The sequence below is a fragment of the Janthinobacterium sp. GW823-FHT03B06 genome (genome assembly GCF_058796955.1).
In genome coordinates this window covers 113500-170260 of record NZ_JBXAJE010000005.1, presented here as the reverse complement: position 1 = coordinate 170260, position 56761 = coordinate 113500, and the positions used below count along the sequence as shown (strand labels likewise).

General features: G+C 62.1%; 51 protein-coding genes and 1 tRNA gene (2 of these 52 running past the window's edge). 24 read left to right on the top strand and 28 right to left on the bottom strand.

All coding sequences use genetic code 11. The features are described 5' to 3' along the window. From AC1RBA_RS18150 to AC1RBA_RS18140, 3 genes are all read right to left on the bottom strand, one after another. Nucleotides 1-903, bottom strand: the 5' portion of a protein-coding gene (locus AC1RBA_RS18150) for an AI-2E family transporter (protein ID WP_492419465.1). Its footprint begins 210 nt before the window's first position; the window shows 903 of its 1113 coding nt (coding positions 1-903); its start codon is at nt 901-903; the stop codon falls past the left edge of the window. An 89-nt stretch (nt 904-992) separates the two neighbouring features. Continuing rightward, complete coding sequence (locus AC1RBA_RS18145) at nt 993-2177, bottom strand: DUF1501 domain-containing protein (RefSeq protein WP_492419463.1); 1185 nt, start codon at nt 2175-2177, stop codon at nt 993-995. Nucleotides 2178-2192: 15 nt separating this feature from the next. Then, entirely contained in the window at nt 2193-3740 is a 1548-nt protein-coding gene (locus AC1RBA_RS18140) for a DUF1800 domain-containing protein (RefSeq protein WP_492419461.1), read from the bottom strand. A 250-nt stretch (nt 3741-3990) separates the two neighbouring features. Between AC1RBA_RS18140 and AC1RBA_RS18135 the strand changes: the two genes are divergently transcribed. After that, complete coding sequence (locus AC1RBA_RS18135) at nt 3991-4368, top strand: c-type cytochrome (RefSeq protein WP_070291358.1); 378 nt, start codon at nt 3991-3993, stop codon at nt 4366-4368. A 44-nt stretch (nt 4369-4412) separates the two neighbouring features. Here AC1RBA_RS18135 and AC1RBA_RS18130 read toward each other — a convergent pair whose 3' ends face one another. Then, on the bottom strand, nt 4413-5327 hold the full coding sequence (locus AC1RBA_RS18130) for a LysR family transcriptional regulator (RefSeq protein ID WP_492419459.1): 915 nt from the start codon (nt 5325-5327) through the stop codon (nt 4413-4415). 171 nt (nt 5328-5498) lie between these two features. Between AC1RBA_RS18130 and AC1RBA_RS18125 the strand changes: the two genes are divergently transcribed. Next, entirely contained in the window at nt 5499-6512 is a 1014-nt protein-coding gene (locus tag AC1RBA_RS18125) for a zinc-binding alcohol dehydrogenase family protein (protein ID WP_492419457.1), read from the top strand. A 2-nt stretch (nt 6513-6514) separates the two neighbouring features. Here the strand turns inward: AC1RBA_RS18125 and AC1RBA_RS18120 are convergent, their stop codons facing one another. After that, nucleotides 6515-7783, bottom strand: a complete 1269-nt coding sequence (locus tag AC1RBA_RS18120; protein WP_492419455.1) for a glycerate kinase type-2 family protein — start codon at nt 7781-7783, stop codon at nt 6515-6517. 90 nt (nt 7784-7873) lie between these two features. Here AC1RBA_RS18120 and AC1RBA_RS18115 point away from each other — a divergent pair, with 90 nt between their 5' ends. Next, nucleotides 7874-8227, top strand: a complete 354-nt coding sequence (locus AC1RBA_RS18115; protein ID WP_070291362.1) for a YnfA family protein — start codon at nt 7874-7876, stop codon at nt 8225-8227. On the opposite strand, the gene AC1RBA_RS18110 is transcribed toward AC1RBA_RS18115, so the two are convergent. Together AC1RBA_RS18110 and AC1RBA_RS18105 are read right to left on the bottom strand one after the other, a co-directional pair. Then, the gene (locus AC1RBA_RS18110) at nt 8228-8629 is read right to left on the bottom strand and encodes a TerB family tellurite resistance protein (RefSeq protein ID WP_121668895.1); all 402 of its coding nucleotides are present in this window, start codon (nt 8627-8629) and stop codon (nt 8228-8230) included. A 77-nt stretch (nt 8630-8706) separates the two neighbouring features. Continuing rightward, nucleotides 8707-9669: a TerC family protein gene (locus AC1RBA_RS18105; protein WP_492419453.1), complete on the bottom strand. Its 963-nt coding sequence runs from the start codon at nt 9667-9669 to the stop codon at nt 8707-8709. Nucleotides 9670-9828: 159 nt separating this feature from the next. Between AC1RBA_RS18105 and nhaR the strand changes: the two genes are divergently transcribed. Together nhaR and AC1RBA_RS18095 are read left to right on the top strand one after the other, a co-directional pair. Beyond that, nucleotides 9829-10728 (top strand): transcriptional activator NhaR, encoded by a 900-nt coding sequence (gene nhaR, locus AC1RBA_RS18100; RefSeq protein WP_070312984.1) that lies wholly within the window; start codon nt 9829-9831, stop codon nt 10726-10728. 114 nt (nt 10729-10842) lie between these two features. Next, entirely contained in the window at nt 10843-12177 is a 1335-nt protein-coding gene (locus AC1RBA_RS18095; protein ID WP_492419451.1) for a chloride channel protein, read from the top strand. On the opposite strand, the gene AC1RBA_RS18090 is transcribed toward AC1RBA_RS18095, so the two are convergent. The 6 genes from AC1RBA_RS18090 to AC1RBA_RS18065 all read right to left on the bottom strand — a co-directional run bounded on the left by AC1RBA_RS18090 (nt 12167) and on the right by AC1RBA_RS18065 (nt 18190). Then, nucleotides 12167-12661, bottom strand: coding sequence for a MarR family winged helix-turn-helix transcriptional regulator (locus AC1RBA_RS18090; RefSeq protein ID WP_409028767.1), 495 nt, complete (start codon nt 12659-12661; stop codon nt 12167-12169). The two genes, AC1RBA_RS18095 and AC1RBA_RS18090, sit on opposite strands and share 11 nt — an antisense overlap. Nucleotides 12662-12740: 79 nt before the next feature. Continuing rightward, the gene (locus tag AC1RBA_RS18085; RefSeq protein ID WP_492419449.1) at nt 12741-13559 is read right to left on the bottom strand and encodes a toxin-antitoxin system YwqK family antitoxin; all 819 of its coding nucleotides are present in this window, start codon (nt 13557-13559) and stop codon (nt 12741-12743) included. Between the two features lie 9 nt (nt 13560-13568). Beyond that, a complete protein-coding gene (locus AC1RBA_RS18080; protein WP_492419447.1) occupies nt 13569-14696 on the bottom strand; it encodes a toxin-antitoxin system YwqK family antitoxin in 1128 nt (375 codons plus the stop codon). Nucleotides 14697-14855: 159 nt separating this feature from the next. Next, entirely contained in the window at nt 14856-16691 is a 1836-nt protein-coding gene (msbA, locus tag AC1RBA_RS18075) for a lipid A export permease/ATP-binding protein MsbA (RefSeq protein WP_492419445.1), read from the bottom strand. Between the two features lie 107 nt (nt 16692-16798). After that, entirely contained in the window at nt 16799-17182 is a 384-nt protein-coding gene (locus AC1RBA_RS18070) for a hypothetical protein (RefSeq protein WP_070224881.1), read from the bottom strand. A gap of 45 nt (nt 17183-17227) precedes the next feature. Then, nucleotides 17228-18190 carry a Dyp-type peroxidase gene (locus tag AC1RBA_RS18065; RefSeq protein ID WP_492419443.1) on the bottom strand — a complete coding sequence of 321 codons (963 nt, stop codon included), beginning with the start codon at nt 18188-18190 and terminating at the stop codon, nt 17228-17230. Nucleotides 18191-18345: 155 nt separating this feature from the next. Between AC1RBA_RS18065 and AC1RBA_RS18060 the strand changes: the two genes are divergently transcribed. Next, a complete protein-coding gene (locus AC1RBA_RS18060) occupies nt 18346-19770 on the top strand; it encodes an aminotransferase-like domain-containing protein (RefSeq protein ID WP_492419441.1) in 1425 nt (474 codons plus the stop codon). A gap of 5 nt (nt 19771-19775) precedes the next feature. Here the strand turns inward: AC1RBA_RS18060 and moaA are convergent, their stop codons facing one another. Continuing rightward, the gene (gene moaA / locus AC1RBA_RS18055; RefSeq protein WP_492419439.1) at nt 19776-20864 is read right to left on the bottom strand and encodes a GTP 3',8-cyclase MoaA; all 1089 of its coding nucleotides are present in this window, start codon (nt 20862-20864) and stop codon (nt 19776-19778) included. A 104-nt stretch (nt 20865-20968) separates the two neighbouring features. Continuing rightward, nucleotides 20969-21244 carry a helix-turn-helix domain-containing protein gene (locus tag AC1RBA_RS18050; protein ID WP_492419437.1) on the bottom strand — a complete coding sequence of 92 codons (276 nt, stop codon included), beginning with the start codon at nt 21242-21244 and terminating at the stop codon, nt 20969-20971. A gap of 197 nt (nt 21245-21441) precedes the next feature. Here AC1RBA_RS18050 and AC1RBA_RS18045 point away from each other — a divergent pair, with 197 nt between their 5' ends. From AC1RBA_RS18045 to AC1RBA_RS18015, 7 genes are all read left to right on the top strand, one after another. Further along, nucleotides 21442-23754 carry an FdhF/YdeP family oxidoreductase gene (locus AC1RBA_RS18045; protein ID WP_492419435.1) on the top strand — a complete coding sequence of 771 codons (2313 nt, stop codon included), beginning with the start codon at nt 21442-21444 and terminating at the stop codon, nt 23752-23754. A gap of 13 nt (nt 23755-23767) precedes the next feature. Then, complete coding sequence (locus AC1RBA_RS18040) at nt 23768-25147, top strand: cytochrome ubiquinol oxidase subunit I (protein ID WP_492419433.1); 1380 nt, start codon at nt 23768-23770, stop codon at nt 25145-25147. Between the two features lie 30 nt (nt 25148-25177). Continuing rightward, a complete protein-coding gene (locus AC1RBA_RS18035) occupies nt 25178-26158 on the top strand; it encodes a cytochrome d ubiquinol oxidase subunit II (RefSeq protein ID WP_492419431.1) in 981 nt (326 codons plus the stop codon). A 13-nt stretch (nt 26159-26171) separates the two neighbouring features. Further along, nucleotides 26172-27092, top strand: coding sequence for a bestrophin family protein (locus AC1RBA_RS18030; protein ID WP_492419429.1), 921 nt, complete (start codon nt 26172-26174; stop codon nt 27090-27092). Between the two features lie 16 nt (nt 27093-27108). Continuing rightward, the gene (gene fdhD / locus AC1RBA_RS18025; RefSeq protein ID WP_492419427.1) at nt 27109-27954 is read left to right on the top strand and encodes a formate dehydrogenase accessory sulfurtransferase FdhD; all 846 of its coding nucleotides are present in this window, start codon (nt 27109-27111) and stop codon (nt 27952-27954) included. Nucleotides 27955-28096: 142 nt separating this feature from the next. Then, nucleotides 28097-29590 carry a metal-dependent hydrolase family protein gene (locus tag AC1RBA_RS18020; protein WP_492419425.1) on the top strand — a complete coding sequence of 498 codons (1494 nt, stop codon included), beginning with the start codon at nt 28097-28099 and terminating at the stop codon, nt 29588-29590. Nucleotides 29591-29636: 46 nt separating this feature from the next. After that, on the top strand, nt 29637-30605 hold the full coding sequence (locus AC1RBA_RS18015) for a ribonuclease Z (protein ID WP_492419423.1): 969 nt from the start codon (nt 29637-29639) through the stop codon (nt 30603-30605). Nucleotides 30606-30612: 7 nt separating this feature from the next. Here the strand turns inward: AC1RBA_RS18015 and AC1RBA_RS18010 are convergent, their stop codons facing one another. Continuing rightward, entirely contained in the window at nt 30613-31269 is a 657-nt protein-coding gene (locus AC1RBA_RS18010) for a tetratricopeptide repeat protein (protein WP_162995599.1), read from the bottom strand. Between the two features lie 29 nt (nt 31270-31298). Between AC1RBA_RS18010 and AC1RBA_RS18005 the strand changes: the two genes are divergently transcribed. The 3 genes from AC1RBA_RS18005 (at nt 31299) to AC1RBA_RS17995 (ending at nt 35993) form a co-directional block, all read left to right on the top strand. Continuing rightward, a complete protein-coding gene (locus tag AC1RBA_RS18005; RefSeq protein ID WP_492419420.1) occupies nt 31299-32081 on the top strand; it encodes an XAC2610-related protein in 783 nt (260 codons plus the stop codon). 33 nt (nt 32082-32114) lie between these two features. Next, on the top strand, nt 32115-32582 hold the full coding sequence (locus AC1RBA_RS18000) for a GNAT family N-acetyltransferase (RefSeq protein ID WP_492404309.1): 468 nt from the start codon (nt 32115-32117) through the stop codon (nt 32580-32582). Between the two features lie 606 nt (nt 32583-33188). Next, nucleotides 33189-35993 (top strand): TonB-dependent receptor plug domain-containing protein, encoded by a 2805-nt coding sequence (locus AC1RBA_RS17995; protein ID WP_492419418.1) that lies wholly within the window; start codon nt 33189-33191, stop codon nt 35991-35993. Nucleotides 35994-36178: 185 nt separating this feature from the next. On the opposite strand, the gene AC1RBA_RS17990 is transcribed toward AC1RBA_RS17995, so the two are convergent. The 5 genes from AC1RBA_RS17990 to AC1RBA_RS17970 all read right to left on the bottom strand — a co-directional run bounded on the left by AC1RBA_RS17990 (nt 36179) and on the right by AC1RBA_RS17970 (nt 38405). After that, nucleotides 36179-36376 carry a DUF3079 domain-containing protein gene (locus AC1RBA_RS17990; protein WP_070224865.1) on the bottom strand — a complete coding sequence of 66 codons (198 nt, stop codon included), beginning with the start codon at nt 36374-36376 and terminating at the stop codon, nt 36179-36181. 157 nt (nt 36377-36533) lie between these two features. Next, complete coding sequence (locus AC1RBA_RS17985; RefSeq protein WP_071653839.1) at nt 36534-36842, bottom strand: hypothetical protein; 309 nt, start codon at nt 36840-36842, stop codon at nt 36534-36536. Nucleotides 36843-36851: 9 nt separating this feature from the next. Beyond that, the gene (locus AC1RBA_RS17980) at nt 36852-37415 is read right to left on the bottom strand and encodes a hypothetical protein (protein WP_070313004.1); all 564 of its coding nucleotides are present in this window, start codon (nt 37413-37415) and stop codon (nt 36852-36854) included. A gap of 108 nt (nt 37416-37523) precedes the next feature. After that, a complete protein-coding gene (locus AC1RBA_RS17975; RefSeq protein ID WP_492419416.1) occupies nt 37524-37967 on the bottom strand; it encodes an immunity protein RhsI2 family protein in 444 nt (147 codons plus the stop codon). A 30-nt stretch (nt 37968-37997) separates the two neighbouring features. Further along, on the bottom strand, nt 37998-38405 hold the full coding sequence (locus AC1RBA_RS17970) for a GNAT family N-acetyltransferase (RefSeq protein WP_070224861.1): 408 nt from the start codon (nt 38403-38405) through the stop codon (nt 37998-38000). A 261-nt stretch (nt 38406-38666) separates the two neighbouring features. On the opposite strand from AC1RBA_RS17970, the gene AC1RBA_RS17965 reads away from it, so the two are divergent. Further along, nucleotides 38667-39413 (top strand): hypothetical protein, encoded by a 747-nt coding sequence (locus AC1RBA_RS17965; protein ID WP_099409942.1) that lies wholly within the window; start codon nt 38667-38669, stop codon nt 39411-39413. A gap of 48 nt (nt 39414-39461) precedes the next feature. Continuing rightward, entirely contained in the window at nt 39462-39875 is a 414-nt protein-coding gene (locus tag AC1RBA_RS17960) for a hypothetical protein (protein ID WP_492419414.1), read from the top strand. Nucleotides 39876-40138: 263 nt separating this feature from the next. Here the strand turns inward: AC1RBA_RS17960 and AC1RBA_RS17955 are convergent, their stop codons facing one another. Then, nucleotides 40139-40411 carry a DUF4242 domain-containing protein gene (locus tag AC1RBA_RS17955; protein ID WP_070224858.1) on the bottom strand — a complete coding sequence of 91 codons (273 nt, stop codon included), beginning with the start codon at nt 40409-40411 and terminating at the stop codon, nt 40139-40141. 351 nt (nt 40412-40762) lie between these two features. Between AC1RBA_RS17955 and AC1RBA_RS17950 the strand changes: the two genes are divergently transcribed. Beyond that, entirely contained in the window at nt 40763-41512 is a 750-nt protein-coding gene (locus tag AC1RBA_RS17950; protein ID WP_409026877.1) for a hypothetical protein, read from the top strand. A 727-nt stretch (nt 41513-42239) separates the two neighbouring features. Then, nucleotides 42240-42611: a hypothetical protein gene (locus AC1RBA_RS17945; RefSeq protein WP_409026878.1), complete on the top strand. Its 372-nt coding sequence runs from the start codon at nt 42240-42242 to the stop codon at nt 42609-42611. A gap of 547 nt (nt 42612-43158) precedes the next feature. Here AC1RBA_RS17945 and AC1RBA_RS17940 read toward each other — a convergent pair. From AC1RBA_RS17940 to AC1RBA_RS17920, 5 genes are all read right to left on the bottom strand, one after another. Further along, a tRNA-Ser gene (locus AC1RBA_RS17940) sits at nt 43159-43248 on the bottom strand. Nucleotides 43249-43341: 93 nt separating this feature from the next. Beyond that, entirely contained in the window at nt 43342-45387 is a 2046-nt protein-coding gene (locus tag AC1RBA_RS17935; RefSeq protein ID WP_492419411.1) for a putative bifunctional diguanylate cyclase/phosphodiesterase, read from the bottom strand. Nucleotide 45388: 1 nt separating this feature from the next. Then, nucleotides 45389-46561: an EAL and HDOD domain-containing protein gene (locus AC1RBA_RS17930; RefSeq protein ID WP_492419409.1), complete on the bottom strand. Its 1173-nt coding sequence runs from the start codon at nt 46559-46561 to the stop codon at nt 45389-45391. Between the two features lie 205 nt (nt 46562-46766). Beyond that, complete coding sequence (locus AC1RBA_RS17925; RefSeq protein ID WP_070224853.1) at nt 46767-47396, bottom strand: response regulator transcription factor; 630 nt, start codon at nt 47394-47396, stop codon at nt 46767-46769. A 16-nt stretch (nt 47397-47412) separates the two neighbouring features. Beyond that, nucleotides 47413-48783 carry a cache domain-containing protein gene (locus tag AC1RBA_RS17920; RefSeq protein WP_070224852.1) on the bottom strand — a complete coding sequence of 457 codons (1371 nt, stop codon included), beginning with the start codon at nt 48781-48783 and terminating at the stop codon, nt 47413-47415. Between the two features lie 246 nt (nt 48784-49029). Here AC1RBA_RS17920 and AC1RBA_RS17915 point away from each other — a divergent pair, with 246 nt between their 5' ends. The 4 genes from AC1RBA_RS17915 (at nt 49030) to AC1RBA_RS17900 (ending at nt 56685) form a co-directional block, all read left to right on the top strand. After that, nucleotides 49030-51090 (top strand): carbon starvation CstA family protein, encoded by a 2061-nt coding sequence (locus AC1RBA_RS17915; protein ID WP_070224851.1) that lies wholly within the window; start codon nt 49030-49032, stop codon nt 51088-51090. Then, nucleotides 51090-51290: a YbdD/YjiX family protein gene (locus tag AC1RBA_RS17910; RefSeq protein WP_010396213.1), complete on the top strand. Its 201-nt coding sequence runs from the start codon at nt 51090-51092 to the stop codon at nt 51288-51290. The genes AC1RBA_RS17915 and AC1RBA_RS17910 overlap by 1 nt, the downstream gene beginning before the upstream one ends. A gap of 375 nt (nt 51291-51665) precedes the next feature. After that, nucleotides 51666-54524, top strand: coding sequence for a hybrid sensor histidine kinase/response regulator (locus AC1RBA_RS17905; RefSeq protein ID WP_492419407.1), 2859 nt, complete (start codon nt 51666-51668; stop codon nt 54522-54524). Between the two features lies 1 nt (nt 54525). Beyond that, nucleotides 54526-56685, top strand: coding sequence for a putative bifunctional diguanylate cyclase/phosphodiesterase (locus AC1RBA_RS17900; RefSeq protein ID WP_492419405.1), 2160 nt, complete (start codon nt 54526-54528; stop codon nt 56683-56685). Here AC1RBA_RS17900 and AC1RBA_RS17895 read toward each other — a convergent pair. After that, on the bottom strand, nt 56654-56761 hold the end of the coding sequence (locus tag AC1RBA_RS17895) for an esterase-like activity of phytase family protein (RefSeq protein ID WP_492419403.1). 1026 nt of this gene lie beyond the right edge of the window; the window shows 108 of its 1134 coding nt (coding positions 1027-1134); its start codon lies beyond the right edge, outside the window — the gene reads right to left on this strand; the stop codon is at nt 56654-56656. The genes AC1RBA_RS17900 and AC1RBA_RS17895 overlap by 32 nt on opposite strands.

Genomic DNA, 56761 nt, shown 5'->3' with positions numbered 1-56761 from the left:
GCCGATCATGCCGGGACGCACGAAGTGATCGGCCACGAACAGCACCACGGTGCCCCATGCGGCCACGCCGATGGCGGCGCCCACATTGCCCTGGAACACCAGCAAAGCGGCCGCGCACAGGTAAGCGAGCGGCGCGCCGAACGGGATGATGGCCAAAATACCGGTGGCGAACGCCCACAGGGCCGGCGACGGCAAGCCGGCAATCGCATAGGCGAAGCCGATCAGCACGCCTTCGGCCAGGCCCACGAGCACCAGGCCATTGACGGTGGCGCGGATGGCCGTGGGGATCTTTTGCGCATAGCGGCCCCAGCGTTCAGGACGCAAAAAATGGCTGCCGACGGCCGTGATCTGGCGCGTCAGCGCTTCGCCATCCTTGTAAAAGAAAAACAGGCATAGAAAGGCCAGGCCGAAATCGACCAGGCGGTGGAAGACGTCCGCGCCCAGCACCTTGAGCATGTCGCGCGCGGAATGAAAACCGCCCACGGCGCTGCCCGCAAAGAAGTGGCCGAGGCCGTGGGGCTGGCTCAGGGTGGCTTGCCACCAGTCGCCGATGGCGCTGCCGGCCAGCGGAATGTGCGCCACCCAGTCCGGCACGGGCAAGCCGTCCGTATTCGCATGGACGACGAAATTGGCCAGCACGGGCACTTCGCGCGCCGCCTGCGCCACGCCGAACAGCACGGGGATGATAAAGATGCAGGCGAACGCCAGGGTCAGCACGGCCGCCGCGATGATGGTGCGCTGGCCCAGTGCCGCGCGCACGCGCAGATACAGGGGCCAGGTGGCCACGCACAGGATGCCGGCCCACACGAGCGGCAAAAAGAAACGCTGCATGACGAAGGCCGTCACGGCGATCAGGGCCAGGGAAAAGCCTGCGCTAACGATGTCGCGCTGGGTATCGGTCATACCACTCCATTCGTGCCCGGCGCCACAGGCCGCCAGTATTCGCTACGCGCCAGTTGCGCAGGCGTAGCGTAACACGGAGCCATGGCGATTTATACGAGGCCCAGCTCCACCGGCTTGACGCCGGCAAACACATGATCGAGTTGCGCCGGCGTCAAACCGAAGGTGCGGCGCAGCAAGCCGCCCAGCACGGCGCGGTATTCATTGAGCACGGGCATGTCGCGGTTCTGGAACAGCGTCGCCTGCGAAATCGCCACCTGCTCACCCGCCACCTGCTTGCCCTTGATGCCGCCGCCGAGCACCCAGAACACGCTGCCGTGGCCATGGTCCGTGCCGCGGTTGCCGTTTTCGCGGAAGGTGCGGCCAAATTCGCTGACGACGACGACGACGGTATTGCGCCACTCGCTGCCCATTTCCTGCGAAAACGCGGCCAGGCCCCGGCCCAGCTCATCGAAGCGCCCCGCCAGGTAGCCATTCGCGCCGCCCTGCCCCACGTGCGTATCCCAGCCGCCCACGTCGACGAAACCGAGGTTGTATTTGTCCTTCATCAAGCGCGCGATGCGCTGCGCTTCCAGTTCAAAGCCCTTGGTACTGATGGCGTTGCGGTTGGCCGCCTGCATTTCTCCCGTCAATTCCCGGCTCACGTCCTCGCGCACGGCAAAGCCCGCGCTGACCGGTTGCTGCAGAGGCGTGCCCTTGTACATCGCCGCGATGAGCTGGCTTTGACGCGCATCGATACCGGACTTGCCCACGGAGCGCAGCCCCATGTTCGGCACTTGCACGTCGCCCTGGAAGATCAGGGGCAGCTGGTCCGTGAAGGAAATGGCGTGCTTGCCGCTATTGAGGCTTTGCGCCAGCCGGTTCAAAAAGCCCGAACGGAAATCGCGGCGCCCGCCCAGTTCCTGCCCCAGTTCGATGCTGTCCTGCGTCTCGAAATGGCTGCGCGTCAAATCCGTCGTGCCGGCAAACGGAATGAAGGCCGCCTCGCCGCCCGTGAACATCGGGTAGATGGTCTCGCGCAAGGCCGGATGCAGGGCCCAGTCGGCGTTCAAGGCCAGCGCGCCGTTGTCCGCACCCGGTTTCGCGATGGCGATATTCGGCCGCGATGCATAATAAAAATCGCTGCCGATGGGCACCAGCAGGTTGTTCGCGTCATAGCCGCCGCGCAGGAAGACGAACAGCAGCTTCGCATTCGTGGCGGGCGCGGCCAGCAAGCTGCCCGCGTGCGACAACAGGGGCGCGGCGGCCAGGGCTTTCAACAGGTCACGACGGTTCATGGCTATCCTTTCAATCTAGCGGTGCATCATTTCCGGCGAAGAGAGCAGAAATGTATTCCACTCCTGCGGCGAGGCGGCCTGGTCCAGGGCCTGGCGCGTGGCGGCACTCAAGGTCGGCTGCAGCGACTGGTAGTACAGGGCGCTGGCCAGCTGGGGAAACGCGACCTTTTCCTGTGGCTGCGGGCCGTCCGTCTTGAACAGGCCGGCGCTGCCCGAACCGATGGTGCGGGCGATATCGAAACGCGTCGTCATCTGGCCGGGGCTGGCCCAGGACGCATCCGTGAGCGGATAGCCGTCCGGCGTCTGGCGCCCGTACAGGGGCTGTCCCATGCGCGCGAGCCAGCTCAGCATGGGACCGGCGTTGAGGATGGGCTTGTCGTCGTAGCTGAGGCGCACGGCCGACACCACGTAATGCATGGGGTCCTTGAATTTCTTGCCCAGCGACTGCCTGAACTCGGGACTGCTGAACATGGTCTGCAGCACGTCGGCGATCATGCCGTCGCTGTGCTGGAAAGTGGCCGCCATGCGCGCCACCAGCGCCTCTGGAGGGTTATCTCCCACGAAATACTGGGCCAGCTTGCCGCTGATAAAGCGCGCGGTGGCGGGACTGCGGCTCAGGCGGTCCAGCGCTTCATCGAGTTCGGCCAGTCCCCGCCCCTTCACCGTTTGCCCGAGGAATTGCTTATCGCCGTAATCGTGGCGGTTCGGATTGAATTCGAACAGGCCCCGGCGCACGTATTGCGATTGCAGCGCCGGTTTCACCTTCGGCGTATCCGTGCCCAGGTTGACGCCCACGCCGGTGAGGATACGCGCCAGTTCCTGCACGTCGGTCTGGCTATAGCCGCCGTTCACGCCCAGGGTGTGCAACTCCATCAGCTCGCGCGCATAGTTTTCATTGATGCGCTTGACGGCGTTGGCTTCATTATCGAGGTAGCGCAGCATGGCCGGGTGGTGGACGGTCGCGCCCAGCAAGTCGCGGAATTTCCCCAGGGCATGCGGCGCGATGGCGTTCGCCTCGTAATCGCCGACCATGGCGCGCAAGTTGTGCTTGCCCTGGTGCACGCTGAAATGGTTGAGCCAGAACCAGCTCAGCTGCCGCTGCAGCTGGTTCGGCGAATACACGTCGAGCAACAGCGAGCGCGTGGCCGCCTCGCGCGCCAGGCGGTTCAGTTCCTGCTGGTACTCCTTTTGCGCTTGCTGCTTCGCCATGTCGTCCATGACGCCGGCCGACTCCTTGCGCTTTTGCTCCACGGACATGACGAGCTGGTCGAGCGGCACCTGGCTGATGGTCATGACGTCGATCTGCGCCTGCACGGCGGGCGGCAGGCTCGTTTTGCCTGGGTGCAACTGCGCCTGCAGGTAAGCGTTCCAGCCTTCCTTTTGCAACTGGCGCACGCTGCCGCCGTTCACGCCCCAGCTGACGCGCTCGAGCATCGCGATGCCTTGCGCGGCATTGTCGGGCGCGGCGACGGCATGCTGCGCGGCCGGCGGCGCCGTCGCGGCACAGCCGGCCAGCAACAGCAGGGATATCAAGGTCGTCGGCAATAATCGGTTCGGGCTCATGGTAATCTTTCAAGCGGTTTCAACCAGAATGCCTGAGGGTACGCCCAAGTTGACCCGCGCATGATTGCCATTTGCAACGAGTTGTAATCAAGCGGGCTTGTTCGCCAGCCGATCGCGCGCGGGCGCGGGCACGTTAGCAATGAACAATCTCGGATAAAATGTTATCGAGAGAATGGCGTACTGCAATGGCAGCTGCGTATTTTCTCTTAAACCAGACATTATCCATACAATACGTCCACATTAAAAAGAAATGAAAATATTATTTATCGCCGCATTGGGAATCTTATCGTTCATTCAAACGCCCTTATCCTTCGCCGAGAATCTGAATGGAAAAACCCTGTATGTGCAGCGATGTGCCGTGTGCCACGGAGCAGAGATCAAGGGAACCGGGCCATTGGCGAATAAAAGCAATCCCCCTACACCGGATCTGACGACGGCCGCTTTTAAAAAACGCCTGAAGGATTATCCGGGTGTGATCGTATCGTCCGTCATACTGCGCCCGAATGGCGATTTGATTCCAAAGACCTTGAAAGAGAATGGCGTCAAGATCGCGCCATACGCCTGGCGGGTAAAGGATTTTCGCGATTTGAATCAATACATGAGTGATGTGATTTTCAAAAACCGCTGATCTTGAAATCAGCGGAGTACACCTCGCGCAGGAATACTCCGAAATCAATTATCCTGTTTGAATAACTCCACGCACTGATCCCGCAGGAAGTCGCGCAACTGCAGCACCAGCGGCGTCACCTGCGCCCGGTGCGTGCAGACCAGGTTCAGGGGCGTCGCCTCGCCCGCCACGTCGGGCAACAGCGCTTGCAGGCGGCCGGTGGCCAGGTCGCCAGCCACGTCGAGCCGCGATTTGTAGGCGATGCCCAGGCCCGCCACGGCCCAGCGGCGCACGAGGTCGGCGTCGTCGGCGCTGCGGTTGCCGCTGACGGCAATCGTCACCTGCTCGCGCTGGGGCAGGCGGTAAAAAGTCCAGCGGTCGTGCAAGCCGTCTTCCAGCGCGAAGCGCAGGCAATTGCGTTGCGACAAGTCTTGCAGCGCCAGCAAGGGGCCATGTTCGCGCAGGTAGCCGGGCGAGGCCACCAGCACCCTGTCGTTGGCGGGCGCGATGGGCATGGCGACCATGCTCGAATCGTCTTGCTGGCCATAGCGGATGGCCACGTCGACTTGCTGACGCACCATGTCGGCCACCCGGTCGCTGACGCTGAGCTGGTAGTGCAGTTTCGGATGGCGCGCCTGGAATGCGTCCAGCCAGCCCAGCATCAGGTTGCGGCCCAGGTCGGAAGGCATGGCAATTTTCAAGGTTCCGCCGAAACTGTCCTTGCCGGCCAGCAGTGCGTCATGGCCCGCGCGCAGCAGGCGCAGGGCTTCGCGCGCATGCTCGAGATATTGCGTGCCTTCCGGCGTCAGGCTCAGCGAACGGGTCGTGCGGGCCAGCAGGCGCAAGCCCAATTCCCCTTCCAGGCGCTTGACGGCGGCGCTGGCCAGCGCGGGCGAGATGCCGATCTCGCGCGCGGCCGCCGACAAACTGCCCCGGTCAGCCGTGCGGACAAACACTTGCAAGTCATCGAGTCGCAGCAATTTTCAGAATTCCTTTGAAAGTGTTTCGGTACGCGCCCTCTTTTTCGCTGGCGACAAAATGGCCATGATACGTCAAACCCATATGGCCACGCCCACAATGTTGTCGGATTACGGTCCTTCGGACCTAATCCGACCTACCCGACTCCATCACTGTTTTACCAAAGGAAGAATATGAAAGCCATCGCCTACCACCACAGCCTGCCCATCACGGATGCCGACGCCCTGCTCGACATCGAGCTGCCCGTGCCCGTCGCCACTGGACGCGACCTGCTCGTCGCCGTCAAGGCCGTCTCCGTCAATCCCGTCGACACCAAGGTGCGCCAGAACCGCGCGCCGAAAGACGGCCAGCCGGAAGTGCTGGGCTGGGATGCGGCCGGCGTCGTCACCGCCGTCGGCCCCGACGTCACCCTGTTCCAGGTGGGCGACAAGGTCTGGTACGCGGGCGCCATCAACCGCCCCGGCAGCAACAGCGAATTTCAATTAGTCGACGAGCGCATCGTGGGCCACATGCCGGCCAGCCTCGATTTCGCCCCGGCCGCCGCCCTGCCGCTCACGGCGATCACGGCGTGGGAATTGCTGTTCGACCGCCTGCAGATCAGCCGCGACAAGAGCCTGACCGGCAAGTCGCTGCTCGTGATCGGCGCGGCCGGCGGCGTTGGCTCCGTGCTGGTGCAACTGGCGCGGCAGTTGACGGGCGTCACCATCATCGGCACGGCCTCGCGCGCGGAAACGGCCGACTGGGTCAAGCAACTGGGCGCCCACCACGTGATCGACCACAGCCTGCCGCTGGCCGCCGAAATCACGCGCCTCGGTTTACCGCCCGTCGATTACGTGATCAGCCTGAACCAGACCGACAAGCATTTCGAGCAGATCGTCGAACTAATCGCGCCGCAGGGCAAATTCGCCCTGATCGACGACCCCGAGCACATCGACGTGCGCAAGTTCAAGGGCAAGAGCGTGTCGCTGCACTGGGAACTGATGTTTACCCGTTCGCTGTTCCAGACGGCGGACATGGTCCAGCAGCATGCACTGCTCGAGGAACTGGCGCAGCTGGTGGACGCCGGTATCATCAAGACCACCGTGGCCGAGCGCTTCGGCACGATCAACGCGGCAAATTTGAAGCGTGCGCATGCCCTGCTGGAAAGCAATACGGCCAAAGGCAAGATCGTCCTTGAAGGGTTCTAAACTCAGGTAATCAGAATGGCCCGAAAATCATTGACATTCGTCAATGTCGGGCCCGTGATCACACTATCTCCCAGCGCCTGGAAGAAGCCGTGTCCATCGTTGTTGTCAAGGCTATCGCGGGGCTTGATGCCCTGCGCCCAGGCACGCTGCAGGGTGTCGGGCGCGAGATAAGCGCCGGCGATGTCTTCCTGGCCGTCGACGCCATCCGTGTCGCCGGCCAGCGCGTGGATGCCCTCGTGTCCGTCCAGCGCGATGCCCAGCGCCAGCAAAAATTCCACGTTGCGTCCGCCGCGGCCCTTGCCGCGCACGGTGACCGTCGTTTCGCCCCCCGACAGCAGCACGCACGGGGCGGGAAACGGCTGGCCCCGCATCGCCGTTTGCAGCGCGATGCCGGCCATGACTTTGCCCACGTCGCGCGCCTCGCCTTCCAGGCTGTCGCCCAATATATACGGCGTGACGCCGGCCGCGCGCGCCACGGCGGCCGCCGCCTCGAGCGCCATCTGCGGCGTGGCGACCAGGGTCGTGCGCGTGCGCGTCAGGCGCGGGTCACCGGGTTTCACGGATTCGCCGCGCCCGCTTTCCAGCGTTTTTCTTATGCTGTCCGGCAAGTCCATGCCATAGCGGCGCACGATGGCCAGCGCGTCCTCGCACGTCGTCGCGTCGCCCACCGTGGGGCCGGACGCGATATCGCCGAGCTTGTCGCCAGGCACGTCGGAAATCGCCAACGTCACCACTTGCGCCGGATGGCAGGCGGCCGCCAGCCGGCCGCCCTTGATGGCGGACAAATGGCGGCGCACGCAATTCATTTCGCCGATGGTGGCGCCCGACGCCAGCAGCGCGCGGTTCAACGCTTGCTTGTCTTCCAGGGTGATGCCGTCCAGCGGCAAGGCCAGCAGCGACGAGCCGCCGCCCGAGATCAGGCACAGCACCGTGTCGTCCGCCTGCAAGTTGCCCACCACGTCCAGCATGCGCCGCGCGGCCGCCATGCCGGCAGAGTCCGGCACAGGATGCGACGCTTCCACGATCTCGATGCGTTCACAGGGCACGGCATAGCCGTAGCGCGTGACGACGAGGCCCGACAGCGGCCCCGGCCAATGCCGCTCCACGGCTTGCGCCATGGCGGCCGACGCCTTGCCGGCGCCGATGACGATCAAGCGTCCCCTGGGCGCGGGCGGCAGATGGGGCGGTATGCAGTGCGATGGCTGCGCCGCCTCGACGGCGGCATGGAACATGGCTTGCAGCAAGGCGCGCGGCGCGGGGGGCGTCGTCATGGTGTTCTCCTCGGGTATCCGAACCCGATCATAGCAGGGACGGCGCTGCCCGGAGACTACAATGGCGGCTTGATCACGAACAGGAATGCAATGAGCGACGCCATCGAATGGACCAGTCTTGCCCGCACTTTCGGGCTGTTTACCGTCACGGCCGTGGCTGAACTGCTGGGCTGCTACCTGCCCATGCTGTGGCTGAGCAACAAGGGCAGCGCCTGGCTGCTGTTGCCGGCCGCCCTCAGCCTGCTGATCTTCGTGTGGCTGCTGACCCTGCATCCGGCCGCCAGCGGCCGGGTCTACGCCACGTATGGCGCCGTCTACATCGCCACGGCGCTGGGATGGCTGTGGCTGGTGGACGGCGTCACGCCCGCCTGGACGGATGTGACGGGCGTGGGCCTGGCCCTGGCCGGCGCCGCCGTGATTGCCATGGGACACAAGGCAGCGTAATTACGCCGCGTGCTGGCGGAAATTCGTTTCCGCCGACCACGCCGCGCTGGCGCGGGCCAGCAGTACGGCTTCGCCATCGGCCAGCCAGTCGTCCGCGTCGGCAATCTTCCACATGGCTTGCAGCAGCTTGCGGCGCAAGTCCGGGTCCGTGATTTCATCGAGCAGGCTGTCGATCACGCCATGGGCCAGCTGCACGGCGCCATGCACGGTCGACGTCAGCATGTCGTCGCACAAGTCTTGCAGCAGCTGTTGAAAAGCGGCCGGCGCCAGGTCGATATGTTCGAGGATCTTGCTGCGGTGCATGGCTTGCAGCTCGGCGCTGGCCAGGTTGCCGTCGACCACCATCATCAGGGCCAGGATACGTCCCGCTGCCTGGGGACTGTTCGTTTCATAGGTACGCATAGTCTTTACTTTCCATTGTGAGTTTAAAAAGCGCGCCACCGCCGTGCGGGGCGCGCCGTACTGCAGTTTTACTCTGTTTATTTCTTGTCGCTGCGGGTGATGAATACGCTCGCCACGCAGCTCGACACGATCAGCACCGCCACCACCAGCAGCGACGCTTCCACCGGCACGTGGTACCACGGCATGATCAGCATCTTGGCGCCGATAAACACGAGCACCATTGCCAGGCCATACTTGAGCATGTGGAAGCGGTCAGCCACATCCACCAGCAGGAAGTACAAGGCGCGCAAGCCCATGATGGCGAACAGGTTCGACGTGAAGACGATGAACGGGTCCGTCGTGATGGCGAAGATCGCCGGGATCGAATCGACCGCGAAGACCAGGTCCGTCACCTCGATCAGGATCAGCACGAGGAACAGCGGCGTGACATAGCGCAAGCCGCCCTTGGCCACGAAGAAACGCTCGCCGTGGTCGCCGTCGGCCACCCGCAAGTGACGGCGGGCAAAACGCAGCACGGGGTTGTTCGCCACGTCCGGCTCCGCATCGGTCGCCACCAGCATGCGCATGCCGGTAATCAACAGGAAGGCGCCAAACAGGTACAGCACCCAGCTGAACTCGCTCACCACCCAGGCGCCGGCCATGATCATCACGGCGCGCATGACGATCGCGCCCAGCACGCCGTAAATCAAGACGCGGCGCTGGTACTGGATCGGCACCTGGAAGGCGCTGAAGATCAGCAGGAAGACGAACACGTTATCGACCGACAGGGCTTTCTCGATCAGGTAGCCGGAGAAAAACTCCAGCGCCTTCTGGTTGGCGATCTCGGGTCCGGCCGTGCCGTTCAGATACCACCACAGGCCGCCGTTGAACAGCAGGGCCAGGCTGACCCACACGAGCGACCACGTCGCCGCTTCCTTGACGCTGACCTTGTGCGCCTTGTTGCCGCCGAAGACGAACAGGTCCAGCGCCAGCATGAACAGGACGAATACGATGAAACCGGCCCACATGGGTGCCGTTGCAATACTCTCCAGGCCGTTCATCGGCGGCCTCCGCAACTGTCTGTCTCTATCCTGATGCCCATGGCACTCTCCTTGCATGAATTGAGCAGTCATCATAGGCTGAATATAAACATCGAACAAATCGAATATAATTTATGAATACATCGAAAAATTCGATGTATTAATTTGCCGGGAACAAACATGTCCACACTCAACTTCAAGCACTTGCGCTATTTCTGGATGGTGGCCAAGACGGGCAGCATCGCCCGCGCGGCCGAGCAGCTGCACCTGACGCCGCAATCGATTTCGGGCCAGCTCAGCGACTTTGCCGACACCCTGGGCGTGGAACTGTTCCGCCGCAGCGGGCGCAAGCTGGAATTGACGGACACGGGCAGACGCATCCTCAGCCATGCGGAAGAGATTTTCAGCACGGGCGACGAATTGCTGGAAATCGTGCGCGACCAGTCGCGCACGGCGACGACCACGTTTCGCGTGGGCTGCGCCGATTCTGTGTCGAAACTGATCGCCTGCCGCCTGGTCGAACCGGCGCTGGGCCTGGCCGAACCGCTGCGCATGATCTGCCGCGAAGGCCGGCTGGCCAGCCTGCTGGCGGATCTGGCCGTGCACCGGCTGGACCTGATCATCGCCGACCGCCCCATGCCGTCCCACTTGAGCGTGCGCGGCTACAACCACCTGCTGGGCGAAAGCGGCATGACCCTGTTCGGCACGCCGGCGCTGGCCGCCACGCTGGAAGGCGGCTTTCCCAAATGCCTCGATGGCGCGCCGCTGCTGCTGCCGGGCGAGGATTTCGCCATCTATGGCCGCTTGCTGCAATGGCTGGGCGACAACCACCTGCACCCGCGCATCGTGGGCGAGTTCGACGACAGCGCCATGATGCAGGCCTTCGGCCAGTCCGGCGCCGGCCTGTTCTTCGCCCCCACCGTGATCGCGCCCCAGGTGTGCGAACAGCATGGCGTGGTGGCGCTGGGCCGGGTCGACAGCCTCGTCGAGCAGGTGTATGCGATCACCACGGAGCGGCGGCTGAGCCACCCGGCCACCGTCGCCATCAGCCAGAGCGCGCGGCGCGAGCTGTTCGTGTAGTAGTTCCACAACTGAAGTTCCACAATTAAAACCCCCAAATACATTTGAGCAAATACATCTATATAATGGCAAGCCTCCCCGACGCCTTGCGCGCCCCTTCCTGGACTTGCCGCAATGAAGCACTTGCACGACATCCCCTCTGCCTTCAAGCATGAATTTGCCAACCCGCGCCTGTGGTGGTCGCGTGCCGTCGTCGTCGGCATGGCCGCCGTCGCGGGCCTCGTCGTCGTGGGCTTTACGTGGCTGGCGGAAACAGCGCTCGATTGTTTTCTCTTTTTTAACGGCAAGGCCTGGTGGTTCGCCCTGCTGTGGACACCGGCCTGCGCCGCCCTGCTCGTCTGGCTGACGCGCCGCTATGCCGTGGGCGCGGCTGGCTCCGGCATCCCGCAAGTGATGGCCACGCTGGACCCGGCCGTGGCGCCGGAGCAGCGCTCGCTGTTCGTGTCCCTGAAACTCAGCGCCGCGAAGATAGTCCTGACGGCGGGCGGCTTGCTGGGCGGCTTGTCGCTGGGGCGCGAAGGGCCGTCCGTGCAGATCGCCGCCGGCGTGATGCTGGCCGCGCGCCGCTGGCTGCCGCGCCATTCGCAGGTGAGCGCCCATTCGCTGCTGGTGGCGGGCGGCGCGGCCGGCATCGCGGCTGCCTTCAACACGCCGCTGGCGGGCGTCATGTTTGCCATCGAAGAATTGTCGCGCTCGCCCGAGCAGCGCAACAGCGGCCTCATCGTCGCCGGCATCGTGCTGGCCGGTATGATGGCCGTGTCGATCCACGGCAACGCCACCCATTTCGGCATCATCCATCCCGGCCCCATCGGCCTAGCGCTGGCCCTGCCAGGTTTACTGGTCACCCTCGTGGCGGGCGTGGCCGGCGGCCTGTTCGCGCGGCTGCTATTGGCGTCCGCCCGGGGCAATCCGCTGGGAAAATTATCGGCGTGGAGAACCAGCCGGCCAGTGCTGTTCGCCGCCGTCTGCGGTTTGCTGGTGGCGGCCATCGGCATCGCCAGCCACGGCGCCACGTTCGGCAGCGGCACCGTGGCCACGCGCGCCATGCTGGAAGGTTCCAGCGACGTGGCGCCGGCCTTTGTGGCCTTCAAATATGTGGCAACGTGGCTGACCGTCTGGTCGGGCGTGCCGGCCGGCATCTTCGCGCCATCCCTGGCCATCGGCGCCGGCATCGGACATGACATTGCGCAATTGCTGCACTATCCGCACGCGCCCGCCCTGATCGCGCTGGGCATGGTGGGCTTCCTGGCCGCCGCCACGCAGGCGCCGCTGACGGCGTTTATCATCGTCATGGAAATGGTCGATGGCCACGGCATGGTGCTGAGCCTGATGGCCTGCGCCGTGGTGGCCAGCACCGTCTCGCGCGTGCTCAGCGAGCCGCTGTACGGGGCGCTGGCGCAACTGCAGCTGCAACGGTTGCCGCAGGCCAGCCGGGACACTACATCGTAAACGGAAACGGCTGCATGCCCGCCTGCCTGTCATCGGGGGAGACGACGGCCAGCAAGGCGTTCAAGCCCTGGTTCAGGTGCGCCAGGCTGTCGGGGTCCAGCTGGGCCAGCGCGCTGGGCAGCAAGCCGCGCGCCGGCTGCGGCGCGCCGGCGATCACGGCTTGCCCTTCCGCCGTCAGGGTGAGCGTGACGACGCGCTGGTCGGGCTGGTCGCGCGCCTTACGCACATAGGTTTTTTTCACCAGCGCCTCGACCAGGTTGCTGGCCGTCGTCTGGTGTATCGACATCTTGCCGGCCAGCTCGCCCATGCGCAGGCCCGGCCGCTCCAGCAATTCCTGCATCACCCACAGTTGCGCGCCAGACACGCCGCATTGCTTCTCGATCTGCGCCGAGTGCCGCTGCGCCGCGCGCATGACGACGCGCATGTTTTGCAAGGCCATGCCCTGCGCCCGGGCCACCGCCGAAATGTCCGCTTCCACCACCATTGCCTCCGTTGTCGTACCGGCTGCGCGCCTGCTGGCGGGCCGGAATCCCTGCATGATACCTGCAAAGGCGGGGGGATTCCTAGCGCATGGGGACTGGCTCTCCAGCTTGCCAAGCCTGCTCCAGCACCAGCTTGCCAGCCTGGTCCCACTGGCGCTCGATGCCCTGTTTCTTGTCATGTTCATACGGCACGACCTGCTGCGGGCTGCCGTCCGCGTACCAGGTCTGCAGCAAGCCATGGCGCTGGCCGTCGCGCATGGGCGTGACACTGGCGCGCACGCCGTTGTCATGCCATTGCGTCACGTCGCCCTGCTCGCGCCCTTGGGCATCCTGCTGCCAGGCAACGGTCGGCTGGCCATTGCTGCCCCACTTCTGCATGCTCAGCAGCTTGCCCTTGCGGTACAGCGCTCTCTGCGCCAGCTGGCCATTGTCATGACTGTCGAACGACCAGCCGTCGGGCTCACCATGGCGCCACGTCGTGCTGGCGAGCACCTTGCCGTCCGGCGCCAGGGTGACGGCCTCGCCATCCTGCTCGTCATGGATGAAATGGCTGCGCTGGAACAGCTTGCCGTCGGCGTAAAACACTTGCTGCAGCCCATGCATCCTGCCGCCTTTCAGGAAGGCGCGGCTGCTCACCTTGCCATTCGGGCCATACGACACATACTCGCCATCGGCCATTTGCTGGCCGTGGTAGCGGATGCGGTTCATCAGCTGGCCATTCTCATGGTAAGACTCGACAATACGGTCGCGTCCGTTCGGCAGCCGGGTCACCTTTTGCTTGAGCTGGCCGTTGTCATAGAACGACGTGCCGCCAGCCGGCGCCTGCGCCTGCGCCGCCACCGGCAGCACCGTCATGAGCGCTGCCAGCAGCGCCAGGCGCATTTTCTGTGCATACCGCATGCGATCCCCCTATTTCGCGACCACGGGCTGGCCATCGTGCCACGCCTGCTCCAGCACCAGCTTGCCCGTCTTGTCCCACTGGCGCTCGATGCCGTGCTTCTTGCCGTGTTCGTACGGCACGATCTGCCGCAGGCTGCCATCGCTGTACCAGGTCTGCAGCAAGCCGTGGCGCTGGCCTTCGACAAACGGCGTCACGCTGGCGCGCACGCCGTTGGCATGCCAATCCGTCGTGTCGCCATGGTCGCGCCCCTGCGCGTCTTTTTGCCACGCAAACACGGGCCGGCCATTCGGGCCCCACGTTTGCAAACTGAGCACGGCACCTTTCTGGTACAGCGTCTTGTTCGACACGACGCCATTGCCATGGCTTTCAAACGACCAGCCGTCGGGCTGGCCGTGCACCCAGACGGTCCGGGCCAGCACCTTGCCGTCCTCGGCAAGCATGACAAACTCGCCCTCGCGCTGGCCATCGACGTGCCGTCCCCTTCGGAACAGCTTGCCATCCGGATAAAACGATTCCTCCACGCCATCCATCTGGCCATTGCGGCGATACGAGCGGTTGCTGACGGCGCCATTCGCGCCATACGACACGTGCTCGCCATCGGCCATCTCGTCGCCGTGGTACAGCGTGCGGCTCATCAATTGGCCGTTCTTGTGATACGTTTCCGAGATGCTGTCGCGCCCGTTCGGCAGCGGCGTGACCTTCTGCTGGATCTGGCCATTCTCGAAGTACACGCAGCCGCCCAGCAGCTCCTCGCCCTGGGCATTGAAATAGGTTTCGCGCAGCAGCTGGCCATTCTCGTAGTAGGACTTGCGAAAACGCACGAACCTGATCTGGCTCAGGTCCAGGTCCGTGGCATAGGTTTCAAAGGCCAGCACGCCCGGCGTGTCGGGAAATTCGAGCCGCACATGCCAGGCGCCCAGCGACTCGTCGCGCTCCGGCGGCGTGCGCAACGCATACACGGCGCGGCGTTGGTTGCTTGGCATGAAATTCTCATCCAGATACATGGTGTGGTCTTCCTCCTGCAAGGTTGGCGTTGGCATTTGCCCTTCGGGCTGTTCCTGAGCCGCCAATGGCAGGGCTGCGCCCATGCCCAGCGCGGCGGCCAGCAGCCAGCACATCGTCTGTTGATTCTTCATGTTGCTCCATTGTTCATGTTGCTTTGCGGCCACTATCATAAAGGCAAGCGCCGTTCGCCATGGGCACGATTGCCGCCCCAACAATAAAAAACCGGGACCAGACCTGCTGGTCCGGCCCCGGTCCGGGGACATGCGCTGGCGCGGCAAGCGCGCCACACATCAGCCCATGCCATCCTTGACAGGCGACAACTGGCTCGCATGCAGCCGTGCATACGCGCCGCCCTGCTGCAGCAAGGCGGCATGGCTGCCCGACTCGACCAGGCGCCCGCCCTGCATGACGACGATGCGGTCGGCGCTTTCGATGGTGGATAAGCGGTGGGCGATGACGATGGTGGTGCGGTTGCGCATCAGCACTTCCAGCGCCGCCTGCACGGAGCGCTCCGACTCCGTGTCCAGCGCGCTGGTCGCTTCATCGAGCAGCAGGATCGGCGCATCCTTGTACAGGGCGCGGGCGATGGCCAGGCGCTGGCGTTGCCCACCCGACAGGCGCGAACCGTTCTGGCCCGCCTGGGTCGCATAGCCTTGCGGCAGCTGCATGATGAAATCGTGCGCATACGCGGCGCGCGCCGACGCTTCGATGCGGGCCATGTCCGGGGCCGGGTCGCCATACGCGATATTCGCCGCCATCGTGTCGTTGAACAGGATCACATCCTGGCTGACGAGAGCGAACTGGCGCCGCAGGGCCAGCAGCGCGTAGTCGCGCACGTCGACGCCGTCGAGCAAAATCCGGCCGCCGCTGACGTCATAGAAACGCGGCAGCAGGCCCAGCAAGGTCGTCTTGCCGCCGCCCGAGCCGCCCACGAGGGCCACCGTTTCGCCGGCGCGGATGTCGAGCGTGATATCGCTCAAGGCCGTGGGCCCATCGGGATCGTCGCTGTTGTAGCGGAAGTGCACGTTCTGCAGAGACAGATTGCCTTGCACGGCGGCAGGGGCGATGGTGCCCGGGTCCGGTTCCAGCGGCGTGTCGATCAAACCGAAGACGGACTCGGCCGCAGCCAGGCCCCGCTGCAGCGGCTCATTGATCTTGGTCAGGTTCTTGATCGGCGACTGCATGGCCATCAGCGCGCCCATGAAGGCAACAAAAGCGCCCGGCGTGATGGCGCCGCTTTGCGCGCGCAGCATGGCGAAATAAATCACGGACGACAGGGTAATGCCGACGAGCATCATGATGAAGCCGGAATTCATGGCCGAGGTGGCCGCGTGCTTGACGGCCAGCTGGCGGTTGCGCTTGACGACGTTGCCGAAGCGCGCCTGTTCATAGTCCTGCCCGCCGAAGATTTTCACCACGCGCTGGCCGCCGATGCTTTCATCGAGCACGGACGTCAGCTCGCCCACGGCTTGCTGCGAACTCTTGCTCAGGTGGCGCATGCGCCGTCCCGCCAGGGTCACGACGATGGCGACGATGGGCATCGAGGCCATGCAGAACAGGGCCAGTTTCACGTCGATGCTGAACAATAAAATCAGGTAGCCGACGGTGGCGACGGAATCGCGCACCATCACGTTGAGCACGTTCAAGCCCGCCTGCGACACCTGGCTGGCGTCGAAGGCCACGCGCGACTGCGTCAGGCTGGTGGTGGTGGTGTCGAAAAAGCGGCTGGGCAGGCGCATGATGGTGGCGAACATCTTTTCGCGCAAATCGGCCTGCACCCGGCTCGATAGCCAAACGGAACCGTAATCGCCGGCAAAGCTCGACACCATGCGCAGCACGGCCAGGCCCAGGATGGTGGCGGGAATCACCCACAGATCCACCTGTCCCGCCTGTGCCGGCAAGAAACGGTCGACCCAGCCCTGCAGCATGCCCATCACGCCGGACACGGGCGCGACCTGCGTGCTGGCCGTCGTGCGCATGGCGTCGACGACGTTTTGCAACTGGCGGATTAACAACACATCGGTGGCGGACGCCACGCCCACGGCCAGCAAAGTGGCGGCAACGATGGCGCCATAGCGGCGAAACTGGCCGGCCAGGCGGAAGAACAGGAGGCGACTTTGCTGCATGCAGGTGAGAAAAGTAAGGGTAAAACGTGATTCTAACCGCTGCCAGACTCACCTATGAGAAAGTCGTCACCTTGCCGGCGCAGGACCGGCAAGGAAAACACGGACGATCAGCTCTTCGCCACTTTCCACGCGGCCGTGCCAGCCTTGCAGACTTTCAGCTTCAGGGTCTGTTCCTGGCCCTTGGCGTTCAAGCCCACCTGCACCTTGCGGCACGTTTGCGCATCCGTCTTTTCCGTATCGCTGGCCGTGATGTCGGCGGCGATGCGCACGGAATTGCGCAAGCCTTCATTGCTCCATTGCACGGTTTCGCCATCCTTCTTGTCGTTGAGCACGTCGGTGACGGCTTTCACGAAGACGGGCTTGTCGTTCTTGTTCAGGTAAGCCATCGGCGTATCGGCCAGGAAACCCAGGCCGACGGCGGAAGCGGAAGCGCTGAAGACGGCGCTGCCCAGTATCAAGGTGGACAGCAGTGTGGCGGGACGAATACGCATGGAAAACTCCTAGTTAAGTAAAAATAGGGACCGCCGGGGCGGCCCTTAGCCGGGATCCGCCGGCGAAATACCCACGGCCAGCAAGGCGTCGATGCTGGGCACGAAATAGATCGCCGACGACAGCGCCGTGGAAAAATCCAGCAGCCTGTCCGTCTTGGTGACGCCATCATAGCCTACGCCGTACATTTGCCGCAGCATGCCCATGGTCACCGTGATGTCCTTGCAGAAACCGACAAACATGACGCCCGCCTCGGTCGCATTGGCGTAATTGGCATTGCGGCGCACGATATCGACTTCCTCGCCATCGCGGATAAACTGGTTGCGGCCCACGTGGGAATCGACGGGCAGCGGCGACAATTCATGGCTGCCGGCCTTGGTGCGGCCCCACACCTGCTCCGCCGCGTGCACGGGCAAGGCGCGCAGGCGCTCCACGTCCATGCGCCATTTCTGCAGCAGCACGGTGGAGCCGCCCGCGCCCGCCTCGCCGTCCGGGATGATGGCCACGCCGTTGGCGCGGAACGGATTCGGATTCGCGACGCCGTCGGCAAAGCCGTCGAAGGTCACGTTATTGTGATACGGAAAACACACCTGCTCGCTGGCCAGCTCGGTGTAAGGGCTCAGCAAGGTGAGCGTCGTGCGCATGCTGTCGTACAGGGTGGCCGCGTTCGATTGCGTGATCCAGACCCAGAAATCGTGCTGGGTGGCCGGCGCCGTCTTGCCATTGGCGCCCACCAGGTCTTGCGCGAACGATGCCATGTTGTCCGGCACGCAGCCGGGGCAAGCGGCGCGCCACAGCTCGGGCTTGAATCCCAGCACCACATTGGCCGTGCCGCCTGTTAACTGATGGTGGCGGTTCAGGGTGGGATCCAGGATGCCCGTGACCTCGGATTCCCACAGTTTGCCCAACACCCTGAACAGCTGCTCCGGTTCAACGCCGGCCTTCACATTGAACTGCAAATGCACTTCGTCGCGCGCGACGACAGACAGCATGCTTTGTGGAATTGCCATGACAGATGTTCCTCTTTTAGTTTTCTCTATGGATATTAAACCAGAAGTGCAGCCTGGGAGTTTCATTTAGGCAACATGCGATAACTGTAACTATAGGTCGTCATAAATTGGACGATAATGCAATGACGTAGAGCAAGATTCAAGAATGGATACCAATGAAATTGTATGAAAAGCTCGTCAGCGACATCGAGCAACTGGTGACCAAGGGCGTGCTCTTGCCCGGCGAACGCATACCCTCCGTGCGCCAGACCAGCCAGCAGCACAAGCTGAGCATCACCACGGTGCTGCGCGCCTACGTCAAGCTGGAAAGCATGGGCGTGATCGAAAGCCGGCCCCAGTCCGGCTACTTCGTGCGGCCTCGCGCCGACGGCGATGCACAGCCGGCCGACCTGTGCATGCAAGCCTCGCAGCCAAGCACCGTGCCGGCCGAAGTGCACGTCAGCCGCCTGGTGCTGTCGACCCTGCGCTCGATCGGCTTGCACGACGCCATCCCGCTGGGCTCGCCCTACCCCGACCCTTCGCTGTTTCCCTGGGAACGCATCAACCAATACGCGGGCGCCGTGGCGCGCCGCAACCGCGAGTGGAACATGACGGACGACCTGCCGCCGGGCAACCCGCAGCTGATCCGCGAAATCGCCCGCCGCCACATGGAAAACGGCCTGGCCGTCGATCCCGACGAAATCATCGTCACTGTGGGCGCCACGGAAGCGATCAACCTGTGCCTGCAAGCCGTGGCCAGGCCGGGCGACACCATCGCCGTCGAGTCGCCCACCTTCTATGCCATGCTGATGGCCGTCGAACGGCTGGGCATGAAGGTGGTGGAAATCTCCACCGATCCGTACGACGGCATCCGCATCGAAGCGCTGGCCGACATCATGGCCCGGCAACCGATCGCCGCCGTCATGGTGATGCCGAACTTCCAGAATCCCCTGGGCTTCCAGATGTCCGACCAGCGCAAGCGCGCGCTGTATCAGCTGCTGGAACAGCACGACGTGCCCGCCATCGAAAACGGCGTCTACAACGAGCTGTATTACGGCGACGCCCACCCGTCCTCGCTCAAGTCCTACGACCGCAAGGGCCTGGTGCTGCACTGTTCCTCGTTTTCCAAGAGCCTCAGCTCGGCCCAGCGCGTGGGCTGGGCGCTGGCCGGGCGCTACCGGGGCAAGGTGGAGGAACTCAAATTCCTCAACACCCTGGCCACGTCCTCGTTTCCGCAACTGGCCATCGCCGAATACCTGCAAAACGATGGCTACGAACAGCATCTGCGCCGCACCCGCAAGGCCTACGCCCAGCAGGCGCGCATCATGGCGGCCGCCGTGCTGCGCTTCTTTCCCGCCGGCACCAAAGTCTCGCAACCGCAAGGCGGCTACGTGCTGTGGGTGGAACTGCCCGGCAACGTGGATTCGATGCAACTGTACCGGCGCGCGCTGGAATGCCGGATCACGGTGGGTCCGGGGCGCATGTTTTCCGTCAGCCAGGCTTACAAGCATTGCATACGCCTCAACTACAGCTATCCGTGGAGCGTGGAGGTCGAGCAAGCCATTATTCTGCTCGGCAAACTGATCACCGAATTTTTGTAGACCATTCACCCGCCCACCAGCGACATGCGCACGGTGGGATACTGCTTGCGCTGGGCGCTGCCGGCCTGGGCCAGTGCGCCGCGCACTTCCGAGTAGCGGTCGCCACGGCGTTGCCAGTGCTGGCGCAGCACGGTTTCCAGACCTTGCTCGGTATCCAGATGGGGTCGCAGGTCGAGGCCGTCGTGGGCGAACAGGCAGGTAAACAGCTTGCCATCCGACGACACGCGCACGCGGCTGCAGTCGCCGCAGAACGGCTGCGACACGCTGGAAATGAAACCCACTTCGCCGCCGCCATCGAGATAAGTGTAGCGGCTGGCCGTTTCATGCGAGATCGGCTTGCCTTCGCCCAGCGATACGAGAGGGAATTCCGCCGCGATCAGCGCGCGCGCCGCGTCCGACGTGACGACGTGCGTGCGCGACCAGGCGCCGATGCCGCCCACGTCCATGAATTCGATCAGGCGCAGCACCACGCCCGTGTGGCGGAAATGGCGCGCCAGCGGCACGATCTGGCTGTCGTTGACGCCTTTCTGCACGACCATGTTGACCTTCACGGGGTGCAAACCGACGGCTTGCGCTACCTCAATCCCGTGCAGCACTTTCTCGACGGGAAAGTCGACGCCGTTCATGCGCTGGAAGATGCCGTTATCCAGACTGTCGAGGCTGACGGTGACACGGTCCAGGCCAGCGTCCTTCAGCGAGCGCGCCTTGGCGGCCAGCAAGCTGCCATTCGTCGTCAGCGCGATGCTGACGGCGCGCCCGTCCGGCGTGGCGAGCCGCGCCAGGCGCTCGATCAGCTGTTCCAGGTTCTTGCGCAGCAGCGGTTCGCCGCCCGTGATGCGGATCTTATCCACGCCCAGGTGCACGAAGGCGCGCGCCATCGTTTCGATCTGGTCGAAGGACAGGCGCTCGCTCGATGGCAGGAACGGGTAATCGCTGGGGTACAGCTCGGCCGGCATGCAATAGGTGCAGCGGAAGTTGCACTGGTCGATGACGGAAATGCGCAAGTCCGTCAGGGGACGGCCCAGCATGTCCACGCACGGCGCAAGATAGTCTGGCTGCCGGAGTGCTGGCTGCGGATACAGGATGGTGTTCATTGTGCTTCCCCCTTGATGTGCATTCGTCAGGACGTAGCATAGGGCGAATGGGGCCAGGCCAGCAGGTACAGTCCGGCGCCGGGCGATAGAGTACAGATGCGGCTTTACTCTGCCGGCGGCGGCGCGAACACGCTGGCGCACAGCTGCGCCCCCGCTTCGCTGAGCAGCGCGCTGCCGCCGCCGCTCTCCGCCGTCGTCACGTTCACCAGTTGCGCGCTGGACAGCGCATTGAGCTGGCGCAACAAAGTGCTCATCTGTACCCCTGCCCGCTTGGCCAGCTTGGCCAGCGACCACGGTTTATCGGGCGCCTCCTGGCGCGCCTGCCACAGCAGAGCCAGCAGCGCTATCAGTGCCGCGTCGATTCCTTCTTCCTGTTGCATATTGTTCCTCGTTGAAGGCTGGAAATGCGCAATGCACTTCCCTCGTTTGCATCATAAATCAGCGGCATAGCGGGTGCGATGCAAATCGGCGCATGCCCATCTGTACTCTGTTTTTTTGTCCGGAACTGTGCGCCTACGGGGAGGTCCGCCGCCCCTACCATGTGATTGTCCCATCGCATATCACCAGGAGAGTCATCATGAGCAAACCAAAGTCCGACGCGCGCATCGCGCCCTACACCCATGCCGCGGCCGGTTGGGGTGCCCTCAAGTACGTGGCCATCAATCTGTTCAAGGAAAAAGTCAGCGCAGGCAATTACCGTTCGCTGTTCGAGCAAAACCAGCCCGACGGCTTCGACTGCCCCGGCTGCGCCTGGCCCGACCGCGAACACGCGTCGACGTTCGAATTCTGCGAAAACGGCGTCAAGGCCGTGGCCGCCGAATCGACGAGCAAGCGCGTGCGCCCCGAGTTTTTCCAGGAGCACACGGTCACGGAATTGATGGAACAGTCGGACTATGATCTGGAACAACATGGCCGCCTGACAGACCCCATGGTCTACGACGCCGCCAGCGACAAATACCAGGCGATAGCCTGGGAGGACGCGTTCGCCCTGGTGGCGCACCATTTGCACGCGCTGGACGACCCGGACCAGGCCGCCTTCTACACGTCTGGCCGCGCCAGCAACGAAGCGGCCTTCCTGTATCAGCTGTTCGTGCGCGCCTACGGCACGAATAACTTCCCCGACTGTTCCAACCTGTGCCACGAAGCGACGAGCCGTGGCTTGCCGGAAACCGTCGGCATCGGCAAGGGCACGGTGCTGCTCGACGATTTCGAGCATGCGGACACCCTGCTGCTGTTCGGCCAGAACCCGGCCACCAACCACCCGCGCATGCTCGGCGAATTGCGCGAAGCGTCGCGCCGTGGCGCCACCATCGTCTCCATCAACCCATTGCACGAACGGGGCCTGGAACGTTTCACCAGCCCCCAGCATCCGCTGGAAATGCTCACGGGCGGCAGCACGAATATCTGCTCGCTGTTCATCTGCCCGACACTGGGCGGCGACTTCGCGCTGATCAAGGCCATGGCCAAGCGCGTCGTCGAGCTTGATGACGACGCCATCGCCCATGGCCAGGAGCGCGTGCTCGACTGCGCCTTCATCGCCGAGCACACGAGCGGCTTCGACGCCTTCGCGGCCGACCTGCGTGCGGAAAGCTGGGACTTGCTGCTGGCCGAGTCGGGCGTCGCGCGCGACAAGATCGAAGAATTGACGCAGATCTACGTGAAGGGCAAGGCCGTCATCGCCACCTGGGGCATGGGCGTGACGCAGCACAAGAATTCGCTGGCCACCGTGCAGATCCTGTCGAACTTGATGATGATGCGCGGCAATATCGGCAAGCGCGGCGCGGGTCTGTGCCCCGTGCGCGGCCACTCGAACGTGCAGGGCGACCGCACCATGGGCATCGAGGAACAGCCGACCAAGGAATTCCTCGACCGTCTGGGCCTCGTCTTCGGTTTTGAACCGCCGCGCCACCATGGCTACGACGCCGTCGGCACGATCGAGGCCATGCTGGAGAAAAAGGTGAAAGTGTTTGTCGCGCTCGGTGGCAATTTCTCGATGGCCACGCCGGACACGCCGCGCACCTGGGACGCGCTGCGTTCGTGCGACCTGACGGTCCACATCGCCACCAAGCTCAACCGCAGCCATCTGGTGCACGGCAAGGATGCGCTGATCCTGCCTACCCTGGGACGCACGGAAATCGACGTGCAGCAAGGCGTGGCGCAGGGCGTGACGGTGGAAGACTCGATGAGCATGGTGCACATCTCGTTCGGCATGAACCAGCCCGCCTCGCCCAATCTGCGCTCGGAAATCGCCATCGTGGCCGGCATGGCGCAGGCGACACTGGGCAGCGAGAAGATCGACTGGCTGCGCTATTCCGGCAACTATGCGCTGCTGCGCGATTCCATCGAACAAGTATTCGACGACTTTTTCGACTACAACTTGCGCATAGCCAAGCCCGGCGGCTTCCACCTGGAAATCGCCTCGCGCGAAAGGGTGTGGAAGACGGCCAGCGGCAAGGCGCAATTCCTCGTCAACGCCGTGGAACGCGATACGCCCATCCATCGTGCGCGCCAGCAATACGGCGAACGATTGATGGTGCTGATGACGACGCGTTCGCACGACCAGTACAACACGACGATCTACGCCATGGACGACCGCTACCGGGGCGTGTTCGGCCAGCGCCGCGTCGTTTTCATCAACAAGGACGACCTGGCCATGCTGGGTTTTGCGGCCGGCGACTGGGTCGACCTGATCGGCGTGTGGCATGACGGCATCGAACGCCGCGCCGACCGCTTTCTGCTGGTCGAGTACGACATTCCGCGCGGCTGCATCGGCGCCTACTACCCTGAAACCAATCCGCTGGTGCCGCTGGGCAGCGTGGGCGAAGGCTCGCGCACGCCGACCTTCAAATCCATCCCCGTGCTGCTGGCGCCTTCGGCCGCCGCCAGCTGAACAGGACAACGCCATGTTCGGTTTCGATACCCTGGACCTGTCGCGCGCACAATTTGCGATGACGGCCATCTTTCACATCCTGTGGCCCATCTTGACGATCAGCCTGTCGCTGTTCCTGTTCGTCGTCGAGGCGCTGTGGCTGCGCACCAGCGACCCCGTCTACTACCGCCACGCGCGCTTCTGGAGCAAGCTGCTGGTGCTCAACTTCGCCGTCGGCGTCGTCAGCGGGATTCCCCTGGAATTCCAGTTCGGCACCAACTGGGCGCCGTTCTCGCACCATTCGGGCCAGTTCATCGGCAACATCCTCGGCTTCGAGGGCGCCATGGCCTTCATGCTGGAAGCGGGTTTCATCGGCGTCATGATGTTCGGCTGGGGCCGCGTACCGAAGGGCGTGCACCTGTTTGCCACCGGCATGGTGGCGCTCGGTTCCAGCATTTCCTCGTTCTGGATCATGGTCGCCAATTCCTGGATGCAGACGCCGGCCGGCGTGCGCGTGCTTGATGGCAAGATCATCGTCACCGATTACGTGGCCGCCATCTTCAATCCCGACATGGCCTGGGCCGTGGGCCACATGTGGGTGGCCGCCGTGGAAACGGGCTTGATCGTCATCGCCGGCATTTCCGCCTGGTATATGTTCAAGCGCCGCGAACCGGCTTTCTTCGCCCGCTCGTTCAAGCTGGCGCTGATGCTGTTGCTGGTCATCGCACCGTTGCAAGTGTGGCTCGGTGATTCGAGCGGCGTCGACGTCTTCAAGACCCAGCCCGCCAAGGGCGCGGCCATCGAAGGGCACTGGCACACGAATCGCGATGGCGAGGGGGCCGCCTGGTCCCTGCTGGCCTGGCCCAACCAGACGGAGCAGAAGAACGACTGGTCGCTCGAAGTGCCCGGCATGCTCAGCGTGATCGCCACGCATAGCGCCACGGGCAAGATCACGGGCCTGGCCGACATCGCCCGCGCAGACCAGCCGCCCATGCTGCCGCTGCTGTACTACGCGTTCCGTGCCATGGCCGGCATCGGCATATGGTTCGTGCTGCTGGCGTTCTGGACCTTCGTCGCCTGGCGCAAGGCAGGCGGCCGGGTGCAGGAGTTCGTGCGCAACCGCAAGCTGCTGCTGGCCTGGGTGCTGACGATACCGCTGCCCTACATCGCCGTCGAGTGCGGCTGGATCGTGCGCGAGGTGGGACGCCAGCCATGGGTCGTGTACGGCCTGCTGCGCACGCGCGACGCCGTCTCCGATGTGGCGGCCCATGCCGTGGCCGGCAGCATGCTGATGTTCTTCGTGTTTTACATCGTGCTGTTCCTCACGTTCTTCGTGTTCGCCAAGAAATGGCTGCAACAAGGCCCGGATCTGGCGCTGCCCCTGCCGGACGCCGCACATGCCACGGGGTATTGAAATGCGCCCCCATCAATCAAGGAGTTTGTAATGGATATCAATTCGCATGCCATGCTGGGCAACGCCTGGTTCGGCCTGATCGGCCTGATGCTGGTGTTTTACGTGGTCACGGACGGCTTCGACCTGGGCGTGGGCATCCTCAGCCTGTTCACGCGCCGCGAGCAGGACCGCAACCTGATCTTCCAGTCGATCGAACACGTGTGGGACGCCAATGAAACCTGGCTGGTGGTGGTGGGCGGCGCCCTGTTCGGCGCCTTTCCCAGCGCCTACGCCACCCTGCTGGAAGGGCTGTACATTCCCATCATGCTGCTGATCGCCAGCCTGATCATGCGCGGCGCCTCAATCGAGTTCCGCCATGCGGCCGGCAACAAACGCCTGTGGGACCTGATCTTCGGCGTGGGCAGCCTCTTGGCCGCCGTGGCGCAGGGCGTGGTGCTGGGCGAGGTTATCACGGGCTTGCAGCCGGGTTGGCTGAGCGGCACCTTTACGGCGTGCACGGCGCTGGGCGTGGTGGCCGGCTATTGCCTGCTCGGCAGCACTTATCTGATCAAGAAGACGGGCGGCCAGCTGGAAGCGGCAGCGCGCCGCTACGCCACGGCCAGCGTGCTGGCGACGGTCGCGGCCGCCATCGTGCTGTCGGCCGGCACCATGGTCTTCAGCGCCATCGGCCACGACCGCTGGGCGCAGCCGGGCGTGTTCGGCGTGCTGCTGGCCCTGGCCGCCGTCGCCGCCAGCGCCTTCATCTACATCCTGTGGGCCGTGCACGTGAACGGCGTGCGCGGGCCGTTCCGCGGCGCCATCGTGCTGTTCCTGGCGTCGTTCGCGGGCCTGGCCATCAGCTTCTTCCCCGACCTCGTGCCGGGCAAGCTGAGCATCGCGGCAGCCGCGTCCGATGAGCCGACGTTGATCTTCATGCTGATCGGCATGGGTTCCATGCTGCCGATCATGATCGGCTACAACCTGTTCCAGTACTACGTCTTCGAGGGCAAAGTCGTGCCCCGCAAGCATTGAGCGGCATCAGATCATGATCATTCGGCCTACCACCAACTGGTTCCGCATGCTGTTCGTCTGGAACGGCTCGGTGCTGCAAGCCATCATCCCGCAATTGCTGCTGATGCTGGTCGTCAGTTCGCTGGCCTTGCTGACGGACGGCCGCATCTTCGGCGTCAAGATTCCGCTTGATACGGCGCCGTTTCCCATGGTCGGCATCAGCCTGGCGATCTTCCTTGGCTTTCGCAACAACGCCAGCTATGCCCGCTTCGTCGAGGCGCGGCATATCTGGGGGCAATTGCTGATCGCCGCGCGGGCCCTCGCTTCGCAGGCGCTCACGTATCTGCCGCAGCAGACGAGCGGCCTGGACCACCAGTTGCTGCTGCGCCGCCTGATCGCCTTCGTCTACGCGCTCAAGCACCAGCTGCGCCAGACGGACCCGCAGCAAGACCTGGCGCGCTACCTGCCGGCCGGCGAAGTGCAGCAATTGCAGGGCGTCAACTTCAAGCCCGTCGCCGTGCTGCACACGGTGCGCGCCATGCTGTACGAGGCCGTGCAGCGCCAGCCGGGCCAGACGCAGCTGCTGTGGATGCTCGACACGCAGCTCAACGACCTGGCCGCCACCGTGGCCGGCTGCGAGCGCATCAAGAACACGCCGATTCCGTATCCGTATGGCGTGCTCGTGCACCGCACCGTCTATATGTATTGTTTTTTACTGCCGTTGGGCCTGGTGGACGCCATCGGCGTGGCCACGCCCCTCATTTCCGTCTTCGTTGCCTACACCCTGTTCGCGCTGGAAGCCATCGCGCAGCAGATCGCCGAACCGTTCGGCCTGGCCCCCAACTGCCTGGCCCTGAACGCCATGACGCGCGAAACGGAACGCTCGCTGCTGGAATTGAACGGCGACCCGCTGCCGCCCTCGATACGGCCCTGCCCGCGCTATCAGATCGATTAACTGGAGGACATACATCATGGAATGCGACATCACCACCATCGAACGCGACGGTTTCCTGGAAGTGCCCATGGTGCGCCACCAAGGGGGCGTGGCCACGGCGAGCCGCGACATGGTGGCCGAGGAGTATCCGGTGGCCCTCGTCTACAACGGCATCGCGCATGCCGTGATGATGGCCACGCCGCGCGACCTCGAGGAATTCGCCGTCGGCTTCACCTTGACGGAGGGCATCGTCGGCAGCGTGCGCGACATCTATGACCTCGACGTGTGCTGCAGCGCGGACAGTGCGGAAGTGCGGCTGACCATCGCGCAGCCCGATTTGATCAAGCTCAAGGCCCGCCGCCGCGCGTTGACGGGGCGCACGGGTTGCGGCGTGTGCGGCATCGAAAGCCTGGCCCTGCTGGACCTGGTGCCGGAAAAGATTACGCGGCCCCTGCCGCCGCTGGTGGCCAGCAGCGCCATCCTCGGGCGCGCCGCGCGCGAGCTGCTGCCGTACCAGGAGCTGATGCACAAGACGGGCGGCGTGCATGCGGCCGCCTGGTGCACGGCCGAGGGCGCGGTGGTAAAAGTGTTCGAGGACGTGGGCCGGCATAACGGCCTCGATAAACTGATCGGCTACCTGGCGCTGCACCGCATCGCCATGCACGACGGCTTCGTCTTCCTGTCCAGCCGCGCCAGCTATGAACTGGTGCGCAAGTCGGCGCGCATGCATATCGGGCTCGTCGCCACCATCTCGGCGCCCACCTCGCTGGCGATTCGCATCGCGCGCCAGGCCGGCATGCAGCTGGCCAGCTTTTGCCGCCGCGACGGCTTTGTCGATTACACGGCGGGCGAAGGGGAAAATAGCGGCCAGCATGCACCGTGAACAGCCGATGCTACATTTTTTTCCGTAAAGCAAGTGCACGCTTGACTTGCCGCCGCAGCGGGCATTCAATGGCAATGGTTTCTAATCATCAACTTTGCCTGCTGCCACGCTCCCGGCGCGGCAGCGATGAAAGGATGGCGCGATGGCCCTGGCACACGAGCAGCATCTGGCAGATACCTGGCAGACGGGCGGCCTGAAGCCGCGCGCCTGCGACTGCGGAGGCACCGTCTTCACCATCCTGCACCAGCGGGTGATGGCGGACATGCGACGCCGGCAATTTCTCGGCGGCACGGCCGCCATGCTGGCGCCCTTCATCGGCTTGTCCACCAGCAATGCCATTGACCAGCAGCCGCAAGCATCCGACCGCCCCCTGTTGCTGACCAATCTGCGCCTGTTCGACGGCACGGGCAAGGCGCCCCGCGCAGGCATCCACGTGCTGGTGACGGGGGCGACGATTACCGCCCTGCTGCCGGCCGGCGAGAAAGTCGAGGGCGCGCAAGTGATCGATTGCCAGGGCAAGCTGGTGATGCCGGGCCTGATCGACGCCCACTGGCACACCATGCTGGCCGCCATCAGCCAGGTGACGGCCATGACGTCCGACGTCGGCTATTTATATCTGGTGGCGGCACAGGAAGCGCGGCGCACCCTGCTGCGGGGGTTCACGTCCGTGCGCGATCCTGGCGGCCCCGCCTTTGCATTGCAACGCGCCATCGATGAAGGCATCGTCGACGGTCCGCGCATCTTCCCGTCGGGCGCCATGATTTCGCAAACCTCGGGCCATGGCGACTTCCGCATGCGTTCCGATATCCCGCGCGCGGCCAACGCGCCGCTGGGCATGGCGGAAACGGCCGGCATGGCCATGATCGCCGACGGCGAAGCGGAAGTGCTGCGCCGCGTGCGCGAGCAGCTGATGCTGGGTGCGACGCAAATCAAGATGATGGCCGGCGGCGGCGTCGCCTCGATGTACGACCCGCTCGACAGCACCCAGTATTCGGAACGCGAACTGCGCGCCGGCGTGGAAGCGGCCGCCGACTGGGGCACGTATGTGATGACCCACGTCTACACGCCGAAAGGCATCCAGCGCGCCATCCGCGCGGGCGTGCGCAGCATCGAGCACGGCCAGCTGGCCGACGACGAATCCGCGCGCATGATGTGCGACACGGGCACGTGGTGGAGCCTGCAACCTTTCCTGCAAGACGCGGATGCAAACGTGTATCCCGACGCGGCGCGCAAGGCCAGCCAGGCCATCGTCTCGGAAGGCACGGTGAAGGCGTATGCGCTGGCGCAAAAGTACGGCATCAAAACGGGCTGGGGCACGGATATCCTGTTCAACGCGAAAAACACGCCGACCCAGGGCCGCCAGCTGGCCAAGCTCACGCGCTTTTACGATCCCCTGACCCTGCTGGCGCAGGCGACGGGGCAGAATGGACAATTGCTGGCCCTGTCCGGCCAGCGCGCGCCCTACCCGGGCGCCCTGGGCAAGCTGGCGGCAGGCGCCCTGGCCGACTTGCTGGTGGCCGATGGCGACCCCGCGAAAAACCTCGATTTCCTCGCGCATCCCGAGGAAAGCTTGTTCCTGATCATGAAGAACGGGCGCATCTACAAGGACAAACTGGGCGCGCCACTGGCAGGCTGAAGGCGGGCGCGTTGGCAACGGCGGTGGCTTGCCGCATAATGCGCCCATGTTCAAACTGACTTTTCTCGGCACGTCTTCCGGCGTGCCCACGCGCCACCGCAACGTCACGTCGCTGGCCCTGCAAACCACGCACAACCGCGACTGGTGGATGATCGATTGCGGCGAAGCCACGCAGCACCGGCTGCAGCGCCTGCCCTTGTCCGTGCACGACCTGGTGGGCATCTGCATCACCCACGTGCATGGCGACCACAGCTATGGGCTGCCGGGTCTGCTGGCCAGCGCCTCCATGACGGGGCGCAAGAAGCCCTTGCTGCTGATCGCCCCGGCCCCCATCAAGGCCTGGATCGACGCGACCCTGCTGCACACGGAACTGTTTTTGACGTATCCGCTGATCCACATCGACGTGGACAGCGCGCCAGTCGTGCATGCAGCAGCGGGCTTGACCGTCTCGCGCCACGCGCTGTCGCACCGCGCACCGAGCGTCGCGTATCGTTTTGCGCTGGAAACGAGCAGATGGAAACTGGACAAGACGGCCCTGCAGGCGGCCGGCGCGCCGCCCGGCCCCGCCTGGGGGCTATTGCAGGCGGGCCAGGATGCGCTGCTCGACGATGGCACGGTCTTGCGCGCCGCCGCTTTCCGCCAGACGGAAACGCAGCGCGCCACCGTGGTGATCGGCGGCGACAACGACACGCCGTCCTTGCTGGCGGACGCCTGTGCCGATGCGCAGTTGCTCGTGCATGAAGCCACCTACACGGAAGCCATGCTGCAAAAAGTGGGACCCGGCCCCACGCACAGTTCCGTGCAGCGCGTGGCGCAGTTTGCCGAAGCGGTCCGCTTGCCAAACCTGATCCTCACGCACTTCAGCGCCCGCTATCACAATGCGGAAGGCATGGCCGAGCTGGAAGCGGAAGCACGGCTGCATTACTCGGGTGAACTGTTCCTGGCGCGCGATTTCGACAGCTATGAACTCGATGCGGCCGGGGTGCTCAGCAAGTTGCCGGCGAAATCCCACTAACAACCCGTCAGTGGGGATTGACGCCGTATTGCTCCGCATACTCGGCCGCCAGCGTGCGCGCCGCCTGCTGCTGTGACGGCGTGAGGATCTCCAGCAACTGGTCGCGGTTCTTGATCGATTGCACGCTGCCCGCCTCGGCCGGCATGGCGATCCACGCGTACGCCTGCACGTAATCGAGTTCCACGCCCTGCCCTTGCGCGTACAGCAAGCCGTATTCGTTCTGCGCCGACAGGGAACCGGCCTCGGCCGCCTGCTTGTACCAGAACGCCGCCTCGGCATAGTCTTGCGGTACATCAATACCCTTGCGGTAGGCCTGCGCCAGGTTGAATTGCGACTGGCCATCGCCCGCCTCGGCTGCCTGGCGCCCGTAGGCCAGCGATTGCGCCATGTCTTGCGCGACGCCGTCGCCGCTCGCATACATCAGGGCCAGGTTGGCCAGCGACGGCGGAAAGCCCGCCTGCGCTGCCGCCGTGAACAGTTCCACCGCCTTCGGCAAGTCTTGCGTCACGCCATGGCCCTGGTAATACAGGCTGGCCAATAAATGCTGGCCGGCGGGATCGGCGGTGCGCGCGGCGGCATCGAATTGTTTAAAGGCCTCGGCGTAATTGCCGTCGTTATAAGCGAGGATGCCCGCTTCATTAAAAGATGCACTGGAAACAGTCATGAAGATTCCTTGTTCAGGGATTTTTGGCATTGTACACAGCACTGTTGCAGGCAGAATGCACAGTAGAAACCGTGTGGCGCATTGCCCAGATCCTGCGTTATGATCATTCTCCATCTGATGCAATCGGGGCATTGTGCCCGAAGAATAACGCCATGAAATTGATTGTTCTGCTTTTATCCCTGATTGCCACCTCCGCTTATGGCGGTACGCTGCATCTGGATAAAGCCGCGACAGGGAAAGTACGGCAAGCGGCCGATATCCGCTATGCGAATCACGATGAAAAACAGACCTACCAGCTGAAAATCGGCAAGCAGTGGATGGCTGGCAGTTGCAGCACCAGCGGCACGGGCAATTTGCACGCGCTGCTGGCCGACATGAATTTCGATGGCCATGCCGACCTGTGGGTCACCGGCTATACGGATAGCCAGGGACGCATCCGCTGTTCCGACGTGTGGCTGTGGGATGCGCAAGCAAAACAATACAGTTTCAACAAACCCTTATCGGCCATTCCGAATCTCGATATCAGCATCGCCGGGCAAAGAATCGAAGGCGGCATCGCCAATTGCGGTTGCGCGGCGCAATGCTTTTATGAAGACAGCTATAAGTGGCAGGCTAACAAGTTAATCACCGTCGCCCGGCGCGCACAGGATTGCGAGCGCTACCGGGAATATGGATTGAACGATAAAAACGACCTGGTCATCGTCAAGGATGAAAAGATCGATAGCGGCAATCCAGGCCAGCAAGCCATCGAACATACCAACGTCGTTGACTGGCAGCGCCACGCGCAGATCATGCGCAAATCCTGGGAATAAATCCTTCACTACCATCGAATAATTCACTTACACATGACGACACATTCAGCATCAATTACTTTCCATGCAGCCAGGGCGGAAGATACCGCGGCCTTCATCGCCTTGCGCGGCAAGACACGGCAAAACGCCGTTTCCAAAGAACGCCTGGCGGAAGTGGGCATCACGGCCGACACCTGGGCCGATATGATGCGCTCGGGCAGCCTGCCCGGCCAGGTCTGCCATCACGACGGCCAGCTGGCCGGCTACTGCTTTGGCGAGCGCGACACGGGCGAAATCATCGTCCTGGCGCTGCTGCCGGAATTCGAAGGCCTGGGCATCGGCAAGACCTTGCTGGAACTGGTGATGGCCGAGCTGCGCGCGCAGGGCCACCAGCGGCTGTTCCTCGGCTGCTCCAGCGACCCCGCCTCGCGCTCCTACGGCTTTTACCGCTACCTGGGCTGGAAGGCGACGGGCGAGACGGACAAGTATGGCGACGACGTGCTGGAATTCGTGCTCAACTGACAGCAAGGGACGCCGTCGCAGCGCTTTCGTCGTCCCCTGTCATGCGCAGCTCCATCGTATTTCCCGCCGCCACTCGCGCTGCCGAGCATGACGATTTCGCGTATTGGCGACAGCCACGCCACTGTTATCAAAAAAACGCCTGTTGACAATTTCCTCAATGCATGAATTGCCTACAAGGCAATCGCCTTGAAGCATGGGATTCCCGTCTGGAGCGGCATGTTCTCTCATGCCCACCGCCTCGTTGCCTCACGCTGCGCGCGTTTCCTTCCGATCATCATCTTCCGAAAACACGGAAATTTCAGCAGCATCCATTTGTAAAGAAAATCTTTACTGTTGTAAATAAGAGCAACAGTGATAGATAAAATTGACATTTCCCATATGGAAATGTTTTTATGTGTCTTCTAGGTAAAATGAATATCACATTTTACAAAAAATGACTGCAATTGAACGGTCAAACTAGATCGAGTTGGCAGGCGCGTGCCTATCGCAAGGTGCTTGTTTCAACAGTTTTTCACATATAACGGGTCCTGAGAATGACTCGTACGGAGAAGTGAATTGACTAAGAAGTTTGTTTTGAAGCGCAGCGTCGTCGCTGTCGCATTGACATTGTCCTCATCCCATATGGCGTTTGCCCAGGAAGCACCGGTAGAACCGGCATTGCAAAAAGTCCTGGTGACCGGTTCGAATATCAAGCGCACTGAAAAAGAAGGCTCCTCGCCTATCCAGACCTTGAATGCCAAGCAGATTGCCGCTACCGGCGCCAATACTGTGGCCGAACTGTTGCACTCGATTCCTGCCTTCGGATCGGGCTCGTCGGTGGACGTGACCGACGGCGGCTTTGCCCGCGGTGCGGCAACCGCCTCCATGCGTGGCCTCGGTTCGTCTTCCACGCTGATTTTGCTCAATGGCCGCCGTATCACCGCATCCGCCTATGCCGACCCGAATCAGGGAAAATCGGCCGTCTATGACTTGAACAGCATTCCCGTTTCGGCCATCGAACGCGTCGAAGTATTCAAGGATGGCGCATCGGCCGTGTACGGTTCCGACGCCATCGCCGGCGTCGTCAACTTCATTACGAAAACCAAGTACACTGGCGCCGAAATGAGCGCCAGCATCAGCGCCAACGACGACGGCGAATTTGCCCGCAAGAGCGCCAGCGGTATCTTCGGCTTTGGCAAGGACCGCTTCAATGCCTTCGTCAGCTTTGACGTAGCCAAGCGCGACAGCACCATCATCAAGAACGAAAATGACGTCGAGAAAGGCATGTATGCCGACATCAACGGCCGCCTGAACCCTTTCTCCAGCAGCCTGACCACGTCGCCTTTCTTCTACGCTGAAACGAAGCCTGGCACGAAGAACTTCGCCACCACCTACGCCCAGCGCGCGCAAATCATCAACCGCCTGGACTGCCCGGCGTCGCAGCAAATCACCGGCAACATGGCGGCGCATAACATGCTGGCAAGCGACCCGCTGGTAGGCCGCACCTTCTGCAACTTCAACATCGACGATTACGCCGAAGTGCAAAGCGCCGGCAAGGATGCCAACGTGCTGTCGCGCGCCACGTTCGAGATCAATGACGACGTGACCGCCTTTGCCGAAGCCGGCTACAGCCGTTCGGAGCGCACCTATCTGCGCGTGCCGACGGCCTTCCGCAGTACAGCTTCGACCACCGTGTATCAACTCAACGGCGCACCGCAGCAGTTCCAGATGATCTTGCCGGTAGGTCATCCTGACAATCCATTCCCGACGCAGCGCGCCGCTGTCGGCTACCGCGTCAGCGCCCCGGGCGGCGCCTCCAATCTGAACGAAAGCTATCGCTTGCTCGCTGGCGTGCGCGGCACGGCTGGTGCGTGGGATTGGGAAACGGCCGTACTGTGGAACCGAGCCGAACGCACCGAAAACTGGAACGGCATGCTGTATCGTCCGACCCTCGAAAAAGTGATGACGCAGAACTGGACCCTGGCGCAGGTCAATGCCGACCCTAGCGTCACGCGTGACCTGGAAAACCGCGGCTTTGCCCAGGTAACGCAAGTCGACGCCAAGGCGAGTACCGCATTTGGCCAGCTGGCCGGCGGCCAGGTCGGCGTGGCGTTCGGCGCCGAATTCCGTCAAGAAAAAATCGGCCTGACGCCAGACATGGCGACGCAGCGCGGCGACATCATCGGCCTGGCCAACTCGTCGGCCGATGGCCAACGCAATGTCAGCTCGACATTCATCGAAGTACGCACGCCGTTTGCGAAATACTTTGAAATGGACTTTGCCGGCCGTTACGATAAATACCCTAACCTGAAGGGCAACTTCGTGCCGAAAGTCGGCGCCAAGTGGACCATCAGCGACCGCGTAGCCGTTCGCAGCACCTATGCCGAAGGTTTCCGCGCACCAGCGCTGACCCAGGTCTCGCCTGGCGGCGTGCAATCGTTCAGCAACGTGGTTGACCCGCTGCGCTGCCCTGACGGCGTCAATCCGGCCACCGGCGCGGATAAAACTGATTGCAAGAAAGGTATTTCCAGCCTATCCGCAGCCACGCCTGATCTGCGCCCTGAAACATCGAAGAGCTACTCGCTGGGCCTGATTCTGGCGCCGACCAAGGAAATCGACGTGCTGGTCGATTACTACCGCATCAAGAAAGTGGATGAAACCGCTTTGTTCAGCGCGCAGTACATGGTGGATCGCCAGGACCGCTATCCTGGCAGCGTGATACGCGATAACAATCCGGCCAATCTGGTGACCGATGCCAATGGCAACGTGGTGCCTAACTCGGGTCCGATTTCCCAGGTCAACCGTTCGTATGTGAACCAGGGCAGCACCGAAGTGCAGGGCATCGATTTCGAAGTGGCGTACCGCAAATCGCTGGGCGATCTGGGCCGTCTGACCGCCAACCTGAACTGGAGCTATCTGATGAGCTTCAAGCGCGCCGAACGTCCGGGCGAAGTGGCAACCGATACCTCCGGTGCGAACGGCGGCCTGTCCGACTATGCCACCTCGGTCGGCGACAATCCCAAGAACCGCGGCAACCTGTCGGTCAACTGGACCCGTGGCGACCACTCGCTGACGACATCGGTAGATTTCGTCGGTCCCGTATCGTTGCTGCGCCGTAGCGACAACAATGTGGTCTACGAGAAACCATACTGCCAGTACGGCGTAGGTCAGCCGAAGTCGGCATATGGGCTCAGTGGTTTGCCGAAGTACAGCAACTACATCAGCAGCTGCGACGTGAAGAGCTGGACGACGACCAATATGGCGTACTCCTACACGGGCTTCAAGGATCTGACCCTGTCGTTCAATATCAAGAACCTGTTTGATATCAAGGCGCCATATGATCCACGTTACCCAGTGGAAGGCTTCAATCCGCAGTTGCACAATGGTCAAGGCCGCTACTTCCGCATCAGCGCCAACTACCACTTCATGTAATCCTCTGCTGCCGGCGTGATGGTGCGCCAATGGCCAAGGGCTGAGTCCTGTCTTGCACAGGGCTCAGCCCTTTTTAGTTTCAGATGGGGAATGCCGAAGGTCAGCCCATGCACCAAGCCCGGAATCGACAGTTTCCGCCAGGTTTCAGCCGCTGACAAGCAGTGTGCCGCCTGGCCACCGCCGGCTCAAGGCGTCTTCGTATCCTCTTCCTTGTCGGCCGCCGCCAGCCCCCAGTCATTCCAGCCTTCGCCAAACAGCTCGACCGGATGCTGCGTACGCTCGGAACCATTGCCGCAGCGCATGGCGTCCGGCGGACAATACTTGTCGCAACCCCAGCAGATGCGCTCGGGGTTCTTCGGGTTCAAGGGAAAGGGCTTGGCCATGGGGGCGATGGGGTCGGTTGAGGTCTCGTTGACGACTCTAGACCTGGCGCGGAGGACGGTCAAACGAATTTCGGTTGGGAATTTGCTTAAGTCAATTTTGCGAAGATTACTGCGGCGGCAGCTTGCACCCTGCGTGCCCCCAGAAGACCAGCGTATGTCATTCCCCCTCATAACTGCTTACCGCATCATTGGCATGACTCTTGATGACCTTCATTATTTTGGCATTGCCTTTATATTTCACCTCAAGAACTCTCAGCTGATTTTGCGCCACCTTGCAGTATTGATGTATGTTCTTGAGGAGATCATCCTGCTGCCGCTTAGGTAGCTCTCCATCAAATTCTCCCGCCAAGTGCTCACATGCTTCGGCGTTATAGATAAATCTGCTGACATCCTTAGGGAGTGGCTCGGCTGAAAAGGCAAAAGGAAGAACAAAGCAAATAGGCACTATCAGAAGAAATTTTCGCATGACTTTCCTTTAATAGCCATTATTGGACCAGTGTGGCCGGTCGCTTCCAGGCCCGCTGTATTTCTTTACCCCATATGTTGCAGCGACCGCAATAAGTTGCCTGTTCATGCCCGTCCTAGGCAAAGTGGCAATCCTCACCAGATTGCCGCTCGCATCTTTCACCTCAACCGTTCCGCTCCACAGCAAATCCATATCAATCGCCAGACCAGAATTGTGTTGCGAGCGCAGTGCGGGTTTGATGGGTAAATGATTAATCTGCAAGACAATCAACATTGCCTTTGCAGCCTTGACAGATGCGTCAATTTCGCCGTGATCCCATTCTATATGCACACCCGCCATTTTCGGGATGTGTTGGGGATCAAGCTGTTTTCTTGCGATTCTCCACGCATAATGCATCAGGTAGGAGCGCTGCGGCGGTCTGTAGGTGGCATTGATTGCAACCCTGATCCCCGCCTCTTTCATTGCATATAGAAAATCTTCTACTGCCAAACGAAAATTTCCTGACAAATCCCTGGTGTTGGTGCTGCCTGGAAATTTTCGCCCCCATTTCTCACCACTGAGTTCGTCGTTCATCTCGCCTCCATCATCATCAAATACCCTTAATTTAATGCAAACCTGGAGGGATGTTGTTGACAGAGAACAGGAGGCTTATGGCAGCGGTATCAAGTGGATATAAGCGCCTTATGACGCAGAAACGGACACTTCCAGCACGATCCGTGCGTAGCAGGCACCACCGTCAGCCGCCTGCGCCTTCATCTCGTCCAGCACATACACCATCGTCACCGTGGCGCCGGGCACGAACAGCTTGATGTCGTGCTTGCGGTGCGTGTAGATGCTCTCGTCGACTGTCGAGCCATCGGCCAGACGCAAAGTGAAACTGTTGACTTGATCGCCGCGCCGGCTATCCTGGCCCGCGAAATACGTGCGCTCGATACAGCCCGTCAACGTTTGCGTCTGGAGACGGCCAGCTTTGATGCTTTCCCACCACTCGTCGGAGGCGAACAGGCCGTGCCTGCCTTTCAGGCCCATGTGGGGCCGGGAGCTGTCGAGGGTAAGAGCCTGGGTCTTGGCCACGCGAGCGGGGTCTTGCGCCAAGGCTTCGGCGAGGGTATAGACGGGTTTCATAAGGGCACAAGCGTTCCTGGAAGCGCTCACTTAATGTTTGCGCCGAATGATAAAAGCATTGGCGGCAGGTTCAAAACCGAGCGTCGGATAGTAGGACATGGCATCAGGGGCGGAAAGCAATATCAGGGACACTTCGTCGCCGATGACGGCCTGAGTGCGCTGGACAAGCGCTTTGCCGATACCCAGGCCCTGGTATTGCTTGTCTACCGCCAGATCCGAGAGATAACAGCAATACGCATGGTCGGTCAGCGACCGGGCCAGCCCCACAAGCTGGCCATCCACCCATGCCGACAGCACCAGACAAGGCGCGGCAAACATGCGCGCGATTCGCGGAAGGTTGCTGGTGGGCCGCTTGATGCCGGACTGATCGAAGACGCGAACAACGTCCAGCGGATCAAGAGGAAAGTTATGACGATATTCGACAGTGGTGTTTTTCATTGGTTCACGGGTGTAAGGAGATGGCGCATGGAAAACCTCTGCCATGCACCTAGTATAAGCAGCGATGATCGCGGCATGTGGATGATACGGCACCGGTGACGGGGCGCCAGGAGTGCGCGCCAGAGGCGCCATGCTGCCAGCGGCCACATTGCCGGCATGCCCGTTCAGTGATTAAACCGCCTCCGATCTGCTAAAATAGTTGAAAGTTTTAATGATCCGTGAATAACCTGTATTTTCCGACACAAGGAATGTGTTTAGCAAATGAAAGCCATTATATTCTGCACCAGCTTTATAAAAGATGCACCATCATGGGAAAGCCGGTATCAACGGTGGCTCGATTACTATAAAGACATTCCAATCGATGCAGTAAAGAAGATAATGATTGACGATGGGTCGCCATTTCTTCCACCTGCCGACATTATCAAGACAGTTTCCCATAGCGCTCCTCTGGCTTCGAATGACGATAAAAATCTCATCATTCGCTTCGACAACAACCTGGGACGGCAAAGCGGGGCTGACTACCCCGGCTGGTGGCGCAGTTTTCTGCACTCGGTCAAGGTGGCCAATGAATTAGGCGTGGATAAAATCATCCATATCGAGTCGGACGCCTATATCATGACGCCGCGCCTGGTAAAATTCATCAATGAAATCGAATCAGGCTGGAATGTCCTGTGGTCCCCGCGCTATCGCATGCCAGAAACGGCCATTCAAGTCATCTGCAGAGATCAATTTGGAATTTTCGAGAAATTCAAGGATAACCACCCAGATTATTCCTTCCCGGATATTGCGGAAAAGTTGCTTCCTTTTACCACTGTACATAAACAGTTCAAGGGCGACCGTTACAGCGATTTCACGAAAAACAGATGGATATTTCGTTCGAAAAAATTCAACAAAATCCCCATTTTTAAACATGTTTTTTTCTGGGAAACAATCCCGCCCGATGCGGACTTCGTCACGCAAGGCATTCAGCGTCAACAATTCATGTTCAGGCGCGATGAAGTGGCATGAATTCGTCATGGTGGGGGATATCAAACAGCCTCGGCAAGGAGTGTAAAGATGCAGCTACCGTTACGATGGAATCAACGCATGTGTGCCGCCCTTGCCGGCGCTCTTTTTCTTGTCGCTGGTATCGCCTCGGCACTCGCTGCCACGCTTGACGAAGATAGAACCCGCGGTGACATACATGGCTTGTTTGAGATCAGGGAGGCCGCAGTCAAGTTCATGGCAGCAGAAAATGCCAAAAACGGCACACGGTGGCAGGTATTGGAGCCGAACCGGAAGATTCTGGTGACGAAATGCGCGCTACCTTTGCATGTGAAATGGGTGCCGACAAGCCATGGCCTGTCTGGACCGAATGTTGCTGTGAGTTGCGCCAAGACCGTAAAGCCGACAATACAACATAAATGGGAAGTGTTTGTGCCGGTCGACAAGAGGCCACAACGCGCCGCGGGTATGCCGGCAAACTCCTGAGATTCACCAACGCGACGGGCAGTTCCGTCATTTGGACACGAACGGATGCGTTGGGCGTCGTAGAAGCCGGCTCGGCGCAAAAGCTACGCAGGCCGACTCGTCAGAGGCTCGATACAGTCGATACGGTGATGACGCGGACTGATGGTCCCTCTCGTCCCATGCCGCTCGGTCAACGTCTTCCGAAACGGTCATGTAACGCACAACTCGTCCCTGCCCGAGTCAAGCTCCGCCAGGGACGAGACTCAAGTACATTGGCGGCGGAACTACTCTGCCGTAGTCGGATCAATGACTGAGATGACTTCCGACACACGGTTTGCAGGAAAGCCACCTTGCTGGGCATGTTCGCGAACCTGCGCTTCATTTTCAGCGATGTAAACGCAATAGATTTTATCGCCAGTAACATAGCTTTGCAGCCATTGAATTTGTGGCCCCATCTTGTTTAAGACACTGCAGGACTTCCGCGAAATGGCTTGAAGTTCTTGCTCAGACAACTTCCCGGCCCCGGGAATATCACGCTCGATAACGTATTTTGGCATAGCGGTCTCCTTATGAGGTTTCCTGGCGAGCACCACACTCGCCGGTTCTGTGCGTCACACATGCAGTGACATGTATTCGTTATATACCATGCTGGTGGGGTGGTGTTGTTGGAATTGCTACAAAATACACTGGAGTTTGGTCTGACATTCAGGCACGGGCTTAGGCGTGGATGCTGTGAGAGCTGGTTCGGTCGAAAAGCTGAAAAGTCTTTGTATACCTGCACCAATGCAATTTTTGCTATGAAAATCAAATGTAGACTGAAATGGCGCGCAGCCGCATGCTCTCGCGCACGCTAGCCGCATGGCCGCGCGCATGGCATCATGCGCGCAGAACATTCACTATGGTGACACATGGAGCAATTTCATTTCCTTGTAGGCGAATTCAAAAAGAATAGCCCATTTATTCCTGCCGCCGCCAGCGCGCAACTGTTTGCCTGGTTTGAGCAGGTGGGCGAGCGCGTCGATCGCTACGGCAGCAAGACCGGCAAGGTCGTCAAGTTTTCGCAGAAAAACTACGAGAAAACCCTGTTCGCACCTGATGCCGACAGCATCAGCCTGTATTCGCCTCGGGTCGTACCACCCGACGATATAGACGAGTGGGCGAACTGCGACGTTCTCGCCCTGTATTCAAATAGCTGTTCGCTGATGCTGGCTATCAACGCCAGCAAACTGTCGCTGGCACAGCTGTTTCAATGCGCAGAGGGCATATCTGGCTTGCTCGATCATTGCGATTATGTGTACGGCTACAGCGAAACGCTGGGCTATGGTACGGGTTACGCAGGCGGCTATCGGATAATCGATGAAGCCCATCCGTTTGTACCGGCCAGTTCCGATCCTGGCAATAATTGGGGCGCCATCAAGCGCAACGGGCTGCAGTATGAGCATATACGCGACGTGTATCCCATCAATATTTTCAGCCAGTCCAGGCTCGACGCGCTACCGCCGGAGCGTCAACAGGCATTGCGCAAGGCGATGCAGGCATATGGCAGCAGTAATACGCAAGACGGCAGGACGCACTGGATTTTAAGCGGCGAGGAAGAGGCGGCGGCCCGTAGTGACCTTCAAGCGCACGCCATGCTGGGTTCCTTGATCGACCGTTAACCCCATGAGCACGCATCCTCGCGCACGCATCCGGTAAGGGCCGCAACCTGTTGCCGCTTGCATTCTGAACCGGTAGCCCTAGACTGGTCCAAAGTGGACTTCGTGCGCGGCTGGTTCGATTCCCGCCGTCTCCACCACTGAATTCTTTAAAATCAAGTAGTTAGCAAGAAGAAGCCTGTCATTATTTGGGTTGTTTTTGGGCTGTTCTAGCCTAAGAATGACAACAAAATGACAGCTTTTTTTCTGCGTGCAAGCCTAACACACTGATCTGGCATCGGCACTTCAATCATGCCCCTGCGAGACAACGATGATGCAATAGCGTATCTCACTATGAATCTAGCCCACAGAACATAAAAGTTACGCTAGTTACGCTATTCTTTTCGTCGTTTCCTGTTCGACTTGAGTTCTCCAGGAGCATTCAAAACATCCCGGATCGACTTGAGTTCCTGAGGAGCATCTACACCCTTCCGGTTCAACTTAAGTCCCCTAGGAGCATCAACAACGTTCCGGATCGACTTGAGTACTCCAGTAACATCAAGGCTTTCCCCAATCGACTTGAGTCCCCTAGTAACATCAAGGTCGTGATATGTGTAGAGTATACGTTGCAGTACTCCCAAAATAACCTGCAACGCAACTGTCAAATCCAGATATAAATCGCGTACTCTGGAACCTATCACTATGTTTCATTCCACTTTCCAAGGGGAAACTTATTCCGTTTCAGGCAATGATGAGTAAAAAACAAATTGGATTAGTTGGTATTTTAAGCGCTACAACGAGTATCGGTGCTGCTTTTCTGGCGTATATGTATGCTGAATCGCTCCCTGACGTCCTAAAGGTACTGGCGGTCATCGCGGCGGGGCTTTTAACAGGTATCCTTCAAGGTATAGTTTTAGGAAGCTCCTGGCTCAAAACCATTGGCATCAGTGCATTCCTTGGTGCGTTGGTACTATGGACACCTGTCGTCCTTGTTACTTACGGATTCGCGGTGGTGGCACTTCCGCTACTTGCTGCTTTCGCAGCTATAATTTGGTTAGGGGGCAAACTAGGTGCCAGTATTGCAATAAAACTCAGGAGGCGGGTCGGTGGCGCCGACTTATAATGGCTACTGGTGTTGCTTGGCAGCGAAATCAGCCTCACTTTCCGGGGCGCGAGCGGGGCGCGAGGGTCAGGTCCGCTATTCGGACACGAACTGATGCGTCGGGTGCTGTGAAAGCTGGCTCAGTCGCAAACCTAATTAGAACCACGAACGCGCGCCCTCGGCGCGCGGGGCTGCCGCGCAGCGGCAGCGGTTGGAGGATTCGGGGCGGGCTGGGCCCGTAGGCCCAGCCCTTCGAATCTCACACGCAGGGCGCGAAGGCGCCCGGGCGCGGGGGTCAGGGCGCGGGGGTCAGGTCCGCTATTCGGACACGAACTGATGCGTCGGTTGCTGTGAAAGCTGGCTCAATCGCAAACCTAATTAGAACCACGAACGCGCGCCCTCGGCGCGCGAAGCTGCCGCGCAGCGGCAGCGGTTGGAGGATTCGGGGCGGGCTGGGCCGGTAGGCCCAGCCCTTCGAATCTCACACGCAGGGCGCGCAGGCGCCCTGCTCGCTTCCGCCAGGAAATAAAAAAAGCCGCCCAAGGGGGCGGCTCTTCTTTTTATTTCCTGGCGGAAGCGGTGAGATTCGAACTCACGAACAGTTTAACCCGTCGCTAGTTTTCAAGACTAGTGCCTTCAACCACTCGGCCACGCTTCCAGATGGCAGCATTATACATAAAGGTCACTGGCTTACCAATGGCTAGTACTGTCGTGACCTTACTCCCCCAACGGCAAGGGCTGGGGCAGACACCTACACGCCCCAGTTTTCCCGCAGCGCCCGCTCGAACTCCCTCGCCGGCAGCGGGCGCGAGAACAGGTAGCCTTGTACTTCGTCGCAGCCGGAACTCTTCAGGAAGGCCAGCTGTTCGGCCGTCTCCACGCCTTCCGCGATCACCTTGTGGTGCAGCTGCTGGGCGATGCTGATGATGGTGCTGGCGATGGCGCAGTCGCTGGCGTCGGTGGGGATGCCGGTGGTGAACGAACGGTCGATTTTCAGGGTATCGATGGGAAAGCGCTTCAAATAGGACAGACTCGAATAGCCGGTGCCGAAGTCGTCCAGCGACAGGGCCACGCCCAGGGCCGTGATGCGGTCCATGATGGCGATGACCCTCTCGATGTTGTGCATCAGGGTGCTTTCCGTGATTTCCAGTTCCAGCCAGGCCGCTTCCAGGCCGTAGCGGGCCAGGGTCGCCGCCACCCTGGCGGGCAAGGCTGCCGTGAATTCGCGCGCGGAAACGTTGACGGCCAGGCGGATCGGCGGCAGGCCAGCCAGCTTCCATGCTTGCGCCTGGGCGCAGGCCGCTTCCAGCACCCATTCGCCCACCTGCACCACCAGGCCCGTCGATTCGGCCAGGGGGATGAATTCGGCGGGCGGGATCATGCCGTGCTGCGGGTGATGCCAGCGCACCAGCGCTTCGGCGCCGATGATGCGCCCGCTGCCGAGCGCGTACTTCGGCTGGTAGTGCAGCAGCAGTTGCTGCTCCGACAGGGCCTGGCGCAAGCCTGTTTCCAGGCGCATGCGCGCCTGCATGCCCTGGTTCATGTCCTGGCTGTAGAAGGCCACGCTTTCCGCTTCGCCGCCGCTGTCCTGCTTGGCGCGGTACATGGCGATGTCGGCCAGGCGCAGCAGGGTTTCCGCATCCTGCCCGTCCTGCGGATACACGCTGATGCCGATGCTGGCGCCCACGCGCAGGTCGTGGTCCTCGATCAGGAACGGCTCCACCAGCGAGGCGAGGAGCTTTTGCGCCACCATGCTCGCTTCGAAATGCTGGCCGATGTCGAACAGGCCGACGGCGAACTCGTCGCCGCCCAGGCGGGCCACCAGGTCCTGGTCGCGCAATACTTGGCGGAAACGCAAGGAGACCTGGCGCAGCAGTTCGTCGCCGATGCGCCGGCCCAGGGTGTCGTTGATCAGCTTAAAACGGTTCAGGTCGATGAACAGCACGCAACCGAGCATCTTGCTGCGCTGCGCCACGCTGAGAGCCTGGTCGACCAGTTTGGCCAGCAAGGTACGGTTGGGCAGGCTGGTCAGCGGGTCGTAGTAGGCCAGGTGGTGCAGCCGCTCTTCGGCCAGCTTGCGTTCCGTGATGTCCGTCAGGTAGGCGATGAGTCCGATGGGCTTGTCGTCCAGGTCTTGCAGCGGCGACAAGGACAGGCTGGCCCAGAAGACCTCGCCCGACTTCTTTCGCCGGCGCACCTCCATCAGGCGCCCTCCCTGCTCCAGGAAGGCGTCGTGGAAACCCGTGTCTTCGTCGTCGTACAGGAACAGGATGTTGCGCCCCACGGCTTCCACCGAGGTGTAGCCGAACAGGCGCTCGGCGCCCTTGTTCCAGCTGGTGATGTAGCCCGTCAAGTCCATCGTCAGCACGGATTCGTGCAACTGGTCGAGGATTTGCGTCTGCTGCGCCAGCAAGGCTTCGACTTGCGCGTAGGCATGGGTCGAGCGTTGCGCCAGCGAATGCACCTGCAAGACGCCGGCCGTCAACGATGCCAGGCTGGCCAGGTGGCGGCGGTCGGCATTGTTATACAGCGGGCGGCCGGCCACGCTGTAATGGCCGAAGCAATGGCCGTCGAAGCTGACTTCCTGCAACAAGGCGGGCGTATCGCCGGGAAACGGCACGGCTGGCGCAGCGGCGTCCGTACTGGCCGCGGGCAGGAACTGGCCATGCGGGCTGGCCATCACGGTGCTGGCGATACGGCCCAGCTCAGCTACCAGCGCAGAGCCGCGCAAACGCACGACGGCGTCGCACAGGGCGGCGCTGTCAGCGAGGAAATCCGACACCGGAAACAGGGTCATGCTAGAGGTTCCGGCTGACCTGGATGGCCCATTGGTAGGCCTGCAGCAGGCTGCGCCAATAGGTTTCTCCATCGATGCCGGCGCGGCGCAAGCCGTCGGGCGGCGGCGTGGCGCTTTCGACCAGCGCCAGCAAGGTGCCCAGCTCGCCATTACGCTCGAGCAAGGCCGTGCTCACTTCGGGCGCCAGGTTCAGGGTGGCGATGATGTCTTCCATCGGCATGCCCAGCAGGACGTCGAGCAGGGAAAACACGCCTGCCATGAAGGCCAGGTCTTGCGCGTCGCGGTCGCCGCCGCGCAGCTGGCACAGCGCTTCCATCTGCGCCGCGCGCACGGCCGCCAGCGGCAGCAGCGCGTGGATCTTGCCGTCATCTTGCTGGCGCGCATACAGCAGCAGTTGCAACCAGCGCTGCAGCTGGCGCCGGCCCAGCAGGGTGATGGCCTGGCTGAAGCTGCTAATCGGCGCCGTGAAACCGAAGGCGGCGGAATTGACCAGTTTTAATAGATGATAGCTGAGCGATGGGTCTTGCTTGAGCGGCACTTCCAGCTCGTGCGCGTCGGCATCGCGGGCCAGCAGGCCCAGCAGCGCCAGCACGCGGCGGCGCGACGTGGCGTCTTCCGGCTCGCTTTGCTGGCGCGCATGCTGCAGGGCGTAATCGCCGGCAAACCAGCTCACGCCGAGTTCTTGCAATTCGGCAATCTGCCCCGCGTCAGCGATGTTGTAGGCCAGGTGCGGCCCCGGCAAGGGCAGCAGCTGATGCAGGGCCGGGCGGGCGCCGGCCGCGTCAAAGCTCAGCGCACGCGCATCGACCTGCGCCGCCGTCACGGGACCGGCCTCGGCGCCATCGAGCAGGATGCGGTAGCCGGCGTCGCGCCATTGCCGGCATTTTTTCTGCAGCGCTTTGTCGTCGGCAAGATGGGCAGGCAAACGGAAGATGGTGCGTTGCGGCGCCAGTTGCGCCAGCACGGCCTCGTCCACGCCATGCGGGTCGGCCAGGGGAATGATGCAGTCGAGCGGCGCCAGGAAGGCATACGCATCGGCGGCGGCCAGCGCCGCCAGCAGCGACGCCGTCGAGGCCTGCGGTACATGCAGGGTGACAGCGACCCACTCGTTATGAGCATTGGCTACTGCTTGTAATCCCACCAACGGAAACAGGTTTGATTCAGACGCTGACATCGGTATCTCAGTGTGGGTAGGGCGCCATAGTAAATAAACTGACCAGCATTGGCAACCCTGGCCCGACAGGGATGCCATTTCGACAGCGAGATTCATTCTATCCGAATCTCACCCATGAAACAGTTTAATTTTGGCAATAAATATTCAAAAAGAACATTCCCCCGCGAGACCCGCCTGGCATGCGGGTGCCGCCGCGCGCGCCTTCTCAGGCGCTGCCGCCCTGTGCATGCTCGACCGCATATTTGATCAATTCGGCCTGCCCTTCGATGCCGAGCTTGCGCTTGATGTTCAGCCGGTGCGTCTCCACCGTGCGCACGCTCAGGTCCAGCACGCGGGCGATCTGCTTGTTCGACTGGCCCGCCGCGATGTGCTGCAGCACTTGCTGCTCGCGCGTGGTGAGGAAGGAATCGTGGACTTGCGGGCGCGACAGCTGCCGCGCCAGCGCCGCACTGTAATAAATGCCGCCGGACATCACCGTCTCGATGGCAAACACAATATCTTTCCCTGGAGCATCTTTGAGTACATAGCCGCGCGCGCCCGCGGCGATGGCTTGCGACACGTATTCGAGCTTGTCGTGCATGGACAGGATCAGCACGGCAATCTGCGGGAACGCCTGCTTGAACAGCGCCGTCGCCTCGATGCCGTTCGTGCCGCGCATATTAATATCCATCAACACGAGGTCCACCTGGTGCGCGCGCGCCTGGGCCAGCGCTTCGTCGGCGCCGCCCGCCTCGGCCACCACGTCGAAATGCGCCACCGCTTCCAGGCGCGCGCGCAAGCCGTCGCGCACGAGGGGGTGGTCGTCCACCAGCAGGATGTTGATCTTCTCGGTCATGGTTGCGTATCTGTTCTTAGTGGGTGGATGAAAGGGCGAGCCGCGCCAGCACCACGGTGCCGGCCGGGGACGAGGTGATGTGCAGGCTGCCGCCGATGGCTTCCATGCGTTCCGTCATGTTGCGCAGGCCGATGCCGCGCTGCGGATGCAGGGCGATGCCGTCAAAGTCGAAGCCGCCGCCGTTATCCTGGATGCGCAATTCCACGGCCTTGCCCGCCTCGCGCAGGCTTACTTCCACGCCGCGGGCGTGGGCATGGCGCTCGCAATTGGTCAGCGCTTCCTGAGCGATACGGAACAGCACGGTATTGACCATGTCGGGCAAGCCCTCGCCCGCCGCCGCCGGACTGGCCGTGAAACTGGCTTGCGCGCTGCTGCTGTCGTTAAATTCATGCACCAGGTGGTCGAGCGCGGCGGCCAGGCCCAGGTCGTCGAGGATGGCCGGGCGCAGGTTGTGCGAAATGCGCCGCACCTCGCCCAGCACCTTGTTCAGCTGCTCGGCGGCACGCTCGAACGTGGCCGGCGCCTTGTCTTTCTGTTCCGCATTGCCGGCCAGACGCGCGATGCCCGCCTCGATCTGCAGCTTGATCGACACCAGCCACTGGCTGATGCCGTCATGCAAGTCACGCGACAGCCGCGCCCGCTCTTCCTCCTGCGATTCAACCACGCGCTGCGCCAGCACTTTCAGCTTGGCATCGGCCACGCGCAGTTCGCGCAAGTTCAGCACGAGGCCGCAGGCAGCCACCAGCAGGGAGCCGAGGATGGCGATGGCGGCGATCAACTCCATGGTCGAGCGGATATTGCGCGACTGCTGGGCGTCGACCTTGGCCAGCGCCTGGTCCACGTCGTCCATGTAAATACCGGTACCCATCATCCAGCCCCATTCCGGCATCAGGATCACATAGCCGAGCTTGGGCGCGGACTTGTTGGTCGACGGCTTGATCCAGTTGTAGCGCTCGAAACCGCCGCCGCTCTTCGCCCGCTGCATCAGGCGCTGGATGGTCAGATTGCCCTCGGCGTCGCGCAGCTCCCACAGATTCTGCCCCACCAGCTCGGGCTGGCGCGGATGCATCAGCGACTTGCCCTGCAAATCGTAGATGAAGAAATAGCCGTCGTCGCCATAGCTGAGGGCGGACAGGATGCGCTTGGCCTCCTCTTGCGTGGCGTCATCCTTGCGGCCAGAACCATATAACGAGGCGATGGAGTGGCTGGCCAGGGTCACGTAATGCTTGAGCTCGGCTTCCTTGCTGGCCAGGTACGCTTGCTGGATGGTGGCGCGCTGCTGCTCGGCCAGGGTAATCGCCTGGTGCCGCACGGCAAACGCAATGGCGCACAGGGCGAGGATCAGCGGCGTGATGGCCAGGAAGATGACTTTCTGTCTGAGTTTCATGGCCTTGCGCGCTCCGGCGGCGTCGATGCTGGTGGGAATGGGTGATTTTACGTCGCGGCGCGGCGATCGGTCTGCGTAGTAATACTGAGCGTTACTGCGTAGTGCTGCGCTTGCGGCAATTATACGATTCCTGAATACTTGCCATAAGCTGCAGATACACCAAAAGTAACATCCAAACTGGCGACGACCAGGCTCGGCAGCACACATCATCGCACGGCACAGCGCCCGTCAATCTCTGGAGGAAGCATGAACCGCATTTTCAAACAGCTCGGCTGGGCAGCGCTTGCGCTGGCAGGCGCCGGGTCCCTGGGCGTTGTCGCCCTGCAACGTGGCGAACCGATCAGCGCGATCTGGATCGTCATCGCCGCCGTCTGCGTCTATCTGATCGCCTACCGTTTCTACAGCCTGTTCATCGCCGACAAGGTGCTGGGCCTCGATGCACGCCGCATGACGCCCGCGTTCAAGCACAACGATGGCCTCGACCACGTGCCGACCAACAAATATGTGCTGTTCGGCCACCATTTCGCGGCGATTGCCGGCGCCGGCCCCCTGGTCGGGCCCGTGCTGGCCGCGCAGATGGGCTATCTGCCCGGCATGCTGTGGATTTTGGCGGGCGTCGTGTTTGCCGGCGCCGTGCAGGATTTCATCGTGCTGTTCATTTCCATGCGCCGCGATGGCCGTTCCTTGGGCGACCTGATCAAGGCTGAACTGGGCGAAATTCCCGGCATGATCGCTCTGCTCGGCTGCTTCATGATCATGGTCATCATCCTGGCCGTGCTGGCACTGATCGTCGTCAAGGCTCTGACGGGCTCGCCTTGGGGCAGCTTCACCGTGATGGCGACGATTCCCATCGCCCTGTTCATGGGCGTGTACTCGCGCTTCATCCGCGTGGGCCGCATCGGCGAAATCTCCATCATCGGCTTTGTCTTGCTGATGCTGGCCATCATCGGCGGCCAGTACGTGCAGGAACATGCCGTTCTCGGCCCGATGTTCACGTTCACGGGCACGGAACTGACGTGGATGCTGATCGGCTACGGCTTCATCGCTTCCGTCCTGCCCGTGTGGCTGCTGCTGGCGCCGCGCGACTACCTGTCGACTTTCCTGAAAATCGGCACGATTCTGGGCCTGGCCATCGGCATCATCGTCGTCGCGCCTTACCTGAAAATGCCGGCCATGACCAAGTTCATCGACGGCTCCGGCCCCGTCTGGTCGGGCAATCTGTTCCCCTTCCTGTTCATCACGATCGCCTGCGGCGCCGTTTCCGGCTTCCACGCGCTGATTTCCTCGGGCACCACGCCGAAGATGATTGAAAACGAAAGCCACGCCCGCTTCATCGGCTACGGCGCCATGCTGATGGAATCGTTCGTGGCCATCATGGCCCTGGTGGCCGCCTCGACCATCGAGCCGGGCATCTATTTCGCCATGAACAGCCCGGCCGCCCTGATCGGCACCACGGCGGAGTCCGCCGCCCAGGCGATTTCGCAGTGGGGCTTCTATGTCACGCCGGAAATGCTGACGCAAACGGCCAAGGACGTTGGCGAGCACAGCATCATTTCGCGCGCGGGCGGCGCACCGACCCTGGCCGTGGGCATGGCGCAGATCCTGTCCGGCGCCATCGGCGGCAAGGCCATGATGGCCTTCTGGTACCACTTCGCCATCCTGTTCGAAGCGCTGTTCATCCTGACGGCCGTCGATGCGGGCACACGTGCCGGCCGCTTCATGCTGCAAGACTTGCTGGGCAGCTTCGTGCCAGCGCTGAAACAGACGGAAAACGTCATCGCCAACCTGCTGGCCACGGGCCTGTGCGTGGCGGCCTGGGGCTACTTCCTGTACCAGGGCGTGGTCGATCCATTGGGCGGCATCAACACCCTGTGGCCGCTGTTCGGCATCGCCAACCAGATGCTGGCGGCGATTGCACTGATCCTCGGCACCTGCGTGCTGTTCAAGATGAAACGTGGCCAGTATGCATGGGTCACCATCACGCCGACGATCTGGCTGCTGCTGTGCACATTGACGGCGGGCTGGCAAAAGATTTTCGACGCCAACCCGCGCGTCGGTTTCCTCGCGCATGCGAAGAAATACTCGGCGGCCCTCGATGAAGGCACCCTGCTGGCGCCGGCCAAGTCGGTGGCGCAGATGCAGCAGATCATCTTCAACGATTACCTCGACGCCGGCCTGGCCGCCTTCTTCGTCATCGTCGTGATCAGCGTGCTGTTCTTCGGCATCCGCACCATCATGAAGGCGCGCGCCGACAGCAAACCGAGCACCAAGGAAACGCCGTTCCAGGCCATGCCCACGGTGCAATGATGATAGATGAAATCATCAAGGCTGGACGGTATCTGGGGCAAAGCATGCGGCTCATGTGCGGCTTGCCCGAGTACGACACCTATGTGGCGCACCGGGAAGTGACCCATCCCGGCGAGCCGATGATGACGTATGAAGAGTTTTTCCGCGAGCGGCAGGAAGCCCGTTACGGCGGGGCGGGAAAACGTGGAGGTTGTTGTTAATAGTATGGTCAGTCCCTTCGGGATCGGCATGTGCCCCATTGGGACACATGCCCCCTCCTGGGTCTGACCCCGGCCTTTCAGGGGTTTAATTGCATCCCCAAAAGCAAATACCGGGGTCAGTTGCGTAGGTCGGATTAGCTCGTAGAGCGTAATCCGACAACATCGTTGGCGCGGCCGGTGGTGGTGTCGGATACGCGCGGCTTTGCCGCGCTAATCCGACCTATGTGCTGCCCTCCGTTGTTTCATCTCTTATAAGTTCCCCTCCCCTCTCCTCCATTAGACCCACATCAATATAGGGATGTGTCTTCGCGTCTATATTTTTCCAATAGGAAATTAAAAAACAGTCAACAGGCCGACCGGAGAAGCGCCACAACCATGTTCAATTTCCAACGCTCCAGCATCAGCCAGAAGCTGACCATGATTTCGGTATTGTCGTCGGGCTGCGCGCTGCTGCTGGTGTTCGTGGCGTTTGCGCTGACTTCCGTGCTCAACCACAAGAACGATGAAGGCAAGCAACTGCTGTCGCTGGCGGGCGTGATCGGCGCGGCCAGCGCGGCGCCCATGCAGCTGGGCAAGCCGGCGCAGGCGCAGGCGGAACAGGTGCTGGCGGCACTGTCCGCGCGCGACGAGGTGGCCCAGGCGGCCCTGTTCGACAAGGGCGGGCGCCTGTTCGCCCTGTACCGCGCGCCGCAGCATGCGGACGGCCTGGCAGCGCCGGAAGACATGGACCCGGCCCTGCTGGCCGACATGGCCGTGCAGCCCGTCACGCAAGGCTCGGGCACGACCCTGGCGCCCGCCATGCGCTTGTACCGCCCCGTCTACCGGCCAGGCGAGCCGCAACAGATCATCGGCGCCGTGCTGATCGAGGCGGACCTGAACCACATGTGGCGCGACATCGGCCGCCACGTGGGCGCCATCGGCGGCGCCACCGTGCTGTCCTTCCTGATCGCCGTGTTCCTCGCGCGGCGTTTCAAGAGCGTGATCGCCGAACCGATCACCAAGCTGATCGATACGGCGCAAAAAGTGTCGAGCAGCCAGACCTACAGCCACCGCATTGCGCACCAGCGCAGCGACGAGCTGGGCGTGCTGATCGACAGTTTCAACGACATGCTGGCGCAGATCGACAGCCGCGACAGCACCCTGGCCAATTACCGCGACCAGCTCGAGCGCCAGGTGGGCGTGCGCACGGCGCAGCTGGAAAAGGCCAAGGATGCGGCCGAGGCGGCCAGCCAGGCGAAGAGCGCGTTTCTCGCCACCATGAGCCATGAAATCCGCACGCCGATGAACGGCGTGCTGGGCATGACGGAATTGCTGCTGGCCAGCCCTTTGAGCCCGCAGCAGCGCCACTACACGAGCATGGTGCAGCGCTCGGGGCAGAATCTGCTGGTGATCATCAACGACATCCTCGACTTTTCCAAGATCGAGGCAGGCAAGCTGAGCGTGGAATACATCCGCTTCAATTTCCGCGAATTGCTCGACGACATAGAACACGTGTTCGCGCCGCAGGCGGAAGCGAAGAATATCAGCCTGGAATTCGACATCGCCTACGACATTCCGATCGCCATCTGCGGCGACCCGAACCGTTTGCGCCAGATCATCGTCAATCTGCTGGGCAACGCCATCAAGTTTACGGAAACGGGCAAGGTCACCGTGAAGGTGACCGTGTGCAGCGAAGACGCGCCCAGCGTGGGCTTGCGCTTCGAGGTACACGACACGGGCATCGGCGTATCAAACGAGGCGCAGACGCGCATCTTCGAATCGTTCTCGCAGGCGGACGGCTCGACCACGCGCAAGCACGGCGGCACGGGCCTTGGGTTGACGATCTCGAAACAGCTGGTGGAACTGATGGGCGGCACTATCGGCGTTGATAATGCTTTAACGCAAGGCTCGATCTTCTGGTTCGAAGTAAATTTCGATAAGCGGCGAGTCGACAGCGACGACCCCTCCTTCAACCTGAAAACCACGCGAGGGTTACGCGCCTTGATCGTCGACCACACACCCGCCACGCGCGCCGTGCTGGAGCGGCAACTGGCCAGCTGGCACATCGTCAGCGACAGCGCCGGCACGGCCAGCGACTGCCTGACCAAGCTGCGCGCGGCGGCCCAGGCGGGCACGCCATATGGCGTGGCGCTGCTCGACATGGAATTGCCGCGCACCAGCGGCCTGGCCCTGGCCGCCACCATCAAGAGCGACCCGCTGCTGGCCGACCTCAAATTACTGCTGCTGAGCACGGAACAGGCGGCGGCCGACCCCGTGCAGCGGCGCGAGGCGGGCGTGGCCTTCCAGCTGATCAAGCCGGCCCGCGAATGCGACCTGTTCGACTGCATCGTCACGCCGCCGCGCGCCAGCGATAGCCTGCGCATCCATCCGCCGCATGCGGCGCGGCAGGTGAGCCGGCGCCAGCGCCGCCGCGTGCTGCTGGCCGAAGATAACCCCGTCAACGTGGAAGTGGCGCTGGCCATGCTCGACAGCCTGGGTCTGGACGTGGTCTGCGCGCGCAACGGCGAAGAAGCCCTGCAGGCGGCGCAGGCCGAGGATTTCGATCTGATCCTGATGGATTGCCAGATGCCCGTGATGGACGGCTTTGCCGCCACGGCGGAAATCCGCCGCCACGAACAGCAGTGCGGCCACGCGCGCGTGCTGCCCATCGTCGCCATCACGGCCAATGCGCTGCAGGGCGACCGCGAAGCATGCCTGGCGGCCGGCATGGACGATTACCTGAGTAAACCGTTCACGCAGCAGGACCTGGGCCACACGATCGCGCGCTGGATCACCCTGCCGCGCGCCGCCACCGTGCACCACAGCGAAGCGCCGGAGCCGCAGACGCCGCAAGAAGCGCCGCCCGAGGTGACGCCGCCATCCGCCGCCACGGCATCGGTCCAGCCGCTGAACCGGCAAGCGCTGGAAAACATCCGCGCCCTGTCGCACGCCGACGGCGATGCGCTGCTGGAACGGGTCATCCAGGCCTTTACCGGCGAGACGCCGCGCCAGTTGAGCGCCATGCGCGAAGCGATCGCCGGCGCGGACGCGGAAGCGCTGCGCAAGGTGGCGCACAGCCTCAAATCAGGCAGCGCCAACGTGGGCGCCGACGGCCTGGCGCAGCTGTGCAAGGAGATGGAAAAACTGGGCCGCGCCGGCAGCACCGAGGGCGCGGCTCCCCTGCTGCTGCAGATGCAGCAAGCCTTCCTGACCGTACGCGAATCGCTGAACGCCATCCTCGTGAAGGAACACTGACATGACAGCGCCCCTCTCCCCTCCCCGCGGCCTGGTGCTGGTGGCCGACGACGATCCCGTGATGCGCTTGCTGATGCGGCAAATGCTCACGCAGGTGGGCCTGGACGTGATCGAGGCCGAAGACGGCGTGCAGGCGCTGGCCAGCTACAAGCACAGCGGTCCGGACCTCGTCATGCTCGACGTCGACATGCCCGCCATGGACGGCTTTGCCGTGTGCCGCGAAATCCGCCACCAGGAAGTGGGCGGCACGGTGCCCGTCATCATGGTCACGGGCGGCGACGAACTGGAAGCCGTCACGCGCGCCTACGAGGTGGGCGCCACCGATTTCATTTCCAAACCCATCAACTGGCCCATCCTCGGGCACCGCGTGCTGTACGTGCTGCGCGCCAGCGACGCCATCGCCCGTCTGCGCATCGCCGACGCGCACAACCGCGCCGTGCTGGCCGCCATCCCCGACACCTTCTTCCGTCTCAACCGCGAAGGCTTTTATCTCGACTACGAACAGGGCCACGACGCCAGCGCCGGCTTTTCCATCAGCAACTGCGTGGGCAGCCATATCCGCGACGTGCTGCCGCCCGAAATCGCCGCGCGCCTGCTGGACAAGGCGCACGCCGTGCTGACCACGCAGCACATCGGCTCGGTCGACTACACGCTCACGCACGAGGACAGCACGCGCCACTTCGAGGCGCGCCTGGTGGCGACGGGGGCCGACGAGGTGCTGGGCCTGGTGCGCGACATCAGCGAGCGCAAGCGCACGGAAGAGCAGATCCGCCGCCTCGCCTATTGCGACAGCCTGACGGGCATCCCCAACCGCCAGGCCTTCCTGGAAACCCTGGAACGGGAACTGCTGCGTTCGAAGGAGCACGACAAGAAATTTGCCGTGCTGTTCATGGACCTGGACGCCTTCAAGCGCATCAACGACACCCTGGGCCACGACGTGGGCGACCATTTGCTCAAGGTGGTGTCCGAGCGCCTGCGCGAAACCATCCGCCCCAGCGACCTGGTGCTGCGCGCCGAACACGAGTTCGAGGCGTCCTCCGGCGGCAGCAACCTGGCACGCCTGGGCGGCGACGAATTCACGATCCTGATCCCCGACCTGGAGCGGGTGGAAGACGCGCTGAACGTGGCGCACCGGGTCAAGGAAGCCATGCGCCGGCCCTTCATGATCGAGGGGCACGAGATTTTCGTCACGGCCAGCATCGGCATCTCGCTGTATCCGGAAGATGGCGAGGACTGCAACTCGCTGCTCAAATATGCGGACACGGCCATGTATCACGCGAAGAACTGCGGCAAGAACAACGCCAAGCTGTACAGCTCCTCGCTGACGATGGAAATCATGAGCCACGTCAAGATGGAAGTGGGCTTGCGCAAAGCCTTGCAAAACAACGAACTGTATTTGCTGTACCAGCCGCAGATCGACGTGCCCAGCACGCAGATCGTGGGCGTGGAAGCGCTGGTGCGGTGGCGCCATCCGGAGCGGGGCATCATCTCGCCCACGGAATTCATCCCGCTGGCCGAAGAGACGGGACTGATCGTGCCCATCGGCGAATGGGTGCTGCGCACGGCCTGCAACCAGGCCAAGGCCTGGCAAAGCCATGGCGGGCGCGCCATCCGCATGGCCGTCAACCTGTCGGCCAAACAATTCAAGGATGAAAACCTGATGCAGATCGTGCTCTCGGCACTGGCCGACACGGGCCTCGATGCGCGCCTGCTGGAACTGGAATTGACGGAAGGTACCCTGATGGACGATGCGCGCGCCACCATGGTGACCCTGGAGCAATTGCGCGGCATCGGCGTCTACTTGTCCATCGACGACTTCGGCACGGGATATTCGTCGATGAATTATCTGAAGCGCTTCGACGTGCGGGCTTTAAAAATCGACAAGAGTTTTATCGCCGGCTTGCCGCAGGATACGGAAAATGCCGCCATCACGCGCGCCATCATCGCCATGGCGCATGGCTTGAAAATGGTGGTGGTGGCCGAGGGCGTGGAAACGGACGAGCAACTGCTGATGCTGGAAGAATACGGCTGCGACATGGCCCAGGGATACTTTTTAGGCCACCCGTCGCCGCACGACACGATCACGGCCATGCTGGCCAGGCAGGCGGGCCAACTGGCCAGTCTGGAAACTAGAGCACTTCGAAGGCAAGGATTTGCGTGACTTGCTGCGGATTGAAATTGTCGTCGGAAATCACCACCAGGCTGCGGCGGCCGTTTTCCAGGCGCGGCCCCCAGCT

Bases quoted from the DNA above. Each gene is read 5' to 3' on its own strand.
- AC1RBA_RS18145 (WP_492419463.1), bottom strand. From the start codon at position 2,177: ATGAACCGTCGTGACCTGTTGAAAGCCCTGGCCGCCGCGCCCCTGTTG.
- AC1RBA_RS18140 (WP_492419461.1), bottom strand. From the start codon at position 3,740: ATGAGCCCGAACCGATTATTGCCGACGACCTTGATATCCCTGCTGTTG.
- AC1RBA_RS18135 (WP_070291358.1), top strand. From the start codon at position 3,991: ATGAAAATATTATTTATCGCCGCATTGGGAATCTTATCGTTCATTCAA.
- AC1RBA_RS18125 (WP_492419457.1), top strand. From the start codon at position 5,499: ATGAAAGCCATCGCCTACCACCACAGCCTGCCCATCACGGATGCCGAC.
- AC1RBA_RS18120 (WP_492419455.1), bottom strand. From the start codon at position 7,783: ATGACGACGCCCCCCGCGCCGCGCGCCTTGCTGCAAGCCATGTTCCAT.
- AC1RBA_RS18115 (WP_070291362.1), top strand. From the start codon at position 7,874: ATGAGCGACGCCATCGAATGGACCAGTCTTGCCCGCACTTTCGGGCTG.
- AC1RBA_RS18110 (WP_121668895.1), bottom strand. From the start codon at position 8,629: ATGCGTACCTATGAAACGAACAGTCCCCAGGCAGCGGGACGTATCCTG.
- AC1RBA_RS18105 (WP_492419453.1), bottom strand. From the start codon at position 9,669: ATGAACGGCCTGGAGAGTATTGCAACGGCACCCATGTGGGCCGGTTTC.
- nhaR (WP_070312984.1), top strand. From the start codon at position 9,829: ATGTCCACACTCAACTTCAAGCACTTGCGCTATTTCTGGATGGTGGCC.
- AC1RBA_RS18095 (WP_492419451.1), top strand. From the start codon at position 10,843: ATGAAGCACTTGCACGACATCCCCTCTGCCTTCAAGCATGAATTTGCC.
- AC1RBA_RS18090 (WP_409028767.1), bottom strand. From the start codon at position 12,661: ATGGTGGTGGAAGCGGACATTTCGGCGGTGGCCCGGGCGCAGGGCATG.
- AC1RBA_RS18085 (WP_492419449.1), bottom strand. From the start codon at position 13,559: ATGCGGTATGCACAGAAAATGCGCCTGGCGCTGCTGGCAGCGCTCATG.
- AC1RBA_RS18080 (WP_492419447.1), bottom strand. From the start codon at position 14,696: ATGAAGAATCAACAGACGATGTGCTGGCTGCTGGCCGCCGCGCTGGGC.
- msbA (WP_492419445.1), bottom strand. From the start codon at position 16,691: ATGCAGCAAAGTCGCCTCCTGTTCTTCCGCCTGGCCGGCCAGTTTCGC.
- AC1RBA_RS18070 (WP_070224881.1), bottom strand. From the start codon at position 17,182: ATGCGTATTCGTCCCGCCACACTGCTGTCCACCTTGATACTGGGCAGC.
- AC1RBA_RS18065 (WP_492419443.1), bottom strand. From the start codon at position 18,190: ATGGCAATTCCACAAAGCATGCTGTCTGTCGTCGCGCGCGACGAAGTG.
- AC1RBA_RS18060 (WP_492419441.1), top strand. From the start codon at position 18,346: ATGAAATTGTATGAAAAGCTCGTCAGCGACATCGAGCAACTGGTGACC.
- moaA (WP_492419439.1), bottom strand. From the start codon at position 20,864: ATGAACACCATCCTGTATCCGCAGCCAGCACTCCGGCAGCCAGACTAT.
- AC1RBA_RS18050 (WP_492419437.1), bottom strand. From the start codon at position 21,244: ATGCAACAGGAAGAAGGAATCGACGCGGCACTGATAGCGCTGCTGGCT.
- AC1RBA_RS18045 (WP_492419435.1), top strand. From the start codon at position 21,442: ATGAGCAAACCAAAGTCCGACGCGCGCATCGCGCCCTACACCCATGCC.
- AC1RBA_RS18040 (WP_492419433.1), top strand. From the start codon at position 23,768: ATGTTCGGTTTCGATACCCTGGACCTGTCGCGCGCACAATTTGCGATG.
- AC1RBA_RS18035 (WP_492419431.1), top strand. From the start codon at position 25,178: ATGGATATCAATTCGCATGCCATGCTGGGCAACGCCTGGTTCGGCCTG.
- AC1RBA_RS18030 (WP_492419429.1), top strand. From the start codon at position 26,172: ATGATCATTCGGCCTACCACCAACTGGTTCCGCATGCTGTTCGTCTGG.
- fdhD (WP_492419427.1), top strand. From the start codon at position 27,109: ATGGAATGCGACATCACCACCATCGAACGCGACGGTTTCCTGGAAGTG.
- AC1RBA_RS18020 (WP_492419425.1), top strand. From the start codon at position 28,097: ATGGCCCTGGCACACGAGCAGCATCTGGCAGATACCTGGCAGACGGGC.
- AC1RBA_RS18015 (WP_492419423.1), top strand. From the start codon at position 29,637: ATGTTCAAACTGACTTTTCTCGGCACGTCTTCCGGCGTGCCCACGCGC.
- AC1RBA_RS18010 (WP_162995599.1), bottom strand. From the start codon at position 31,269: ATGACTGTTTCCAGTGCATCTTTTAATGAAGCGGGCATCCTCGCTTAT.
- AC1RBA_RS18000 (WP_492404309.1), top strand. From the start codon at position 32,115: ATGACGACACATTCAGCATCAATTACTTTCCATGCAGCCAGGGCGGAA.
- AC1RBA_RS17990 (WP_070224865.1), bottom strand. From the start codon at position 36,376: ATGGCCAAGCCCTTTCCCTTGAACCCGAAGAACCCCGAGCGCATCTGC.
- AC1RBA_RS17985 (WP_071653839.1), bottom strand. From the start codon at position 36,842: ATGCGAAAATTTCTTCTGATAGTGCCTATTTGCTTTGTTCTTCCTTTT.
- AC1RBA_RS17980 (WP_070313004.1), bottom strand. From the start codon at position 37,415: ATGAACGACGAACTCAGTGGTGAGAAATGGGGGCGAAAATTTCCAGGC.
- AC1RBA_RS17975 (WP_492419416.1), bottom strand. From the start codon at position 37,967: ATGAAACCCGTCTATACCCTCGCCGAAGCCTTGGCGCAAGACCCCGCT.
- AC1RBA_RS17970 (WP_070224861.1), bottom strand. From the start codon at position 38,405: ATGAAAAACACCACTGTCGAATATCGTCATAACTTTCCTCTTGATCCG.
- AC1RBA_RS17965 (WP_099409942.1), top strand. From the start codon at position 38,667: ATGAAAGCCATTATATTCTGCACCAGCTTTATAAAAGATGCACCATCA.
- AC1RBA_RS17960 (WP_492419414.1), top strand. From the start codon at position 39,462: ATGCAGCTACCGTTACGATGGAATCAACGCATGTGTGCCGCCCTTGCC.
- AC1RBA_RS17955 (WP_070224858.1), bottom strand. From the start codon at position 40,411: ATGCCAAAATACGTTATCGAGCGTGATATTCCCGGGGCCGGGAAGTTG.
- AC1RBA_RS17950 (WP_409026877.1), top strand. From the start codon at position 40,763: ATGGAGCAATTTCATTTCCTTGTAGGCGAATTCAAAAAGAATAGCCCA.
- AC1RBA_RS17945 (WP_409026878.1), top strand. From the start codon at position 42,240: ATGAGTAAAAAACAAATTGGATTAGTTGGTATTTTAAGCGCTACAACG.
- AC1RBA_RS17935 (WP_492419411.1), bottom strand. From the start codon at position 45,387: ATGACCCTGTTTCCGGTGTCGGATTTCCTCGCTGACAGCGCCGCCCTG.
- AC1RBA_RS17930 (WP_492419409.1), bottom strand. From the start codon at position 46,561: ATGTCAGCGTCTGAATCAAACCTGTTTCCGTTGGTGGGATTACAAGCA.
- AC1RBA_RS17925 (WP_070224853.1), bottom strand. From the start codon at position 47,396: ATGACCGAGAAGATCAACATCCTGCTGGTGGACGACCACCCCCTCGTG.
- AC1RBA_RS17920 (WP_070224852.1), bottom strand. From the start codon at position 48,783: ATGAAACTCAGACAGAAAGTCATCTTCCTGGCCATCACGCCGCTGATC.
- AC1RBA_RS17915 (WP_070224851.1), top strand. From the start codon at position 49,030: ATGAACCGCATTTTCAAACAGCTCGGCTGGGCAGCGCTTGCGCTGGCA.
- AC1RBA_RS17910 (WP_010396213.1), top strand. From the start codon at position 51,090: ATGATAGATGAAATCATCAAGGCTGGACGGTATCTGGGGCAAAGCATG.
- AC1RBA_RS17905 (WP_492419407.1), top strand. From the start codon at position 51,666: ATGTTCAATTTCCAACGCTCCAGCATCAGCCAGAAGCTGACCATGATT.
- AC1RBA_RS17900 (WP_492419405.1), top strand. From the start codon at position 54,526: ATGACAGCGCCCCTCTCCCCTCCCCGCGGCCTGGTGCTGGTGGCCGAC.